General features: G+C 51.6%; 41 protein-coding genes (1 of these 41 running past the window's edge). 8 read left to right on the top strand and 33 right to left on the bottom strand.

The features are described 5' to 3' along the window. From ACI1P2_RS26100 to ACI1P2_RS26025, 16 genes are all read right to left on the bottom strand, one after another. On the bottom strand, positions 1 to 432 hold the 5' end (the start) of the coding sequence (locus ACI1P2_RS26100) for an ABC transporter ATP-binding protein (protein ID WP_355325055.1). It extends 552 nt beyond the left edge of the window; 432 of the gene's 984 nt are visible here — the first part of the coding sequence; the start codon lies at positions 430 to 432; its stop codon lies off the left edge, out of view. After that, positions 429 to 1,535 carry a hypothetical protein gene (locus tag ACI1P2_RS26095; protein ID WP_355325052.1) on the bottom strand — a complete coding sequence of 369 codons (1,107 nt, stop codon included), beginning with the start codon at positions 1,533 to 1,535 and terminating at the stop codon, positions 429 to 431. Before ACI1P2_RS26095 ends, ACI1P2_RS26100 begins: the two co-directional genes overlap by 4 nt. Before the next feature lie 23 nt (positions 1,536 to 1,558). Next, on the bottom strand, positions 1,559 to 2,077 hold the full coding sequence (locus tag ACI1P2_RS26090) for a sigma-70 family RNA polymerase sigma factor (protein WP_355325049.1): 519 nt from the start codon (positions 2,075 to 2,077) through the stop codon (positions 1,559 to 1,561). 258 nt (positions 2,078 to 2,335) lie between these two features. Beyond that, the gene (locus ACI1P2_RS26085; protein WP_355325046.1) at positions 2,336 to 2,524 is read right to left on the bottom strand and encodes a hypothetical protein; all 189 of its coding nucleotides are present in this window, start codon (positions 2,522 to 2,524) and stop codon (positions 2,336 to 2,338) included. 50 nt (positions 2,525 to 2,574) lie between these two features. Beyond that, the gene (locus ACI1P2_RS26080) at positions 2,575 to 3,546 is read right to left on the bottom strand and encodes a C40 family peptidase (protein WP_355325043.1); all 972 of its coding nucleotides are present in this window, start codon (positions 3,544 to 3,546) and stop codon (positions 2,575 to 2,577) included. Continuing rightward, positions 3,543 to 4,646, bottom strand: coding sequence for a mandelate racemase/muconate lactonizing enzyme family protein (locus ACI1P2_RS26075; RefSeq protein ID WP_355325040.1), 1,104 nt, complete (start codon positions 4,644 to 4,646; stop codon positions 3,543 to 3,545). Before ACI1P2_RS26075 ends, ACI1P2_RS26080 begins: the two co-directional genes overlap by 4 nt. Before the next feature lie 11 nt (positions 4,647 to 4,657). Further along, the gene (locus tag ACI1P2_RS26070; protein WP_355325037.1) at positions 4,658 to 5,590 is read right to left on the bottom strand and encodes a S66 peptidase family protein; all 933 of its coding nucleotides are present in this window, start codon (positions 5,588 to 5,590) and stop codon (positions 4,658 to 4,660) included. Between the two features lie 107 nt (positions 5,591 to 5,697). Further along, positions 5,698 to 7,317 (bottom strand): peptide ABC transporter substrate-binding protein, encoded by a 1,620-nt coding sequence (locus ACI1P2_RS26065; RefSeq protein WP_355325034.1) that lies wholly within the window; start codon positions 7,315 to 7,317, stop codon positions 5,698 to 5,700. 32 nt (positions 7,318 to 7,349) lie between these two features. Then, complete coding sequence (locus ACI1P2_RS26060; RefSeq protein ID WP_355325031.1) at positions 7,350 to 8,411, bottom strand: ABC transporter ATP-binding protein; 1,062 nt, start codon at positions 8,409 to 8,411, stop codon at positions 7,350 to 7,352. 4 nt (positions 8,412 to 8,415) lie between these two features. Further along, entirely contained in the window at positions 8,416 to 9,333 is a 918-nt protein-coding gene (locus ACI1P2_RS26055) for an ABC transporter permease (protein ID WP_355325028.1), read from the bottom strand. Between the two features lie 2 nt (positions 9,334 to 9,335). Continuing rightward, a complete protein-coding gene (locus ACI1P2_RS26050) occupies positions 9,336 to 10,268 on the bottom strand; it encodes an ABC transporter permease (RefSeq protein WP_355325025.1) in 933 nt (310 codons plus the stop codon). Between the two features lie 15 nt (positions 10,269 to 10,283). Next, entirely contained in the window at positions 10,284 to 11,108 is an 825-nt protein-coding gene (locus ACI1P2_RS26045) for a M55 family metallopeptidase (protein WP_355325022.1), read from the bottom strand. 136 nt (positions 11,109 to 11,244) lie between these two features. Then, on the bottom strand, positions 11,245 to 11,634 hold the full coding sequence (locus ACI1P2_RS26040; RefSeq protein ID WP_408976354.1) for a DUF3870 domain-containing protein: 390 nt from the start codon (positions 11,632 to 11,634) through the stop codon (positions 11,245 to 11,247). A 169-nt stretch (positions 11,635 to 11,803) separates the two neighbouring features. After that, positions 11,804 to 12,385 (bottom strand): DUF5412 family protein, encoded by a 582-nt coding sequence (locus ACI1P2_RS26035; protein WP_355325016.1) that lies wholly within the window; start codon positions 12,383 to 12,385, stop codon positions 11,804 to 11,806. Between the two features lie 97 nt (positions 12,386 to 12,482). Further along, positions 12,483 to 13,697: a threonine synthase gene (locus ACI1P2_RS26030; protein WP_355325013.1), complete on the bottom strand. Its 1,215-nt coding sequence runs from the start codon at positions 13,695 to 13,697 to the stop codon at positions 12,483 to 12,485. Between the two features lie 198 nt (positions 13,698 to 13,895). Further along, entirely contained in the window at positions 13,896 to 14,210 is a 315-nt protein-coding gene (locus tag ACI1P2_RS26025) for a hypothetical protein (RefSeq protein ID WP_355325010.1), read from the bottom strand. Positions 14,211 to 14,381: 171 nt separating this feature from the next. Between ACI1P2_RS26025 and ACI1P2_RS26020 the strand changes: the two genes are divergently transcribed. Then, positions 14,382 to 16,157, top strand: a complete 1,776-nt coding sequence (locus ACI1P2_RS26020) for an ABC transporter substrate-binding protein (protein WP_355325007.1) — start codon at positions 14,382 to 14,384, stop codon at positions 16,155 to 16,157. Positions 16,158 to 16,238: 81 nt separating this feature from the next. Here ACI1P2_RS26020 and ACI1P2_RS26015 read toward each other — a convergent pair whose 3' ends face one another. Further along, positions 16,239 to 17,216, bottom strand: a complete 978-nt coding sequence (locus ACI1P2_RS26015) for an aldo/keto reductase (protein WP_355325004.1) — start codon at positions 17,214 to 17,216, stop codon at positions 16,239 to 16,241. Between the two features lie 230 nt (positions 17,217 to 17,446). Here ACI1P2_RS26015 and ACI1P2_RS26010 point away from each other — a divergent pair, with 230 nt between their 5' ends. Next, positions 17,447 to 18,346, top strand: a complete 900-nt coding sequence (locus ACI1P2_RS26010) for an NAD(P)-dependent oxidoreductase (RefSeq protein ID WP_355325001.1) — start codon at positions 17,447 to 17,449, stop codon at positions 18,344 to 18,346. 57 nt (positions 18,347 to 18,403) lie between these two features. Beyond that, positions 18,404 to 19,333, top strand: coding sequence for an NAD(P)-dependent oxidoreductase (locus tag ACI1P2_RS26005; RefSeq protein ID WP_355324998.1), 930 nt, complete (start codon positions 18,404 to 18,406; stop codon positions 19,331 to 19,333). A 116-nt stretch (positions 19,334 to 19,449) separates the two neighbouring features. Here ACI1P2_RS26005 and ACI1P2_RS26000 read toward each other — a convergent pair whose 3' ends face one another. From ACI1P2_RS26000 to ACI1P2_RS25990, 3 genes are all read right to left on the bottom strand, one after another. After that, on the bottom strand, positions 19,450 to 19,845 hold the full coding sequence (locus ACI1P2_RS26000; protein ID WP_355324996.1) for a MerR family transcriptional regulator: 396 nt from the start codon (positions 19,843 to 19,845) through the stop codon (positions 19,450 to 19,452). A 120-nt stretch (positions 19,846 to 19,965) separates the two neighbouring features. Then, positions 19,966 to 22,641, bottom strand: a complete 2,676-nt coding sequence (locus ACI1P2_RS25995) for a YhgE/Pip domain-containing protein (protein WP_355324993.1) — start codon at positions 22,639 to 22,641, stop codon at positions 19,966 to 19,968. A 195-nt stretch (positions 22,642 to 22,836) separates the two neighbouring features. Continuing rightward, a complete protein-coding gene (locus ACI1P2_RS25990; protein WP_355324989.1) occupies positions 22,837 to 24,402 on the bottom strand; it encodes an FAD-dependent oxidoreductase in 1,566 nt (521 codons plus the stop codon). A gap of 247 nt (positions 24,403 to 24,649) precedes the next feature. On the opposite strand from ACI1P2_RS25990, the gene ACI1P2_RS25985 reads away from it, so the two are divergent. Together ACI1P2_RS25985 and ACI1P2_RS25980 are read left to right on the top strand one after the other, a co-directional pair. Next, complete coding sequence (locus ACI1P2_RS25985) at positions 24,650 to 25,519, top strand: hypothetical protein (RefSeq protein ID WP_355324986.1); 870 nt, start codon at positions 24,650 to 24,652, stop codon at positions 25,517 to 25,519. Positions 25,520 to 25,994: 475 nt separating this feature from the next. Continuing rightward, a complete protein-coding gene (locus ACI1P2_RS25980) occupies positions 25,995 to 26,312 on the top strand; it encodes a hypothetical protein (protein ID WP_355324983.1) in 318 nt (105 codons plus the stop codon). A gap of 139 nt (positions 26,313 to 26,451) precedes the next feature. Here ACI1P2_RS25980 and ACI1P2_RS25975 read toward each other — a convergent pair whose 3' ends face one another. From ACI1P2_RS25975 to ACI1P2_RS25930, 10 genes are all read right to left on the bottom strand, one after another. Then, on the bottom strand, positions 26,452 to 29,241 hold the full coding sequence (locus ACI1P2_RS25975) for an alpha-mannosidase (protein WP_355324980.1): 2,790 nt from the start codon (positions 29,239 to 29,241) through the stop codon (positions 26,452 to 26,454). A 4-nt stretch (positions 29,242 to 29,245) separates the two neighbouring features. Further along, positions 29,246 to 32,422, bottom strand: a complete 3,177-nt coding sequence (locus ACI1P2_RS25970; protein ID WP_355324977.1) for a beta-galactosidase — start codon at positions 32,420 to 32,422, stop codon at positions 29,246 to 29,248. Then, positions 32,419 to 33,738, bottom strand: a complete 1,320-nt coding sequence (locus ACI1P2_RS25965) for a glycoside hydrolase family 125 protein (RefSeq protein WP_355324974.1) — start codon at positions 33,736 to 33,738, stop codon at positions 32,419 to 32,421. Before ACI1P2_RS25965 ends, ACI1P2_RS25970 begins: the two co-directional genes overlap by 4 nt. Positions 33,739 to 33,785: 47 nt before the next feature. After that, the gene (locus ACI1P2_RS25960; protein ID WP_355324971.1) at positions 33,786 to 37,058 is read right to left on the bottom strand and encodes an alpha-mannosidase; all 3,273 of its coding nucleotides are present in this window, start codon (positions 37,056 to 37,058) and stop codon (positions 33,786 to 33,788) included. A gap of 3 nt (positions 37,059 to 37,061) precedes the next feature. Continuing rightward, positions 37,062 to 39,359, bottom strand: a complete 2,298-nt coding sequence (locus ACI1P2_RS25955; RefSeq protein WP_355325084.1) for a glycoside hydrolase family 3 N-terminal domain-containing protein — start codon at positions 39,357 to 39,359, stop codon at positions 37,062 to 37,064. 34 nt (positions 39,360 to 39,393) lie between these two features. After that, a complete protein-coding gene (locus ACI1P2_RS25950; RefSeq protein ID WP_355324968.1) occupies positions 39,394 to 40,311 on the bottom strand; it encodes a carbohydrate ABC transporter permease in 918 nt (305 codons plus the stop codon). 28 nt (positions 40,312 to 40,339) lie between these two features. After that, complete coding sequence (locus ACI1P2_RS25945; RefSeq protein ID WP_355324966.1) at positions 40,340 to 41,269, bottom strand: ABC transporter permease; 930 nt, start codon at positions 41,267 to 41,269, stop codon at positions 40,340 to 40,342. An 83-nt stretch (positions 41,270 to 41,352) separates the two neighbouring features. After that, positions 41,353 to 42,822 (bottom strand): ABC transporter substrate-binding protein, encoded by a 1,470-nt coding sequence (locus tag ACI1P2_RS25940; RefSeq protein ID WP_355324963.1) that lies wholly within the window; start codon positions 42,820 to 42,822, stop codon positions 41,353 to 41,355. A gap of 146 nt (positions 42,823 to 42,968) precedes the next feature. After that, on the bottom strand, positions 42,969 to 44,474 hold the full coding sequence (locus ACI1P2_RS25935) for a response regulator transcription factor (RefSeq protein WP_355324960.1): 1,506 nt from the start codon (positions 44,472 to 44,474) through the stop codon (positions 42,969 to 42,971). Position 44,475: 1 nt separating this feature from the next. Then, on the bottom strand, positions 44,476 to 46,263 hold the full coding sequence (locus tag ACI1P2_RS25930) for a sensor histidine kinase (RefSeq protein WP_408976353.1): 1,788 nt from the start codon (positions 46,261 to 46,263) through the stop codon (positions 44,476 to 44,478). A 354-nt stretch (positions 46,264 to 46,617) separates the two neighbouring features. Between ACI1P2_RS25930 and ACI1P2_RS25925 the strand changes: the two genes are divergently transcribed. Then, entirely contained in the window at positions 46,618 to 49,368 is a 2,751-nt protein-coding gene (locus ACI1P2_RS25925; protein WP_355324954.1) for an endo-beta-N-acetylglucosaminidase, read from the top strand. A gap of 332 nt (positions 49,369 to 49,700) precedes the next feature. On the opposite strand, the gene ACI1P2_RS25920 is transcribed toward ACI1P2_RS25925, so the two are convergent. The 3 genes from ACI1P2_RS25920 to ACI1P2_RS25910 form a co-directional block, all read right to left on the bottom strand. Then, positions 49,701 to 50,033, bottom strand: a complete 333-nt coding sequence (locus tag ACI1P2_RS25920) for an Imm8 family immunity protein (protein WP_355324951.1) — start codon at positions 50,031 to 50,033, stop codon at positions 49,701 to 49,703. A 13-nt stretch (positions 50,034 to 50,046) separates the two neighbouring features. Further along, positions 50,047 to 52,902, bottom strand: coding sequence for a contractile injection system protein, VgrG/Pvc8 family (locus ACI1P2_RS25915; RefSeq protein ID WP_355324948.1), 2,856 nt, complete (start codon positions 52,900 to 52,902; stop codon positions 50,047 to 50,049). 498 nt (positions 52,903 to 53,400) lie between these two features. Beyond that, on the bottom strand, positions 53,401 to 54,288 hold the full coding sequence (locus ACI1P2_RS25910) for a LysR family transcriptional regulator (RefSeq protein ID WP_355324945.1): 888 nt from the start codon (positions 54,286 to 54,288) through the stop codon (positions 53,401 to 53,403). 158 nt (positions 54,289 to 54,446) lie between these two features. Between ACI1P2_RS25910 and ACI1P2_RS25905 the strand changes: the two genes are divergently transcribed. Both ACI1P2_RS25905 and ACI1P2_RS25900 read left to right on the top strand, forming a co-directional pair. Further along, complete coding sequence (locus ACI1P2_RS25905; protein WP_355324942.1) at positions 54,447 to 56,033, top strand: EamA family transporter; 1,587 nt, start codon at positions 54,447 to 54,449, stop codon at positions 56,031 to 56,033. A 136-nt stretch (positions 56,034 to 56,169) separates the two neighbouring features. Continuing rightward, a complete protein-coding gene (locus ACI1P2_RS25900) occupies positions 56,170 to 57,291 on the top strand; it encodes an NADH-dependent flavin oxidoreductase (RefSeq protein WP_355324939.1) in 1,122 nt (373 codons plus the stop codon). Positions 57,292 to 57,671 lie beyond the last annotated feature (380 nt).

The raw sequence follows: 57,671 nt of genomic DNA, 5'->3' as shown, positions 1-57,671 counted from the left end.
TCCAAGCCGCTGCTGCATGCCTTTGGAATAATGCTTAACCCGGTCCTTTCCCCGTTTGCCCACTCCTACTCTGTGCAATAGCTCAGGGATTCTTCGCTCCGCTTCCCGCCTGTCCAATCCGCATAAGCGCGCATGCAGCCGAACGACCTCTTCGCCGGTCAGCCATTCCTGATACCGGTACAACTCGGGCAAATACCCGATTTGTCGCTTCGCCTCAAGCGTACCGATAGGGGCGCCCATCACGCTTGCCTCGCCAGCCGTCGGATGGATCAGTCCGACCAGCATTTTCACGAACGTGCTTTTACCTGCACCGTTAGGTCCGAGGAAGCCAAAGGCTTCCCCTTTTCCTACCGTGATGGTGACGTTGTGGCAGCCGCGCCCGTTGCTGTATTCCTTGGTCAATCCGTTAGCGTCAATGGCCGCCTCGCTCATGCCTCCACCAGCTCCTTCAATTTGTTCATGAAGTCAGCTTCCTTTTCGTAAGCAGACCCTGCTTCAAAGTAGAACATCTGTCCGTCTTGAATCCAGATAGCCGTGCGATCTGTCATGCTGCTGAACTTGCGCTCTTCAACGAGCACCTTCGTGCCTCCAATCGTGATGTCATCGCTTTTGGCGTTTTTATCAACGACATACGGCATCGGAATCGATCCTGAAAGGATGCTGCTTCGCTGCAGCTGTTTTTTCAGATCGTTGGGCAAAATCGGCAGCTGCAGAACAGCCTCAAGTGCTTCTTCCACATCAACAGACGGATCCACTGTAATTTCCGGCGCCTTCATCTGTATCAGGGATGCCCATTGGTCCTGACCTGTTTTCAACTCGTAAATTACATTTTCATGAAGGGTTAAAGTGATCGGTTTTCCATCAATCGATTCCGGCAGCAGCTTCGTTGCGCCCACACGCTGCATGGCCTGGTTCACTTCTTCGATATTCATCTTCATTGTAATTTCGTTTGAAGGGGAAATGTGGACCGTATCCTGGTCGCCTGTCAGATCAGAGGGCAGGAGCTGATATCCCAGCCGGGAAGCCGCCTGTTCACGGGTAAATTCCCCCTGTAAGGTTCCGCCCTTGGTTGTAAACTCTCCGAATGAGTTGTCCTTGCTGAACGACTCGCCCGGAGCCAGCTGATAAAACATGCTTTCAAGTGTATCGCCGTCAACCGTTGCGATCTCCTGCACGCGGAACTGATTTAAAATCGCCGCCAGCGCATTATTACCCATTGGGGTGGCAAGAACGGCGCCGAAGATCACGGCTGCCGCTGCAGCCGCTGTCCACTTGCGGGCACTGCTTGCCCGGCGGCGGGAGGTTTTTGCCGGAGCCTGAGCTTCAGCAGTCAGCCCAGATGCCTCATTAGAAATTGCGGCTGAAACCGTTGGCACCGTAAAAGAATCGGCAAGCTTCAGACCGTTCTGCTTACTCTCCGTGCTCCATGTCTCCCATTTGCCGTTTACCGGCTCCGATGCCAGTCTCATTTGCAGCTTTTCCCAAGCTTCGTGTGTTTTTTTATCCTCTTGAGAATTTTGTGGATTGGTCGTCATATGTTTTCAATCCTTTCCGATTGTTAATCCTGCCGGGCCATGGCCTTGGTGGCTGTGGCCTGCAGCTTGCGTGTCGCTCTCCGCAGCAGACTGCCGATCAGAGGCTGCCTGACATTGAGCTCCTCTGCGATCTCCGCGTAGCTGTAGCCCGAATAGCGGAGAAGCAGTGCCTGGCGGTCCCGCTCGGGAAGTCTGTCCAGCCAGTCCCGGACTTCTTCCTGATCCATCTGGCGCATCAGCGCCTCTTCTCCGGATTCAGGAGCGGCTTCCCCCTCGTACATCATTTCCTGCTTGTTTTGCAGCTTTCTCTCTCTTGCTTTTTTCTCCAGAAAATCGTATCCGATTCTTGTCAGTACACGGTGCAGCCATGCTCCCAGAGCCTCCGGGTTGTCCGGCGGGTTCCTGTAGAGCCTCAGGAATACCTCCTGTGCTAAATCGTCGGCTGCGGCTTCATCACGCACCAAGGCGGTCAGTTTTCTGTGTACGGTTGAATAATGCTCATAAAATATGTTGCGGAATGCTGAGGATTCCGGAATACTCATTTTGTTTTGCCTCCTTTCAGCTGCAGCTATTAGGAAGACGAAGCCTTTTTTTATTTTGTAGCAGAATCATGAAAATTTTTTTCGGTTTGGTCATTTTCTTGATTATACAGCAGTGCCTTGTCCCCCTTGTACCGGTAAAACTTGAGCCTGGCGAAATGCAAACAGGAGAATGGCACCCATAGAAAAAGGCAATCCCTCAGCCATCATAGATGACTTAAGGGATTGCCCCTGCTACCAATAAGGTTTTCGATTGTACTCTTACTGACTTCTCTTTGCTTCGTTTTTCTTCTCTATATATTGCCAAGTATAGTATGATGCCCAAAATAAGAGAGGAGCAACAAAAACAAACATTCTATATTCATAGGGTAAATAAATTCCCAGAAGTAATGTAGCTGCCAAAAAAGGGAGAAGAAGAATCCAATATTTTTTATTATACTTTTTGAGCATATTTCAACCCCCACCATTTACCATTTCCACTATTTTACCACACTATTTAATTATAGAGGGATAAAATTGTTGAGACAGTATCCATCCCAATATCTCCGGGACACGCAATGCTCATCCTTCAGCTTGTACGTGCCCAGGTCCACGATTTCAATACAGCCGCTGGAATCCGGGGAATGGAGCATTCGGTTCTCTCCAGCATAAATACCGACATGATGCACCCTGCCCTTGCCCTGATCATAAGCGAAAAACAGCAGATCACCGGGCTCAAGCTCTTCCCTCTGAATGCTTCTTCCCTGCTGCGACTGGTCAGACGCATCACGGGGAATGAGAATACCCTGGGCCTTATGCATGCTGTAGGCAAAGCCGGAGCAGTCGTAACCGTAAGCGGACATGCCACCCCATAAATACGGGAGCCCGAGAAATCTTTGTCCATCCTGTACAATCTGTTCGCCCGTGAGCTTTCCTATCGATTCCGGGCTGGCGGGCAAGCTTCCCGTAATGCGGACATCTTGTTTCGCCAGTCTCCCCGGACTGTGGGGCGTGCTGACAATCACTTCATCGCCCCGCTCCTCCAGCAGCGGCAGCCTGGTTAGAAAGCTTAGCTCCATAACAGGGGCTGCGGCACCGGCAGGCTCAATCTGCAAAATTGCTTTTGCCGCAAACACTTCCACAAAAACATTATATTCCGTGTCTGCAGGGCACTTGGTGAGCTGACACTTCGGAACCCAGCCCGGATATCCTGCAGGCTCCTTGTGTGTACTCTGGTCCGGGATTACAATTTTCAACCATTCACCTTGCTCTTCAACAGCTACAACCTCTGTACCATATAACACCTGTGTCTGTATCCGGCTGCCGCTGTATAAATCCAATTTCTCCTCCATGCTCATCGATTTCAGCCATTCCCCCACCGAAACAGGGGCTGCAAGAGCTGGCGCATCGATGGGCCGGGGAGAATCCGGGCTTAACCAGACGGTAGCCACGGAGACAGACACTATCATTCGTGTTCCGGCAAGCTTGCTCATAATACAGCTCCTATCTCACCCGTAACCTCCACATGCTCGATGCCGAGTCCGGGACGGTCCGGGAACGTCATGGACCGCCCGTCATACCGCACACCTCCGGTAACCGGATCATGCTGCAGCAGCAGCGGCGCGTCCAGATCGAAGCGGGTGATGTTTTTTTTGCTGGCTGCAAAATGAGCCGCCGCCGTCACGGCAACACGTGACTCAATCATGCTGCCCACCATGCATTCTACACCATATTCCTCCGCCAGCTGATTGATCACCTGCGCTTTATAAATGCCGCCTGCTTTCATCAGCTTGATATTGATCAGATCGGCCGCGCGCAGCTTCAACACTTCCAGAGCTTGCGCAGGTGAAAACACGCTTTCATCCGCCATAATCGGAGTGGACACGCCATCGGTCACAGCCTTCAGGCCAGCAATATCCCACGCTTTCACAGGCTGCTCGACCAGCTCGATGTCCAGCCCCATATCCTCCATTTTCCGGATCGAGCGGATGGCATCTTTGACCTGCCAGCCCTGGTTGGCATCCAGCCGAATTTTGATATCTCTGCCAATACGGCTGCGGATTTCGCGGATTCGTTCGATATCCTCGCGGATATCACCCTTCCCGACTTTAATCTTCAGCACGTTAAACCCGGAACGAACATATTCGGCCGCATCCTCGCCCATTTCCACCGGCGCATTGACGCTGACGGTAAAGTCCGTCTCGATCCGGTCGCGGTAACCGCCCAGAAATTGATACAACGGCATGCCGCTGTATTGCCCGACAAGATCATACACCGCCATATCTACCGCCGCCTTGGCGCTGCTGCAGCCGACCATGGCATGATGGACAGACTGCAAAATTTGCTCATAGGCCAGCAGGTTCGCGCCGATGAGCAGCGGGGCGAACGTATCCTGAATGGCGGAATGAATCGCGTCCAGGCTGTCGCCAGTAATCACGATGGTGGCTGGCGCTTCCCCCCAGCCGATTCGTCCGTCGTCCGCCTTAATACGGACAAGCACGGATTCCGCATGGTGTACCGTCCGCAGGGCGGTTTTGAACGGATGGGTCAACGGGGTAGATTGTCTCATAACCTCTATGCTTTGAATTTTCATATTCATCCTCCTTAACCCAGCACTGCCGGTTCCACACATGCAACCTGACGTTTGTCGGTGTTCATAATCGCTTCTATCCCTACAGGAATGGCGATATTTGGTGTTCCATGCCCGATGCCAAAGCCAGCGAGCGCGGGTTTGCCTTCCGCTTTGAAGTAATGCTCCAGCACCTCCGTTAATGTGAAGGAGTTCTGACGTTTTTTCGGCTCACACTGATGAAAATCACAAATCATAAACCCGGCTGCTTCAGCCAGCTTACCTGCCTGACGGAGCTGATTCAGCATTCTGTCAATCCGGTATGGCTCTTCATCGATATCCTCTATAAAAAGAATGCAGCCCTTCGTATCCAGCTCATACGGCGTCCCCAGCGTGCTGGCCAGCAAGGTCAGATTGCCCCCGGCGATCCGCCCGCGGGCCTCCCCAGGAACCAATACCTGCAATGGGGTTATCGTCTCGTCATATCCAAAAGGCCGCGGCTCCCTCAAAAGGCTAAAGCCTTCCAATGTAAGCGGATGAACGTCCCCTTCGGCAAGACTGACTGGCATCGGTCCATGGAAGGTGACCAGTCCGCTATGGCGGCGGATCGCATTATGCAGGAAAGTAATATCACTATAGCCCCAAAATATTTTCGGATTCCTGCGAATCATCTCGTAATTGAGCATATCCGCAATCCGGGCCGTTCCGTATCCGCCACGGGAGCATACTATGGCCTGAATTCCGGGATCGGCGAACATTTCGTTCAGCTCAGTTGCCCGTTCTGCATCCGTTCCCGCAAGATACCCGTATCTTTTATAAACCGTGTCCCCCACTTTCACCTTTAGCCCCATCTGCTCAAAGCGGGCAATCACCGGCTTCAGCCCTTCCGGATCTCCCCAGCCCGCGGGCGCCGTGATACCAATCGTATCTCCGGGCAGCAAACGGGACGGTCGAATCACTGGCAGCATTGTACATCTTCCTTCCGTGTCTGAATCCGCACTGGTACGAGGGGAGGAGCATCCTGCGGGGGATGGCTGCCTCCCGATACAAATCATCAGCCTTCGTCTCTATAAGCTTATTTTAGATCCGCACTTTTAAATTCGATATATCCGTACGGATGACGGAGCACTCCCTCCACCTTATCGCTTTGCATATAAGCCGAGTTATAAAAATACATCGGAAGAATCGGGGCTTCTTCCATCAGGATGTTCTCTGCCTGATGCATCAGCCCGAAGCGCTTCGTTTCATCCGTTTCCGCATAAATCGCGGCGATCAACTTGTCATAGTCCGCACTCTTCCATCCCGTCCGGTTGTTCGGACTGTCACTGCGGAAAATATCAAGGAAGTTGATCGGATCCGCAAAATCCGGCAGCCAGGAGGAACGGGAGAACTGCAGCTGCAGCCCCTTCTGCTGCGCTGTAAGCACTTTGCCTTCCATACCGGCCAATTTCACGTCTACGCCCAGATTATCCTTGAACATCGCCTGCATCGCTTCGGCAATTTTCTGGTGCAGATCGTTTGTATTATAAGTAAGTGTCACTTCTGGAAGCGTGGAATATCCGGCTTCGGCCATGCCCTCGGCGAGCAGCTTTTTGGCCTGTTCCGGGTCATATGTGACCAGGTTGCCGCCAACCTCGCGGAAATCCTTGCCAGAGGGCTCCTTCAGGCCATAAGAGACGATCCCCTCCGCAGGTTTTTGCTTCTGCTTGACGACCAAATCGATAATGGTCTGGCGGTCCACTGCCATCACAAACGCTTTGCGGATTTTGGCATTATCGAACGGCGGCATCGTTGTATTAAACCGGTAAAAATAAGTGCCCGCCGAATCCTCCACCGTCACCTTGTTCTCCGCAAACAGCTGCTCGCTCATTTCCGGGGGAATAACGCCCTGAATATGCAGTTCTCCGTTCGTGAACATCTGGTATTCCGTGTTGCTGTCGTTAACCATTTTAAAGGTGACACCGTCCAGCTTTACATTAGCCGCATCCCAATACTGATCGTTCTTTACCAGCTTGATCTCGGCATCATGCGACCACTCGCTAATCTTGAAAGGACCGCTGCTGACGAAGGTAGACGCTTCGCTCGCCCATGTCGGTTTGGCTTCCACCGTTGCCTTCGGAACCGGGAAAAATGCCGGGTTGGACAGCATGCTCAGCAGCCAAGGAGCCGGTTGACCCAGCACAACCTCTACGGTGGTGTCATCGACAGCCTTTACCTTGACATCATCCGCTGTTCCCTGCCCCGAGTTGAAGGCTTCCCCTCCCTCGATGACATAGGCCAGGAATGCCGCGGGAGAAGCGGTTGCCGGATTGAGCAGCCTTTTCCAGGAAAACTCTACATCGGAAGCCGTAATTGGTTCCCCGTTTGACCATTTAATGCCTTCACGCAGCTTGAATATATAGGTTTTACCGTCTTCGGACACCGTCCAGGATTCGGCAAGCGCAGGCTGCGGGGTCTGGTCGCTGCCGAGGCGGGTTAAACCTTCCATGGCGTTATTGAGCACATCGTAGGACACCATGTCAAAACCGACTGGCGGATCAAGAGAGGTTGGTTCCCTGGTATTGTTATACAAAAGGATTTTGGACCCTTCCTCGGACGCAGCGCTTTCCGGGCTGCCTCCCCCTCCGCAGGCGGCAAGCATAAGTACCATCATCATACATACGAGAAGCAAAGCCGTTACTTTCCTCTTCTTCATTACAACCTCTCCTTCGCCAAAATGGTTTTTTTCTAGCGAGTTGCTGCTGTTTCAATCGCCGTTTCCCTGCGGCCAGGTGCCAAATGACGGGCACGCACATCCTGCAACCAGCAATCTACGGCATGTCCAGCGGACAACCGTGTCGTTCCTGGCTGGTACGAAGCACACACCTCCATCGCATGGCTGCACCGCGCAGCGAACGCACAGCCCCGGGGAGGGGCGAACAGATCCGGCGGCGTGCCCGGAATCGCCTGCAAGGGCTCCTTGCGGCTCCGATCCAGCCTTGGCATGGAGCCGAGCAAACCGATGGTATACGGATGCTGCGGATTATAGAAGATATCGCGCACCGTGCCAGATTCCACCACCCGCCCGGCATACATGACGTTGACCCTGTCCGCAATGCTTGCAACCACGCCAAGATCATGGGTAATGATGATAATGGATACCCCTGTCTTCTGCTGCAGCATTTTGAACAAATCCAGGATCTGGGCCTGGATGGTCACATCCAGTGCTGTCGTCGGCTCGTCGGCAATGAGCACGGACGGATTGCAAATGGCGGCAATGGCGATCATAATGCGCTGGCGCATGCCTCCGCTGAACTGATGAAGATGCTGCTTCATGCGGACTTCCGGATCACGGATGCCTACCAGCTGCAGCATTTCCAAGGCCAACCGCTTTGCTTCGGTGCGAGAGAGCTTCTGGTGCCGGATAATTCCCTCCATGATCTGCTCCCCGATCGTAATCGTCGGGTTCAGCGCCGTCATAGCGTCCTGGAAGATCATCGATATCTCCGAACCGCGCAGCGCCCGCATCTCCTTCTCTGACAAGCCGGTTATTTCCCGGCCTTTGTACCGGATGCTGCTTCCCTGTCCAATGACGGACGTGTGAAGGGGCAGCAGCTTCATCAGGCTGCGGGCGGTCACGCTCTTGCCGCTGCCCGATTCGCCTACGATAGCCAGCGTCTCGCCTTTACGAAGGGTGAGGTTCACCCCGCGTACAGCCTGGACTGTACCGCCAGAGGTTTTAAAAGAAACCTGCAAATTCTCAACCTCGACCAGCACTTCTTTGTCGTTGGTTTTGCCTGATCCGGCCATGTCCCTACCTCCTTTGCTTCGGATTGAATGTATTCAGCAGACCGTCACCCAGCAGATTAAAGGCCAGCATGGTCAATGAGATGAACAAAGCCGGGAAGAACAACCGCCACCAGTTGCCTGACAAAATGGTCGGCAGCGCATCATTCGCCATCGTGCCCCAGCTCGCCAGCGGCGGCTGAATGCCCAGGCCGAGGAAGCTGAGAAAGGCTTCGGCGAAGATGGCCGATGGTACTGAAAAGGTAATCTGCACAATGATCACCCCGATGGCGTTAGGCAGCATATGCTTGCGGATAATGTACCAGGAGCTTGCCCCCAGTGTTCTGGCGGCTAGCACATATTCAGATGTTTTTAATTGCAGCACCTGCCCGCGCACGATGCGGGCCATGCCGATCCAGCCCGTCGCCGTCAGCGCAACGATAATCGTTAGCAGCCCCGGTCCCATCGCCACCATCAGCAAAATAACCACGAGCAGATAAGGGATTCCATACAAAATGTCGACAAAGCGCATCATGATGTTGTCAATGCGGCCGCCAAAATAACCGGAGATGCCTCCATAGACAACGCCGATCACAAAATCGATTATGGCGGCGATCAGGCCGACGGACAGGGAGATGCGTGCGCCAAATATAATGCGGGCAAATACGTCCCTGCCCAGCTCGTCGGTGCCGAACCAGTGATCTGCGGACGGCTTTTGGTTGCTGTTCAGGAGCGTCTGCTCTGAATAGCTGTGCTCTGTCAGCAGTGGACCGAACACAGCCAATGCGCCGAGAGCCAGGATTAGCACCAGGCCCAGCAGGGCAAGTTTGTTGCTGAACAGCCGCAGCCTGAACTGCTTCAAGAGCGACAGCCGCGGACGGACGATGAGCTCGGAAGCTCCCTGCTGTTTGTGCAGCGGAACGAACAATTGATCCGGAACGGACATGCTCACGCCTCCTTCCTGTACAGCTTGATCCGCGGATCAATAAACCCGTAGACGATATCCACCAGGAACATCAGAAAAATAAGCAGGGCGCTATAAAAGACGGTCGTGCCCATAATGACCGCATAGTCACGGTTGTTAATGCCGTCCACAAAATATTTGCCCATACCCGGAACCGCAAATATTTTCTCGATGACAAAGCTCCCTGTCAGCACATTGGCAAGCAGCGAGCCCAGCAGCGTCACAACAGGCAAAATCGCATTGCGCAGTGCATGCTTCAGAATGATGGTCAGCGGCGATAGACCCTTGGCCCTGGCGGTTTCAATATAATCCTGTGTCAGCACCTCGATCAGATTGGCCCGTGTCAACCTGGCAATCGTAGCGATTGGCCCTACGGCAAGCGCAGCCGCTGGCAGGACCGCATGCTTCCACGTCCCCCAGGTGGCGACCGGCAGCAGCTTCCACTCCACTGCAAAATATTTGATCAGAAGCGGAGCAATGATAAAGCTCGGAACTGCGATACCTATCACCGCCAGAATCATGGCAATATAGTCAATCAGACCGTTCTGCTTGAGCGCAGCCACCGTACCCAGGGCGATGCCAGCGATAATTGCCACGATCAGCGCGATGATGCCAAGCTGGAAGGATACCGGGAACCCGCGCTCAATCATGCTGTTGACACTGTCGGGGTAGTGAGAAATCGAGGGGCCAAGATCCAGAGTCAGCAGTGATTTTAAATACAGCAGGTACTGAACTCCCAGCGGCTTGTCCAGATTGTAAAATTCCATCATGTTCTGCACTACATTGGCATTTGCTTCCTTGCCGTCCCGGTCAAACGGCGAACCGGGCACCGCATGCATAAGAAAAAAAGTAACGGTGACGATCAGCCACAGCGTGACGATCATGGAAACAAATCTTTTAAATATGTACTGCGCCATTCAATCACCCTTCCGTCAACAAAATGTAGTACGCATAGCAAGCTCTGTCATGACGAGCATCGCCTGATAGGCTTCAAGGATGTCCTTCGCTTCGTAAGTAACGACCGGCGAGCCTGATTCAATTTTCGTTCCAGGCATCAGATTCGCCCACTCTGCCTGGCCGTAATTGGCAAATTCAATGGACAGCACAGGCTTGTCCGGCGGGACGAGCGGTTTGATGCGGTCGCGCGCGGCGATGGCCTCCTTGGCCTTCTCTCGCAGCAGGGCACCGCTTTTTTCCGGCGTCAGACAGATGGCGGCGGAGCGCGAGATACGCTTTTTGACGATTGCTGTAGTAACACCTTGTATCAGCGCCTCCGCTTCAAGCGCGGTCTCGTCATCGCCCGCCACTAGCAGGATGGGAACGCCATAATAGCCGGCCACATATGCGTTGAAGCCAAGCTCGCCGACAGCGGTGTCGTTGATGTGCATACCGCGTACGCCGAAGATCATCGTATGGCTCATCACGCCCCGCTTGGCAGCCATGGAGTGATAGCCGAGAAAGGCGGCGCCGGCGAAGCTGCTATCCAGACCTTGTACCATGGAAAATGGCTTGACATCTCCGGAGATGAGCTGGGTTTCCTGATGCAGTTCTTCGATGAGCAGATTGTTCATTTTGGAGTGGCTGTCATTAACGACCACCTCGGAAAAGCCTTCAAAAAACGCAGTCTCAATGACATGATTGGCCTCAGCCGTCATAATCTTCTGCCCCCGCGGATAGTTATAACGGGACGAATCCACAAAGGTGTGATCCACCAGCCCTGTAATGCCTTCCATATCGACTGAAATATACAGCTTCATTCCAGTACCCCCTGTTTTAGATAAATAAAAAAACCCGGCAAACAACATCCGTACCACTCAAAGCGAGCAATCGGTCATCATTTGCTGGGTTTCATTTACGCGTATGCTTCCATACTGATAAATAAAGCAGCTCGGTTCAGCCTGTCCGGGAAGCTTCAGATGCTTCTTCCTGCCGGGCAGCCAGAACGGATTTGTATTTTTTATGGGCGTCTTTGAACGCGACGATCAGAGCCTTTTGTGAGGACCCGTGATATCTCCGCCGTATTTCCTCGGCCACCGCCTCAAAGTCAAACATGCTGTGTCCGACAAAAATGGATTGAACAAACTGCGAGGTCAGCGGGATCGTTGAGGAGCAGCCGGCATCGACAATCTTATGGCTGACAGGATCAATCACCAGGCCGATAAAAAAGGCGCTGAACTGCTGTGTAATCGGATTGTTCATGGAAGTCTGTGAATCTCCGATGATGTAGACAGTCTCCTTGTCGTAGCTCACAAGCATCTTCCTTTCATCCGCATCTTTTAACATGCATGAGGGATGACAGAAGGGAAGCTTCCGTCGACCTGATGGATGGTGATGCCAGATATGTAACTAATTCTAACAACGAAGTTGAGGTTTTGTAAACAAATTTTTATATGAAATCGCTTACTATATTTTATTGAGTTAATTTACATAACACCAAACAACAATTCAGGCTCTATTGCAAAATCAAAATCAATGACTCCCCTTTCTTTAAATCCAATTTATGATTGTTAATCAGAATTGTGTAGTTATTTTTCCATTCAACCTCAACTTGATCTACTCTCTTTTCAGCATAAATCTTTTTCTTAGACCAGAGTGGGCCTCTTAACTCACCTAAAATACCAAATGTCCCCATGGCCCCCGCGTTAGTACGATAGAAATGGATTGTATACTTTTCATCTGGAGAATGGACCGTTGACAGCAACTCTTTTGATCCCGAGAACATAGTTGTAAATGATACAGCAATGAGAAAAGTGAAAATAAGTATTGAGGAGAGAATTATTGAGATCCAACTCCGTAACTTCGCAAACCAATTTGATTTATCGAAATAGCCTAATATACCCAGAATCAAAGCCAGAAAGGAAAAGATAAGAATAATATAATTTGGAGGAAAAATTATCCATTTATTATAGATGTTTGAATATACTGTGTATAGCGTTAAAACATACAACATTATTACTAGAGAAAAAGCACTCCAATTATATATTTTCATAAAAAATTCACCTCCATTTGGAGAAAGAGCTTTCCCAAAAGTCATTGAAAATGACTTAGGGACAGCCCTTTCTTCTGAAGTCGTATATGATCATTTCAGCTGAATTAGTTATTCCACTTGCGGACAATGAGTTATCCTGTATTTATTTTACAGGAATACGATCCCCGATGTTCAGCAAAGGTGGGCTTACCACCGCTGTTTCCGGATATTTGATGCCCGCTCCCGTATTAAGTACAACCACCCTCTCATCCGGCTTGATCCAGCCGGATTCCACGAGCTTCCGAGCCGCCGCAAAAGCGGCCGCTCCTTCCGGACAGATAAATGCCCCTTCCAGGCGGGCTACCCGCTTCTGCTCCTGCAGCAGCTCTTCGTCCGATACGGCGACCGCTGCCCCTTCTGTTTCATAGAGGGCTCTCAGCACCAGAAAATCCCCCAGCGCTTTCGGCACATTGATACCGAATGCCACCGTTGTGGAATCGTGCCAGAATTCCGACCGTTCTTTCTTCTCCTGCCAGGCTTTCACAATCGGAGCACAGCCTTCCGCCTGCACGGCGACGAGACGCGGAAGCGGCCCCTGCAGCCAGCCAATCTCCTTAAGCTCAAGCAGTGCTTTATGTATGCCAATCAGACCGACACCACCCCCAGTAGGGTACAGGATCACATCCGGCATCGTCCATCCAAGCTGCTCGGCGATTTCAATGCCCATCGTTTTCTTTCCTTCAATGCGGTAAGGCTCCTTGAGGGTCGAAGCATCATACAGCCCTTGATCCGCTACGGCCTGAGCTACAATTTTGCCCGCATCGCTGATCAGCCCGTCCACAAGATACAGATGCGCTCCTGCTAATGCGACCTCGCTGCGGGTGATGGAAGGCGCGTCCTGCGGCATGACAATGGTGGCCTCGATCCCCGCCCGTGCGGCATACAGCGCCCAGGCCGCTCCGGCATTCCCGTTGGTGGGCATGGCGAGCCCCTTGACACCGAGCTCCTTGGCCTTGGACACGCCCACTGCCGCTCCGCGTGCCTTAAAGCTGCCAGTGGGCACCAGACCCTCATCCTTCATATACAGCTGAGCCAGACCGTACTCGCCGCCTAGCCGCGGCAGACGCAGCAGTGGAGTCATGCCTTCCCCTAATGAAACGACATGCTCCGGACTCCGGACAGGCAGCAGCTCATGATAGCGCCACAGATCAGGGGATCTCTCCCCTATGGACAATTGCGCAACCTCTGCCTTGATCCGATCCAGATGATAGCGGACCAGCAGCGGCGACCCGCAGGTACAAAGCTGGTGCCGCTCCTCCGTATCATACGTTTTTTCACATACCGGGCACTGCAAACGAGATACATAACTGAATGTCATTCTTTATACACCCTGCTTTCACAGTGAAATGGTCCTCGGCATCAAAATGTACCTCGAAATTAACTCCTTTGATCATCATGTAATCCTTGCCTATGTATATAATGCTTCATTATATCGGGGTGTCTTTCCCGCTGTAAAGTTTAATGGAACAATCGGCAGACAGTGCCCCTTCTCGGGACCTGTCTGCCGATCCGTCTGCTAAATGAAAAGAAAAGGCAGCAGGAACAATAAGGAAATGGCTGCAAAAGGCGCAAAATTGAAAAATGGCCTGCGGAATCCAAAAGGGCCAAAAGCCTTGGTCTTCACGGAGCCACCCTTTATGCGCCGCCGCTTTGCCTTGGAGATGTTGGTCGATCTAACAGACGCGACAGGCGCTCCGCCAAAAAAGAGTCCCTGATCTGTCACATTGCTCAGCGTACCGGTCATATAGGAGCCGTCATGGAAGACTACGCATACGTTTTTGCCAATATGCTGTCTGCACACGCTTTGCTCCAGCGGGTAAATCATCTGCATGATATTCCCCCCTTTCATTCTTCTCTCCACAATGTATTCCTACCCAAATTTAATGGTTCTGGTCGAAAGCGGAAATGCCTCCCCTTCGGGCACCGGAATTGTTCACGCAAGAACGGAAAAAAGAGTGTATGATGTACCATATACTTGTTGCTAACAACCGGAGGAAGCCTTATGAATTTGATGGAACAGCATTATATACGAATTTTGAAAATGTGTGGAAACATACGCGGCGAGGGGCAAGAGTACCCTGTAACCGTGCAGCAGTTGGCGGACGAGCTTTGCTGCACGCCCAGGAACGTCAAATTTATTCTGCGCAAGCTGGAGGAAACGGGTTTTATCCACTGGCAAGCCGGAAAAGGCAGAGGCTGTACCTCCCGCATTACCCTGCTGCGCGGGCTGGATGAAATGGTGGAGGAGCATTTCAGGGCATACCTCAAAGATGGAAAAGTCAGGGAAGCGGTGGAGTTGATGGTGAACCCTGCCCTGTCTCCTTTTTTACAGGATAAGCTGCGAAATATGCTGGACCGGGAGTTTGGCCTGCAGTCCCTGGGGCAGGATGCCGCCGGTCCCGAAGTTTTGCGCATAACCTATAACCGTCACCTTCATGTGATGGACCCCGCAAAGGTATTTACGGCGATCGAAAGCAGCCTCCTCAGCCAGCTGTGCAATACGCTGATCGTGTATGATCCGTCCACACGCAGCTTTCTTTCGTCCTTGTCACACACCTGGGAGTACCATGAAGAGAAACGGTGCTGGGTATTCTATCTCCGCAAGGATGTCCGCTTTCATCATGGCAGAGTATTGGCGGCAGAGGACGTTGTATTCACTTTTAACCGGCTGCGGGAGCAGCATTCCCCGGTTTTGTGGCAGTTTGCCGATGTGGATCGGGTTGATACCTGCGGAAGATGGACTGTTGTTTTTTATATGCGGCGGCCGAATACCTTCTTGCTGCATTCCATTGCCTCCATTCATATGTCCATTCTTCCGGTGGGAACCAATCTGCACGAGCATCCGGTTATCGGCACAGGTCCGTTCCGTATAGCTGAACAAACCGAGCATCTGATTGTGCTTGAAGCATTCAGCGATCATTTCAGAGAACGGCCGCTGCTTGACCGCGTGGAACTGCTGTTTGTGCCCAACGAGCGTTCCAATGTCAGAAATTATTCGCTTCCGCAGACGGACATGCCTAAAACGGAGGAGCAGCAGGCTGCGTCGGAGCTGGACTATGCCGTTACCGGGTGCCGCTATCTGCTGTTCAATATGACGAGAAAGGGAGTACACAGGCAGCATCCGTTTCGTGAGGCGATGCGCATTCTGTACAATCAGCATACCCTGATCCGGGAGTTGAAGGGAAACCGGCTTCTGGCAGCAAACAGCCTTCTCCCGGAGAAGAGCCGCATTTCACCGATCCCGGACAGACCGCTTGATGAAGTCACGGCCCTTTTGGCCAAGGCCGGATATAAAGGGGAAACATTGAGACTGTATTTCCTTCCGAAAAAGGACGAAACCGAGGAAGCGCATTGGCTGCAGCGGCGCTGCGCTTCAGTCGGTGTAAACCTTGACCTTCATCCGATACACCGGATTGACCCGCACATGTTCAGAGAAGAAGCGGATATGATTCTCGCTGAAGAGGTACTTGAAACCGATGTGCAATGGGGACTGGTCAATTTCTATCTTAATCCGGAAAATTATCTTAATCTGCTGCTGCAGGACGAGCAAAAGAAGACAATATTCGCCCTGCTTGGCAGCTTCGGCCAAATGCAGCCGGAAGAGCGCGAGCAGTGTCTTGACCAATTGGAACAAATCATCCGGGATGAAAAATGGCTGCTGCACGGCTGCCATGTGAACAAAAAAAGCCGGCTCCACCCTTCGCTGCGCGGCCTGCAGGTGGAAGCCTTCGGATTTGTCGATATTTCAAAAATATGGATCAAGCCCTCTTCAATATAAGCTTGTCGCAGAAAAGGAGCACCTGCTGCGGTTCACATCAAACCGCACGGTACTCCTTTCCTTTAAGTTTACTATGTTAAATTACCAGGCATATGCTTCCGGCGCCGGCTTGCCGGGACCTGGGAAAATCTCGTCAAGCTTCTTGAGCACGTCCTCCTCCAGCTTCACTTCCGGAACACGAAGAGAGTCCTCAAGCTGCTGCAAAGTCCGCGGTCCGATAATCGGCGCCGTTACGGCTGAATGGGATAGCACCCATGCCAGTGCAACGACATCCTCCTTCTCCCCGAGCTCCCGGCATAAAGCGGAGAATTGCTCCAGCTTGCTGCGATTCTGCTCAATCCGCTCCTGCGAGCGAGCACTGCGTGCACCTGTCCCGGAAAGCGCATTGCGCCCGAGCAGCCCGCCTGCCAGCGGACTCCAAGGGATAACTCCCAATCCCAGCGCTTCCGCGGCCGGCAGCACTTCCAGCTCGGCCGTCCGCTGCATCAGATTGTATAAGTGCTGCTCGGACACCAGCCCGAGAAAATGGCGCGCCTTGGCTTCAGCCTGAGCTACGGCAATATGCCAGCCGGCAAAGTTGCTGGAGCCAATATAACCGACCTGCCCCCGCTGCGCGGCGTTTTCGAACAAGCCCCACAGCTCATCCCATGACACATTGCGGTCTACATGATGCATCTGATAAAGCTCGATATGATCGGTCTGCAGCCGCTGCAGCGAGCCTTCCAGATGACGGCGGATCTTGTAAGCCGATAATCCCCGTCCTGCATTGGGGCCGTCTGTATCATTATTCATGTCCCCGTACACCTTGGTTGCAAGCACGACCTTCTCGCGCCGTCCACCGCCCTGTTTGAACCAGCGGCCGATGATTTCCTCCGTCCAGCCCCTGTGCGCCTCGCCGCCATATACGTTTGCCGTGTCAAAGAAGTTGATGCCCGCATCCAGCGCAGCGTCCATAATTTTGAACGCTTCCTTCTCCTCCGTCTCCGGTCCGAAGTTCATCGTCCCCAGACACAGCTGACTGACCTTCAATCCCGACTTGCCCAAGTAAGAATACTGCATGTCCAGCCTCCCGCCCTTTCATGTGAAATAGGATTTGGCAATAATGCATAAACTTCTGCGTTCCAGTTGAAGTCAGTATCCATCTACGAAGTGAGAACGCTGCCAACCACTATTTTACATGTTTCTTTCTGTGTTTAAAACTATTACCCTCATTCGGTTTTAAAAATACATATTGACTTTGACACTATGTCAACCTTTTAAAATCAAACAGAAAGGAGATGAGAACTCTAATGAAAGAAATCAATCAAAGTGAGAGCAAGCGTCCGCCAGTTACGGTTATCGGCTTAGGCATGATGGGATCGGCTCTGGCCCAAGCATTATTAAAGGAAGGGTATCGGACGACGGTCTGGAACCGGACGGCCGACAAGGCGGATATGCTCGCGGCACAAGGAGCAGAGGTGGTGGGTACGGTGGCCGAAGCTATTTCGGCGAGTCCGCTGGTGATCATCTGCGTGTTGGATTACAGAGTTGTGAACGAAATTCTCGAACAAGCGGGCGATACAGTGAACGGTCGGGCGATCGTAAACCTGACTAATGGGACGCCGGCACAAGCACGCCAAACGGCAGAATGGACGGCCGAACGGGGCGCTGAATATTTGGATGGCGGGATCATGGGCATTCCGCAGATGATCGGCACCCCAGGAGCGTTTCTCCTGTACAGCGGTTCGCAAAAGATTTTCGATACCTATGGACCAGCACTGGAAAGCTTCGGGGCTGCGAGATATCTTGGCCAGGATCCCGGCTTGGCTCCACTGCATGACCTGGCGTTATTGAGCGCTATGTACGGGATGTTCGGCGGCTTCTTCCATGCCGTGGCCATGGTTCGCTCGGAACAGATCCAAGCGGAGGCGTTCACCACGCTTGTTGTTCCCTGGCTTCAGGCCATGTCAGCCTCCCTGCCTCATCTGGCACAGGCGGTGGATACGGGCGATCATCGAACAGAGGTGTCCAGCCTTCATATTAATCAGACGGGATTTATCCATTTCATTGACGCCTGCCGGGAGCTCGGAATAAGCGCCGAGCTCATGACGCCGATTCAGGAGCTGATCAACCGCGGCGTTGCAGAAGGCTACGGCTCCGACGGCCTGTCCCGATTGGTCGAGCTGCTACGAAAACCGGAATTGGCTTAAGCGGTATGCACATTTGAAACTAACGTATGAACTCGATTCGATTGGAGGTTATTTCTAATGACAATAAACGAGCCATTTCACCAAACAGGCCTTATCGAAGCAACGCAAACCCTGAATTGTACACCGGTAACGATACTCGGCCTGGGGCCGATGGGGCAAGCTTTGGCCGGGGCCTTCCTGGAAGCCGGTCATCCGACAACCGTCTGGAATCGGTCGACCGGTAAAGCCGCTGCCCTAACCGCGCAGGGAGCGATCCTTGCGGAGAGCGCCGCCGATGCCGTTGCCGCAAGTCCATTGACGATTATTTGTGTCCTCGATTACGGTGCCGTGCAGGCGATCGTCGGTGGACTTGGCGAAGCTCTGCGGGGAAGGACCTTGGTAAATCTGACAAGTAACCCGCCGGAGCGCGCGCGCCAAATGGCACAATGGGCTGCAGAACACGGAATCGCCTACCTGGACGGAGCGATTATGACGCCAACAACGACGATCGGCCACAGCTCGGCCGTTGTCCTTTACAGCGGACCTGCGGCTGTCTATGAAGCTTATCACGAAACCCTGGCAAGCATTGGTGGTACTTCCGTGCATCTCGGCGAAGACCCCGGACGTGCTGCGGCATATGATATATCACTTCTGGATATTTTCTGGACGTCCATGAGCGGTTACATGCATGCCCTCGCTTTGGCGCGGGCGGAGAACATAAGCGCGAAAGAATTGCTTCCCTTCGCTCAAAACATCAGCGGCATTCTGCCGGAAATTATGACTATAATGGCCGAGCAAGCTGATAGCAGACAATATCCGGGAGAGGGCTCCAACCTTCGATCGGCAGCCGCGGGCATTGAGCATATTGTTCATGCCGCACAAGCCCATGGCATTGATTCCAGCGTTCTGCTTGCAGCACATGTTATTGCCAAGCGAGCCGTCGACGCCGGACACGGCATGGACAGCTTTGCCCGTTTGACCGATCTGCTCCGCGAGAAACGAAGTTAGCCTAAATTCAAAATAAAGGTAATTTATCCTCCTGCCGAATTGAGAACAGAAAACCCGATCCATCTTCAGGTGGACCGGGCTTTCCTCTACCTTTTGCTGCTGATTAAGAAATGATTTTATTCGGGAGCTCCGCTAGTCGTGGTCATCAGGGATTGCCGGACTTTCATTTGCTCAATGCGCTGATCCAACCGTTGCTGGACGGCAGTTAGTGATTGAATTTGCTGAGCGATTTCCCCGCGTTTTTCTTCGTAGGCATCGAGCATTTCGTCGCAGACCCCGTCGTCGGAATATGCGTCATACGTATCATGGCATTTCAAAATTTCAAGAATTTCCTTTGTCGACATCCCAAGCTCCAAATAAATCTGAATCGTCTTGATCCGCTTGACGTCGGCCTCGTCGAATTCCCGATAATCGTTGTCAAGCCGTTTCGCACTAAGCAGTTTTTTCTGTTCATAATACCGGATCGAACGGGCGCTTACACCCGTCGCTCTGGAAAGCTGGCTTATTTTCAAGGGGGAGGCCTCCTTTCAATCGTTTCTCTATCCATTTTGATAAAACCATGATATCACATGCTTCCACCTCAGCTTCAAGCTGCCTTGTCTTTTTCTCAAAAATAATCTCATCATAGAAAATCACGGAATAAGCCCGGTCTCTCTCGCCTTTTCAGCCATCCGTTTCGTATATTTGCCCAGCGGCTTTTTCAGGGTAAGCGCTACTGCGAAGCAGAGGGCAAGAAAAAGGATCAGCATCAACACATCCTTGATGGCTGTGCGCGGCAGAATGCCCCCGACCGTTTCGCGCAGCAGGCCTACGGCATACGTAAAAGGAACGACCGGATTCAGCATCTGGAAAAAGGCGGTACTAGTGCTGACCGGGAACGTTCCGCCTGAGCTCGAGAACTGCAGCACCAGGAAAATGACGGCCAGCCCCTTACCAATGTTGCCGAACACCGACACCAAGGTATAGGTAATGGCAACAAAAACGAGACTGATCAGCACCGACGAGAGCACGAACAGCACTTTGGCTTTTACGTAGGTTCCCAGCAAAAACAAATCCCCAAGTGACACGCTTAATGCCTGGAAAATACCGATGGTCGCAAAGGTCAGGTAACGCCCGAAGTATACCTGATAGCTTTTGTATATTCCTTGAGCATCTTCAACATCAACCTTGAAAAGAGATACGAGCAGCATGGCGCCAACCCAGATGGACAAAGTGGTATAAAACGGCGACATGGCCGACCCGTAGTTCGGTATCGGATACAGCCGCTGCTCCTTCAGCTCCACCGGACTGCCGAGGAAGTCGCTCTCCTTCTGCACGTCTCCTTTTAGCACGGAGATCAATTGGCCGAGATCGTTCTGTGCCCTGTATTGTCGGATGGCAGCAGCTGCGCGGCTGATGGAGCTCTCGGCACCGGGAAGATCCTCACGGACAAAGCCGGCCACCTGATGGATGGCATTCTCCACCTCGGGGAATTGATTTTCCACCAGATCCGCAAGCCGTTCGAACTGAGTCTCCGCCTTGGGCAGATCGTTGCGGACGAAATCCGCGGCTTGATGAATTTTTTGCTTTACCCCCGGCAAATTCTTATTTACAAAGTCGGCGGCCTGATTCACTGCCGAAGTGAAATTATCCATGTTGCCCTGGATGGTGGTGGCCGCTTCATGAAGCCTGTGCCGTATGGCTGGCAAATCGTACTGGAGACGGGTTAGCTCTTCCTGGCCGAATTCGGCCGCCTTCTGTGCGTCTTCGAGAATATTACCGAGCTTAGGCAGCTGCTCCTGCGCCGTTTTCAGCACATCCGTGGCATTTGTTGCAGTTGTCCGAAGCTGCTCCAGCGCACTCCGGACATTGGGAATTATCTCTGTATCATAGCGGGATAAAACATCCCCAATCGCGGTACTGATGTCCCCGGCGAGCTTATCCGCATTATCCAGCAGATCGGATGCCGGTTTTTTCCCTTGCTGCAAGGCTTGGCCTATGCTAGCCAATACGGTGGACAAGCGGGTGAATCGGCTCTGCGCCTGATCTATGCGGGAAATAACCGAATTCAGCGGTTGACCCGGCAGATAGGAGTTCAGCTCGGTCAGCAGCCCGGATATTCGTCCCAGCACAGAGGTTGCCGTATCAATGCGCCCGCTCACCCGGTTCAACAGGGCCGAGGCTTCGTCAGGATCGAAATCCGTGCCTCTGATCATGTCCGTAAGCTGAGTCACTTCGCCGGCAATTTGCTGCACAAGGATCAGATCCTCTTTGATGATCGGTGCCAGCGAATCAAACGCCCCCTGGTTGTCTGTCAGAAAGCTCGACAGGCTGTCGGCAAAATCACCGCCGCTTTCCGCCACCTGTTCCAGCTTCGGCAGTGCTTCCTGTGCAGCCCCGATGACTTCAAGTGCGCTTTGCAGATCCTTCAGCGCTGTTTCCAGCGTATCCTCCACTTTACCGAAATTCTGATCAAGCTCTACAATGCGGTCTGCGACGTTTTGAATCTCGGGCAGCCGCTGCTGGACCAGCAGCACGACCTTCGCCACTTCATCAAGCAGCGGCAGATTTTCCTCAATTTTCAAAACAAGCTGACCCGCTTCGTTAATTTCGGGAATACGGTCCCGCAAGGCCAATATTTTCTGCCCCTGCTGTTTGATCGCGGGCAGCTTCGCCTCCAGCTCCAGCGCCTGATTGCCAAGCTTCTCGATATCCGGCAGCCTGTCGTTCAGCTCCAGCACCTGGTTTTCGATGTTTCTAATGGTGGGCAGCTCCTCTTCAAGCTTGATTCCGGCCTCCTTGAGCTTGCTCAATACGGCCTCACTTGCCGATTCAATAAAGTTGCTGCTGATTTGATTGGTCAGCGAGGTTGCCCCGGAGGATGTAATTTTCGTAGCCACCGCATTCAGTTTTTCGTTCACCGTATACACGATCTGCGGCTTCTGCGGATTCGCGGTCAATATGCTGGCAATCTTGCTGGAAAAATCCTGCGGGATCAGGAGGCTGGCGTAATAATCCCCCTCCTCTATCCCTCTTCTGGCTTCCTCGCGGTCCACGAATGTCCACCCAAGTTTAGTGTTGCTTTTCAAGCTGTCGATCACTTCATCCCCGATATTGATCTTCATGCTGTTAACCTCTGTGCCCTGGTCCTCGCTTGTCACAGCCACCTTGATCCCGGAGGTATTGGCATAGGGGTCCCACATCGCCTTCAAATTTACCCATGCATACACTGAAGGCAGAAAAATAATAGCGATAACAAGCAGGACGCCTGTGGACACCTTGAATACATTTTTCCAGTCATTTATGTAAATCTGCCAAATGTTCCTCATGCAAAGCCCCTTCTTTGGATGTATTTATGCAGCAAATGCACTTGGCAAGCAGTTCCGCTCTTTTCCTTTTCTTATTCATATTATTTTACCCCATCAGGTCCCTGGCCATATCAGAGTTTACCATAAATGCACAAATATACGTAAAGCCCGTTAAATCCTTGATGTTCTCAATGGATCTAACGGGCTTTTTTTGCATCAATGGTTCAACACAATATCGTAATCCTTCTGAAGGTAATCGTAAATTCGTTTGAAATCATCCGGGGTTAATTCCTTCAGACGCTTATCATGCTCCCGGCCGAGTATAATCCCGATCGTCTGCGCGGCAAGTGCCGTGTTCGGCATGATTCTGGCGCTGCCGTAAGCTTTGATGGAGGCGCCGACATTTTTGCCTACAACGAGCACGTTGTCATAGTCCTTCAACTCGAAGGAACGAAGTGGCATACCATACCTGTCGGTCTTTCCGTAGCCAATCCCTTTAGGTATCTTTTTGGTTCCCTGCAGATCAATCGAATAACCACCGATACTTACGTTATCCCAGAACATATGCCCATCTTTAACGTCATCGTACTGCAAAACGTATTCCGTCTCATATCGGTTATAATCACGGATATACAAGTACTCTGGAAAACCGTTAAGCTCCGCCTTCTCAAAGCCCGGGATGTTCTTGCGAAGGAACTCCAGGACGAACGGGGCCTCCTCCTCACCCTTGCGAATAGCCTCCTGAACCGACTCCGGGTCGGCAGGGTCCACTCCGTAAATCAACAGTGCATTCATAATGGCTTCCCCGTGCTTCTGGTCCACGGTATTCATCCCCCTTAGCACCAGCTGCGAATCCTGAGGCTTGTAATTACTCAAAATATTGCTGAAACCTGTTGCAATATTCCAGTCTACATATGTATTAGGACCGTATTTCTCCACCACATTCGTCAGCGGATAGTCTTCGAGTACAGCCTGATGCAGTCTGCTCCAGTTGACCTTTTTGAATTTGAGCATGAGTGTCGCTGCCATATAATCAGGCTCATGGTCAGCAACGTTGTACAGGCTCTCCATTCCGGGAATACGCTTTACTCCCAGCTTGCCGGTCAGTGCCGCAAAATCCGTATTCTCCACCCAGTAATTGGCCTGAATCTTATGTATCGTGGCGTCCGGCGTTTGATAAGTCAGCGTGGTTAAGGTCTTTCCCTGCTGTACGTCATTCGTTGCCACGGATTGAATCACAATCCCGCTTTCCATTGGAATTCCCTCGGCCATCTTGTTGTAATACCGGTCGAATTCAGCAGCCGTGCGAATCTTCCCCCTTTTGTAACCATCAAACAAAGGCTTGATATCCCCCTGCACCAGGCTGTGTTTGTTCTTGTCATTCGGCTCATCCAGAAACTGCATCTGCGCCAGCGTAAGTTCGCCGCCCGGCTTGCTTCGGGGGTCAAGAATCAGCACTTGCAGTCCGTTATTGCGGGCTTCTCTCGCAAGAAGCACCCCCTGGATCTCGCTGCCGATCACCACAACATCATACTTCTCGCATCCCTCAGCGCATGAACCAGGAGAACTTTCAGGATCTGTAGAGCTTGCGGGGCTTACAGGATTTGTAGGGCTTGTAGGATTTGCAGGGTTCCCAGGAGTTACAGAGTCCGCAGAGCTTACTGGGCTTACACTGCCTACACCCGCCATTTTCTCTGTCTGGAATGGAGCCGCCCATAATATAAGCAGTACAGCAGCGATTGCCACGCAAATACCACCCACGGCATAATACCATTTTTTCATATTTCTCTCTAACTTCCCTTCAAGCGCAGTTCAAGCAATCAATCATGCTGCTGCCCTTTTTAATTAACCTGCCATTTAGTGAATGTTCCCAACTCCCGCATGGTAGCACAGACCTATATTATTTTCAACAAAAAAGACATCTGCTGCACTTCGTTTCATGTGCGATTGTCATGCCGATGAAGTCAGCAGCCATCTATGCTAAACTAATGGGAACTAGACAAGATGAGAAAGGGCGGAATCCCAGGCCATGAGCTATACATTCAGGATTGAACCTGTACACTACATAACGTTTGAGAATGAAGACGAACTGCTGGACAAATGCAAAACATGGGGGCTGCTATCGGACAAGGCCACGAAGCTGAAAACCTTCTATTATAAAGGTAACGGACTGAACATTCCCTGTGAGCTGCTTGGATATGTTGATGATCTGACGGCGGTTATCCTGCTGGACAATGGACAGAAACACTGTATCCATCCCTCTTATCTGAAAGAAATGCAGGCGGCCGGCTATAACACCAAGACCGCTGCGAGAAGCGAGCAGACAGGGGACGACAAATCATCTGCTGCCGTGAAATCCAATACTGACAAGCCCTCACCTGTTGAAGAGCAGGAGCAAGAAAATTTGCAGGAAAATAACACTAATTCACGTCCCGATACTGCAGACGTAAGCATTCCCCTGGATACGCTTCAGGAAGAATCAGCAGGCAGCCAACTTAAGAGTGATCCCGATGAGACGGTCGAGGAAGACGTCACACCTGAAGACAAGACCAACCGTGACGGCTCAGGGAAGTCCAGGAGCACCAAGGAAAAAGCTCCGAAGCTTGATCTGCCCGAGGACAAGGTCAAAATGACGGCTACTATTAAAGAATTCACCACAGTTCCCAATCATTTCTCGGATAATGATGATGAGGTCATCATCTATGAAGACGTGAGGATCCTTGAGCCGGAGATGCTGGAGATTGGTACAGCTTGGTCCAGCTACAGCGCCACCATGAAGAAGCAGGAGCTGGCCGAAGGAGACAACCTCACCTTCGATGCCAAGATCATCAAGAAAAAGCTCACCAAGCACCCGGTTCCATATAAAATCAACAATCCTTCCAAGATTAAGAAGGAATAATCTGTTCTCGAAGATAGCATATCAGAAGACGCTTTCGAATCCGTAACATCGAAAGCGTCTTTTTACGTTAAGTTTGTAATGAAAGAAGACCTCCTATTCCAAATTATCGAAGCTTGATGAATAAATACGGGGGATGACTTACGGCAGACGCAGCCTAAAATCTTTAGCTTGTCACTTATTTACGTGCTATGGTATAATCACCTCATACAAACGAGAGGACGCTATACACTTAAGAACACATAGTTTACACCCTTCGTTTTCTCGTTGTATTACCATCTTCCACCTTGTAAAGTATCGTAAAAAAGTTATATGTTAGATCATATCTATTTAGGTGCAACTATCTTAAAAGCCCCCACCATTCAGGGGAAGTGTAAGTGGAAAGTAGTTCACAACTGTTTTTAGCAATAATTGCTTCTACAACAAGACTAACATTCCAATCATTAATAACAAAATCCAAAAAAAAGGTGATGGAATTATGAGCGAACAAATTTTAAATCAAATTTTAGACGAGCTTAAATCACTGAACTCCCGGGTAGACAGCATGGATTCTCGCTTGGGCAACGTGGAGACGGATGTTAAGGACATCAAAGAACATACCAAGGATATACCAGCCATCAAGCAAGCCGTATTGGAGAATTTAGCCCTGACCAAGCAGGTCGAATCAGCTCAAGCCAGTTTTGAACGTAAAGTATCCTCCGAATTGACAACACATGGACACAGCATAGATATTCTAAATCGTCGCCAGTTAAAATTCGAAGCTGAACTGGAAAGTTTAAAAAAATCGCTCAGTTGAATAATACGCGTCAAACAACCGACAGCATGATCTTATCCCAATAACAAAATCATCCTCAAACAAAGACGCTCCCCAAACCATTTTATCAATGGAACCGGGAAGCGTCTGTTTTCGTTAAAGCTAACAAAGCAGAAGCAGGCTATCTTCTTTTAGGCATACCCACCGTAACAATTTCACAGGGGCCGACCTGAACAGACCATTCTTGCGCAGACGATGCATCGGTTGTGTGGCTCAGCATAATCCGATTTGCATCGTCAATGCGCTCCTCCAAAATATTACTCCAGTACGCCTCCCCGGAGAACAGGTCACCGGCTGCAGAAGAAGCAGCGCTGCAGTTCAGCTCAGTCTGATGGCCACTCATATTGTACCAGCGCAGCATGAGATCGCCTGATTCCGGGTTCACCTTGAGAGAAGAGAATGCCAGTCCTGTACCGCTCCATTCCATTACTGCCGTGTCCGGCGCCAAGGCGCCTGTATGAACCCCGGTCTGCTCCGCCGTCCACGGAATCTGGAATTGATAGGCTTCTGCATAGGCTCCATTTGTTATCCCGTCCCCGTTATGCGGGATAATCTCCAGACGAACCGTATGCTCGCCGATACATTGGGCCTCAGGTGTCGGAAACAGCCCCCAATCACCAAGCTCTCCCACCGCGCGAAGTAAAGTTACCGCAATGGTATTCCGTCCATCCTGCAATACCTCGTACTCATTCAGCCCCAGATTCGCCACAGTCAAACCGGCATTGGCGTCACTTACATCCACAAAGGCCTGCTGATGCTGCGTATTGCTCGGGTTTTCCCACTCAGGAGCCGGTTTATTATCGCGAACAACGACTTCGAACATTGAATCCACGTTGTGTGTCGTTGACAAAATATCTGTCGGAAACAATGCCCGCAGACGGTGATCCTTGGCCTCATTATTAAAGGAAGCTTCCACAACTACTCCCTTTCCGCTGCGGCTTAAGGAGACCACTGTCCGAATGTTCAGCGGAACAGTGTGCTTGGAACGCTGCGCGGTCCGCTGTGGATAATAGATCAGTTCCCGCTGCTCCTGATCCAGCACCTCATCAGCCGACGCAGGAACTTCCCAGTAATGAATAATTTCATAGGATGCTCGATACGGCGTGTCTTCCAGCACCCGAATCTCTGCAGACAGCCCATCCGTTGTCAGGGGTTCCGTTCCATCCGGCTGTTTGAACATGTACTCATTGCCGATATCTCCCACATTTTCATAGACCCCAAGGTCCTTGTAGCTTCGTCCGGTCTGCTTGTCGGTCACCGTGAAAGAACCGTTATCCGCGATATCCACCTTCAGCCATTCATTCTCCATTCCACGCTTGCCCGCAAGCAACGAAGACGGAGTAACCGAAGACGCTGCTGCGGTTCCGCTCTTGCGCACCCATGCATACGTACGAAGCCCCACTGCTGATACACTCTCTGCTTCAAAGGTAATCCGTACACGGCGACAGCTGTAAGGTTGACGGAAACGGTCGTCCGGCAGATCATAGCCGAACTGCAGACCCAAATCCTCTACCGTACAAGCCACTTCCTTCCCTTCACTGTCCACCAGTATACGCCCGGACAGGTCCAGCTCCTTCATGCGCCGAGTTGTCTCCGTAAGCGGTAGCCCTTCACGGAAATAAAGACGTGCCGCATCCAGCTCCACACTGACCACACCAGTGCGTTTCCAGCCGGAGGTGTTAAATACCACGAATGGGCACGCGTCGCTCCCCCACCGCTCAAATCCTGTGGTGTCTATTTCATCGGCAATTCGGCGCGCACTGTCTGTTATGATCGTTTCCGCAACATGCCGGCTCTTCTCGAACCTTGTAACCATCTCCCGGTGCACCTCATCGACACTGCAGCCGCATATGCTGTCATGCGGATGATTCTGCATCAGTGTCTTCCAGGCATAGGTGAAGCGATCATGCGGGTATTCCTGCCCGAGCAGGTGAGCCAGGGAAGCCAGCGGTTCGGCCACTTTTTCCAGCAAAGCTTGACCTGTTTGGTTCATCTGCTTCAGATAGATACGAGCTGAAGCGGTATTCACCAGCGTTCCCCAGCCGTCCGTGCGCTGACTGCGCAGCTCGCCTTTTACCTTGGACAATTCACGATCCAGGGACTGCTCTACAGCGGCGAGATAATCCGCAAAGTTGGAATGAACGAACTCGACATCCGGGAACAGCTGCTGTCCCGTACGAATCGCTTCCGGCAAATCCAGCTGAACCGGCTGATGATCACAGCCGTTCATATACAGCAGCTCGCGGGTTGATGCGTATTTCTCTGCATCCGCCAGCTTGCGCTCCCAATACTTGCGGGCCTCCTCCACGTCAACAGGGATTTCATTGCCGTTGGAATACCAGTTGGCAAACAGAATCCCGAGCACCCGTGAGCCGTCAGGCCCTTCCCACAGCAGCTCTGAGAAGCTGGATTCATAGCTTCCGTCCGAAACGGTATTATTGAAGCCCGTTGGCTTCACCCCGCGTCCGAAAAACACATTATCGATGCCCGATTGCCGCATGAGCTGCGGCGTCTGTCCCACCAGACCGAAAGTGTCAGGATAATAGCCGATTTTGGAAGGTACCCCGTAGCGCTGTGCGTCTCTGTGCCCTATCTGCATATTTCGCACATTCGCTTCACCACTCGTAAGAAAAGCATCCTGCAGAATATACCAGGGCCCGATGAAAATCCGGCCATCCCGAATGTGCTTCAGCAGGCGGTCCTTCTGATCCGGCCGCACCTGGAGATAATCTTCAATGATAATGGTCTGGCCGTCGAGATAAAAGCTTTTGAAATCCGTACTCTGATCCAACCGGTCCAGCAGCGAGTCCATGAGGCTGACCAAACGCATATGGTGTTTCTCGTAAGGAAGGTACCATTCCCGGTCCCAATGAGTGTGTGAGATAATGTGCGCTCTTTTTGAATGGCTCATGAGCCTACTCCACCTCTCTCCCATGTAGTGTAATCTCGACTTCTTCAGGACGATATACCGCCAAAAGCTGCCCGTCCGCATCGGTGGCAAACAGAACAGAGCGGTTCTTCTCCAGCAAAAATTCATAGGCTATGCCTGTAGCCGTATCTCTGACATGTACTTGAGCAGATACCGCGTATTCGGACACAAAAATAAACAGATTACCGCCTGCAAAAGCAAGCTTCCGGCCATACACGCCTGCGCAATCGCCTCCCGCAAGCCACTCCAGTTCACCTGATACTCCTGCGAGTTCAATGGCATAGCGATACAGAGCAGCCAGCGGTTCATCCCGCCCGTTCAGCTCGACAGGCAGCGGGCTCCAGAGAATGCTTCCCTTACCGAACGGCACTTGCATCACCTCGGCAGGCTGAGCGCTATTCTGCGCTTGTATCCGTTCCTCCTTGGCCACCTCCGCAATCCGGCGCCGGCCATAGGTCAAGCGATGAAGGACTCCTTGAATGTCCAATACTTCTTCACGCTGTACATTGCCCAGCCTGCGTTCACCAATTATGCCGTCAGCCCGATCCGTCTTACGCCAGTAAGCATCCAGACCAAGCGGCCCTGTCACCAGCAGATGGCTGCCCACGTCCCGCACCAGTTGGAGGAGCTGCTCCAATGCGCCGCTATCCAGATTATGCGGACTCGGCACCATGATCAGCTTCGGAGGTTGGGACTGCAGGGATTCCAGATGGTACTCGGACGCCGCGCGGAACGGAAGCTTAAGCTCGTAGGCCATGACCCGGGTCAATCTCGTCGTTCCCTCATAAGCCAGCGCACGGTTCGAGAAGTCGTTGGAATACGGAAAAACCACCACGATATCCTCCAGACTGCGGTCCGTGAACAAATGAGCGATTTGCTGCATGAAGCGCCCAAAATCATAAGACACGGCCGCTTCCGGCTTCTCCGTGCCGTCTGCACGCAAAGCACCAATATGCGATTCATTGGCATTGTCCATGTAGAAGTTCGTGTTCCATATCCACTGTACGGCTCCCGCACCCCCGGTAGCGAAAGCGTAGGCGTATTTGCGCTCCAGCAGGCAATACAGCTCTTCTTCCGTACGCTTGGCGCGTCCATCCGGCGTTTCCACATACATGATGCCTGTCTCCTGCACGAGACAAGGCTTGTCCGGCGTTTTGGCAAAAATGCTGTCCCACACCAGATCATCATTCAGCCACCAGGAATGCACCGTCGTATAGTCCACTTCCTGCTGATAAAAAAACGGTGAAGGCCGCTGTGCGCCGAGCGCCTCGTCCTGTCCCACGGTAACGAGCTGCTGCGGGCATAAATCCTTGATTGCTTCTACCAGCTGCTTTACCCACACATTATGCATGTCCATGGAAAACAGGCAGTAATCCAGCCATCTGGTGCCTTTTTTGCCCTGGTGCATATCCTGCACATCAAAGTTGATGTCCTCCGGCTCAGGAATGACCGCGGCCGCGAAATCCGGAAGCTGCTGCGGCGACATATTCCAAGCCTCCTGCAGCGTTTCAACCGTACCGTGCCGCTGTTCCAGCCAGGCAACAAAAGCCTCCTGCTCATAAGCATCCCTTGCCGAACGCGGTCCTTTGGAGAAAATACGGGCAGGATCGAACATGGACGGCTCATTGATCAGATCCCAGTCGACATTCGTCGTATGCTGATGGCGGCTCACGATGCTGCGAATGAACCGTTTCTGCGCTTCTACGCTCTGCGGATCCAGATATGGGTTGACTCCTTCCCACGTCTCGGGCGTAAATGAGAAAAATGTGAACGTAACCTGCAGCCCGTGACGTTTGGCCGTTAGCAGAAAGGCGACGATCGCACGCAGAACCTCCTCGGAGACATGCCCATCGACCTGCATCATATTGCGGTACGCCGTCCATACCCCCGTCCGAATCCAGTTAATGCCTGCGCGGGCCATCTGTGCCATATCGCGGTCCCACACATCCGGGTTCGGCAAAAACAGAAACTTCCGCGCCACATCCGAGGCCATGTAGGTCATGCCCACAACAGGCATGGCATGATCGCCTTTCATAAAATAATCCCGGCCGCGTGTCAGGACATCTCCTTCAGACAGCAGCGCAGCATCCCGTCCCCAGAAGCCCTGGCGGAGCACTCGCGTCTCACCGCTTGGCCCTTGTGCAAGGCAGATGACCCGGTACAGTCCGTTTTGTACAGGGAAAGGCAATGAAATGCGCTCAAAGCGCTGCTCTCCGGTCACATCGGCACGAAGCGTATGCTCCCATACCAGCTCAGCGGGGCCCTGCTGTCCCTGAGTTTCACGCTCGATACGCATTTCAAATGTCCAGGTCTCTGGCTGTCTGCGCCGCTCCTTGCCCTGCTGCAAAATCTGCGTTTGCAGGGTCAGTACAGGCCGTTCTCCAAGCTCATAGGAAGCATAGTTAGACTTAAGCGTCATTTCCGTCACGCCGTTTGCGCAGAACTCCGCCCACTTCAACAGCTCCGCAGCGCCTCCCTTCTCCCAGAAAGCCGCTGTCAGCGGCTGATTCACGAACAACCAGCGCGAGCCTGTATAAGGTCCGCGTGAATTTTCCCACAGCACGACCGGGGCCGCTATATGTCTGCCATCCGCACTCACGCCGGTAAGCAGCGGATGAATCTGGGTACTCATGGGCCCTGCAGAGCCCATCTGATGCGGCAGATCACTGTCCTTCGTCGTATGCGGCACCAGATTCCAGGTATCCGCCGGCTCCAGCAGCTCCTCCTGTCCTGCGAACAGAGGAATAGCCGCGGAGGCGGTCAGAGACGTCACCTTTGCAGCCGTTACCTTTAACGCCTCATGAATATACAGCTCCTGATGATAGGCGGTTTGCTCCGCCTCGACCACCCATTGCTGTTCTTGGCGGCGAACCGGCCGTTTGAAAGGCGCTGCGCCGACGTTCAGCAGACTTCCTCCCCTTTTCAGATAAGCTAAAATTGCCGTCCAGGATGGTTTGGGAAAATACGGTGCATGCAGATTAACAAAGCAGTCCCCTGCCGACATGCCATCCAGTGCCTCCGTCAGCTCTTCTGCTCCAACTACCCGGACATGACCATCGCCATGTTCTCCCCACATGCCTGCCTCGGGCAGCGCGGACAGAACCGGAAATTCCTCATCACAAAATATAAGAATGCGCCCATTCATAGCGCCTGTCTGACTCATAACAGACCTTCCTTCATCGCCTTATAGACCAGCTGCGAGAACAGACTATTGGACCAGGCGAACCATTTTCGGGTGAAGATGGACGGATCGTCAGCGTGAAAGCCTTCATGCATAAAACCTGTACCGCCATCCGTCGCTTCCAAAAGACGAATCATCTCCAGCTTCTCCTCAGCGGATTGTGCCGTCAAACCCTGCATGGATAAAGCCATATGCCAGATATAATCCGGCGGTGTATGCGGGCTGCCGATTCCTTTCGCCGCCTTGCCTTCATAATAAAAAGGATTTTCCTTGCTGAGCGCAAAACGTCTGGTGTTCTGATAAATCGGATCATCCGCTGTCGTATAACCCAGATAAGGAATGGACATCAGCCCGGGGGTACCCGCATCATCCATCAGGCAGTAGTTGCCGAAGCCGTCCGTCTCATAAGCGTAAATCGGACCAAATTCCGGATGACGGTAGATGCCGTAAAGCTGAATCCCATGAACCACCTCTTCCTCCAGAGCCTTAAGCTCCTGCAGCAAATTGAGATCCCGGAACACCCATTCCGCAAACTCCTGCATCTGCCGCAGGGCCACGACCGCAAACATATTGCCCGGAATATTGTAGTGAAAATCACAGGCATCATCACTGGAACGGAAACCGGACCAGATCATGCCTGTATAATTCACCGGCATGCCAAGCCCCTTGTTGCGCAGGGAATCCGTCGGGATGCCGTTGTTGCGTGTGAAGCGGTAAGGGGATAACTCCGCATGATGCTGCTCGATCTTGAACATGTCCACAATTTTACGCAAAGCGCCCTTGAAGCTGGCATCGAAAATGTCCGTTAATCCGGTTTCCTTCCAATATAGATAGGCCAGACGAATGACAAAGCATGGCGAGTCAATTTCAAATTTACGCTCCCACACCCATGGAGACATGTCCGTCTCATCCGTTGTATTCCAATGCCAGTCATTTGCCGTCTCGTTAAAAGCATTGGCATAAGGATCAATATGAAGATATTGAATATGCCGTTTGATCAGACCGCCGATGATGCGCTGCAGATCCTTATCTTCCTTGGCCAACGGGATATAATGAATCACCTGCTCCACAGAGTCTCTCAGCCAGGAAGCCGGGATATCTCCGGTAATGACAAAGGTTGTCCCGTCCTCCATCAGCTTGGTGGTCGTCTCAAGTGTGTTCGGAAAACAGTTTTGGAATAACTGCAGCAGCTTCGGTCTGTGCTTCAGCCGCTGTTCGGCTTCTTCCAGCACTTGCTGAACAGCCTGGGGCAGTTCCAGTGCAGGCATGGGGATCTGAGGTAGTCGAAATTGTTCCATATATAAAAGTTTCGCACTCCTTTTCGTTGAATTGTTGAGACGGGGCACTATCGGATGAGTACCGTCTTGATTTCATACGGAGCAAAGTTCAGCTCAATCCTGCCGTCCTGTATGGAGATCGGTTCCTCCGGTTCTTCCAGCGCATTGGAGATATAAGCCTGTTCATAGGGGTGCGGCCATTGCAGTGATATACGCTCACGCTTCCCAGAGGATTCATAAAAGCGGAGGATCGTGCCTTCCCCTTCTTCGGCAGTCTTGACCGTATCGAGGACGACATGCTCACCGTTGAAGGTAAGCCATGAGCCTGTACCTGTAGCTGTACTTGTGCCTATGCTTGCCCTTGCTTCCGCACTCAAGGACCCGATATTTGCAGTACGAACAGGTGCTTTACCTGCATGAACAGATTTCTGCTCCTCCATGGCGAACACGGGAGCTTCATGATTCAACTCCGCAGCCTGGCGTACGGTATGGGCACTGCGCCAATCTCCCTCATGCGGATACAAAGAATAGGTGAAGTCATGCTCGCCCAGGTCTGCCGTTTTGTCCGGCCATTTGGGCGCACGCAGCAGGGATAAGCGAATTGTGCTTCCCTGCACATCGTAGCCGTATTTGCAATCATTCAGCAGACTGACTCCGTAGCCGTATTCGGATACATCCACAAAGCGGTGCCCGCATACTTCAAACTGGGCCTGCTCCCAGCTCGTATTGCGGTGTGTCGGCCGCTCCAGCGTGCCAAAAGGAATTTCATAAGTCGCTTTCTCCGTCCTTACATCGATAGGGAAGCCGACCTTCAGCAGCTTATGATCCTCATCCCAGTTCACATGTGTCTTGAAATCAATACGGCGATTGTGATGATAGAAAATGATGTCCTGTGTAATTTCAGACTGATGCAGCCGCCAGCGGAAGCGCAGCACATCCTTTGTTGTGCCGGAGAGCAGCAGCCGGGATTCCAGCAATTCAGCTTCACCCGCAGCCTGCTCTTCATACCGTGGATCGATGTCCCAGGCATCCCAGAGCGTCGGGCGGTCATGGAAGAAATGAAAACAATTCGCCCGCTCGCCCGGCTTCAGCACCTCACGTTCGGCTGCTTTATCGAACAGGCGAGTTATTTCCCCCTGTTCATTGAAGCTCACATCGTACCAAGCCGTCTCCCAGGAATGGATGATGCTTCGTTTCGGCAGCGGTACGGACACATGCGCATCATGCTCCGAAACCGGAACGCCTGTCACCTTCTGCAGCCAAACTGTCTTATAACCAAACTCGGGAATGTCAGGCACGAGCACAGAGATGCCGCCTTCCTCCACATCCGTTGCCAGGCGGTTGCCTTGACCATCTAACACGATCCACTGCTTTGTCTGCTGCAGCTGTATATCTACAACTCCCGCATCTGCATCTGCAACTTCCGTACCCACAGCCTCCACACCAGCCGTTACGTCAACCGGAATATGAATGACCGTGCTGCGGCTCCAGCCCAGACTGTTGAAGACCACGTATGGCGTTGAATTGACCGGTCCCTCTTCCGGACGAATGGAGTAAGCCAGCGCCTTCAGCCCTTCCTGCAGAGCCTGCTGTCCCAGCTTGAATACCTGCTCATACTCCTTGTCCGAGGTCACGTAGGATTCGGTAATGGCCGAGCCCGGAATAATATCATGAAACTGATTGAGCAAGATCAGCTTCCAGCCCTCATGCAGCATGGAATAGACCTCTCCCCGCTGCTCTTGCTTCATGCCCGGCCAGGCGATGGTATTCCACAGCTCCGCTTCCCGGTACAGCACCTCCGCCTTACGGTTGTTCCGCTTGTTGCGTCCATGTGTCGTATAGGTGCCCCGATGCAGCTCCAGATACAGATCGCCGTGCCATTCAGGAAGGCGTGGCTGCTCCCGCTCTATGCCTGCAAAGAACTCGGCCGCCGTACTATAGCGGCTGGCAGGCTGTCCCACCATCAGCTCGGCGCGGTCGATATATTCAAGCATCTCACGCGTCACGCCACCTCCGCCGTCACCGTTTCCGTAGAGCAGCATTTGCTCGGGATGCACGGCTTTTTCACGATAGGATTGCCAGTGATCATGAATGTCCTTCGGATGCGTATGCTCGTTCACTCCATGATTGAGGTATGACAGCATCGGCGTGCCGTCAATGCCCACCCAATGGAACAGATCATACGGGAACATATTGGTATCATTCCAGCCCAGCTTGGTGGTCATAAAATATTGCACCTTGCCGTGCTTCAGAATCTGCGGCAGCGAAGCGCAATAACCGAACGTATCCGGCAGCCACTCGATGCGGGAGGTCATGCCGAACTCCTCTTGATAGAAGCGCTGGCCGTACAGCATTTGGCGCATTAGGGATTCCCCGCTCGGAATATTCAGATCAGGCTCTACCCACATGCCTCCAACCAGTTCCCACCGTCCTTCTGCAATTCTCCGCTTCACCCGTGAATACAGCTCGGGATCATGCTCCTTGAGAAAGGCGAACAGCAGAGGCTGACTCTGTGCATACTTGTAATCAGGATACTCATTCATTAGAGCGTCCACAGTAGAGAACGTACGGCTCGTCTTGCGCACCGTCTCCCGGACTGGCCACAGCCAGGCAATATCAATATGGGATTGGCCGACCATATGCTCCAGTCCTTCGGCATTGCCTCCGATTGAGCGGACAGCCTGCATGAGCTTCTCTTCAATAAGATGTATGCTTTCTCCTGCACGGACAGCCTGCTCGTCCAGGTTAACGAATGTGTCCATAGCGTTATACAAGGCTTCAAACAGACGCACCCGTCGCAGGTCCGCATCCGGCAGCAGCACAGCAGAATCTCTTATGACCGTCACGGTGTACATCAGGCCCTGTACCGCTGTATTCGGTCTAACCAGGAGACTGCGGATGGAAGTAATGGGTGGCTGAATGACAGCCTGTTGATTCAGGGGATCGACAGGCTCAGGCACCGGATCGAATAATTCAATTTCAAGTTCCGGCGACATCCCCACCTTGGCTGGATCGATCCTCACATATGTATGATTGCGGTCCAGCCCCTGATAAGAGCGCCCGTTCACACGCAGCAGGCCTTCCCCGCCCGACTCAAAGACAAGTCCGAATGGAGAGGCTTGCCATGCGGGAGGAACCTCCAGGCGCATTCTAAAGAAATAAGTCGTGCCCTGCTCGCTCGAATAACGGTCCAGGCTTTGTCCCTGCGGATAAGGCTCTACATCCCTGTAATCGCCCGGCACGTTATAGTAAGCCCGCGTAATGTCCCAGCCGCGCAGCTCTTGCTGCTCCAGCCACTGCCGTTCGGATAGCTCGCGGATGAATCTTTTTATTCGTTCCATAAGTTAAACCTCCCGTACCCGCAAATCGACAGCCTGCGTATCGTTCACATGTCTGCCTATATGCAGCTTGAATTGTCCCGGTTCCACGACAGGTATCAAATCACGCCCGATATATTGCAGCTGCTCAGCGCCCACGCTGAATGCAACCGTACTTGTCTCTCCCGGCTTAAGGGTAATCTTGCGGAAGCCTTTCAGCTCCTTCGCCGGGCGTGTCATAGAGCTGACCACATCGGATACGTAGAACTGCACGACCTCCGCTCCATCAAGTTGTCCCGTATTGGTAACATCAACAGATAACGTGACTGTATCTCCTGCCGTCATGGAAGTCGCACTCAGCTTTGGCTCGCTATAACTGAAGCTGGTGTAGCTGAGACCGTAGCCGAACGGGTACTGTGGTTGCAGATCCTCTTCCAGATATCGCTTCCCGCGCGAGCGCTTGCCATTGTAGTAGACCGGGAGCTGCCCGACATGCTTGGGAATGGAGATGGTCAGTCGCCCGGAGGGGTTCACGTCTCCAAAGAGAATGTCGGCGATGGCGTGTCCGCCTTCCTGACCGGGATACCATGCCTCCAGAATGGCATCCGCATGCTCATCCACCCATGGCTCGGCAATGGGGCGCCCGTTAATATAGACCACAATCAGCTTTTTGCCCAACTTGTGAATCTCCTGGATCAGCTCCAGCTGCACACCGGCAAGCCCCAGTGTCATCCGGTCGATGCCTTCACCGCAATCCATATCATTCCAGGAGTTGTCCGATACATTGGACGCCCCTGTCCGCAAATCGATGGTGCCCTCCCCGAAGTCGCGTGCGCTGGAGCCGCCCATTACCATCACTATGGTATCGGCCTGTGCAGCAACGGCCAAAGCATGCTCGAATCCGGAATGGTCGTCTCCCTTGATCCGGCAGCCCGGGGCATAGAGCACCCTGTCCGGCTCAGCCGTCAGCTTGCGGCGGATTCCGTCCAGCACTGTCGCTACTTTGGAGCGGGGCTGCGGGGATGTATAGTCCCCCAACTGGTTATATGCGTGATCGGCATTGGGCCCGATCACGGCAATCCGTCCGTTGGAGGCGGACAAGGGCAGTGTGCCTGCCTCGTTCTTCAGCAGCACCGTGCCTTCCGCCGCCAGCTGACGTGTCAGGCGAATATGCTCCTCCGCCCCGATGACCTTCTCCGCCCGGTCAGGGTCGACATATGGATGGTCGAACAGACCGAGCGCGAATTTCAGGCTCAGCACGCGGCGCACAGCCTTGTCCAGCACGGCGGGTGCAAGCTTGCCATCGGCAAAAGCCTGCAGCAGGTACCGGCCGAACATTTCGCCCGACATCTCCATATCAATACCGGCCATAATTGCCTGCGCGGAAGCGTCCAGCCCGTCCTTCGCCACATCATGTCCGCTGGCAAGCATATCAATGGCTCCACAGTCGGTAATGACCAACCCGTCAAAGCCCCATTCCCCGCGCAGCACACCCTCCAGCAGCTCTGTATTCACTGTGCATGGGATACCGTCAATCTCGTTATAGGCAGGCATGATCGAACGGGCACCTGCCTCGACTCCCTTCCTGAACGGATAGAGATCGACCTCCCGCAGCTCCCGCCAGCCCATATGCACTGGACCGGCATTGCGTCCGCCTTCGGAGCTGCCGTAGCCTACAAAATGCTTCAGCGTAGCCGCTACGCTGTCTTCCTGATCCAGCCGCTCACCCTGAAGGCCCTGTACGGAAGCCACCGCAAATTCCCCGATCAGATAAGGGTCCTCGCCAAAGCACTCCTCCGTCCGTCCCCACCGGGGGTCCCGCACCACATCAAGCACAGGCGAATAGGTTACTGCTCCGCCCTGGGCACGCGTCTCGCGTGCCACCGCCCGGCACATCTCATAATACAGTTCCACGTTCCATGTGTTTCCCAGTGAGAGCGGGACCGGAAATACAGTTCCGTCAATCGCCATATGCCCATGCGAGCATTCCTCGCCAATCAGGATGGGAATCCCAAGCCGCGAATGCTCGATCGCGTAATGCTGAATTTCGTTGACCGCCTCGGCCCCTTCCCTCGCGGACAGGCCGTTATCCAGCGTAACCCCTGTCCAGGGATCGGCGCGCAGCACACCATAGAGCGAACCGATGCCTCCCTGCCTGACCTTTTCTTTGAAATCTTCCGTTAGAATAATACGTCCCTCATGGTGCTCATATACCTGCCAGCCGAAGGGCTGAACCAGTTGGCCGACCTTCTCTTCCGGCGTCATCAGGCTTAACAGATGCTCTGTCCGCTCGACAATGGATTTCGTCTTGTCCTTGTAAGTCATCGTTCGATCTCTCCAATCCCGCTTCATGATCTCCCTATTCCTTGACAGCTCCGACGGTAAGTCCCTGCACAAAATAACGCTGGAAGAACGGATACGCAAAAATAATCGGCAGCGTTGCCAGCACAACCATGGCCATGCGTGAGGTATCCTGCGGAATGGACTGCAGGGCCTGCATACTCATGGCGCTGCTCGCTGAATTCTGCCGCAGGAACTGAATACTGGACTCAATTCGCATTAGCATGGATTGCAGCGGCACCAGCTTTGGATTTTCAATATACAGCAGTGCATTGAACCAATCGTTCCAGTAGCCCAGTGTGCTGAACAAGCCAATGGTAGCCAGACCCGGCAGCGACAGCGGAACTACAATTTTCAGAAAAATATAAAACTCCCCGGCCCCGTCAATTTTCCCGGACTCGATAAGGGCATCCGGCACGCTCGTCGAATAAAAGGTCCGCAGAATCATGATGTAAAAAGCATTCATGGCCAGCGGAAGAATCAGCGCCCACAGCGTATCCTTCAATCCGAGCAGCTGCGACACGACCATATACGTAGGAATCATCCCGCCATTAAACAACATCGTTAAAATAGCAAAGACGGAGAAAAATCTTCTGTAACGGAAGCTCTTGCGTGAAATCGCATAGGCGTAAAGCGACATCAGAATCAGGCTGATGATCGTTCCCAGTACGGTGACCAATATGGTTACCCCGTAGGCGCGCAGCAGTGTATCTCCGCTCTGCCATACAAATTGATAAGCAGCGAAGCTCCATTCAGCCGGAATCAGCCGATAGCCGTCCCGCGCCAATACCTTCTCATCCGTTAAGGAAATAATGACCACGAACAAAAAAGGAAACACGCATATAAAGGCAAACAAACCTGCAATGATATTCAGGATGATGTTCCATCCGCGGGAAATGTTATGAAAGTCTCTTTTTTTAGCTGCAGCCTGTGCCATCCAGATCACTCCCCCTCATTTTGTTTTTTTAGAACAGACTGCTGTCTTTATCAACTCTGCGGACGACATAGTTGGAAATGATGACAAGCACAAAGCCGACCACGGACTGATACAGCCCCGCTGCGGTACTCATCCCGATCTCGCCTGTCGTCTTCAAGCCGCGGTAGACATAAGTGTCAATCACGTTGGTGACCGCATACAGCGTGCCTGAATCGCGCGGAACCTGATAAAAGAGGCCAAAATCGGCATAGAAAATCCGGCCCACGGCCAGCAGGGTCATAATGATAATGATGGGCGAGAGCATAGGAATCGTAATATTGCGGATCTGTTGCCACTTACTGGCCCCGTCGATCATGGCCGCTTCATACAAGGATTTGTCGATGCCAAGAATGGAGGCCAGATAGACAATGCTGTTGTACCCGATGGTCTTCCAGAGTGCTACGAACACGAGGATATACGGCCAATATTCCGGCTCCGAGTACCATTGGATGGGCTGCAGGCCGAACCACCCAATGATCTGATTCAGCATTCCCCGGTCGAAGCTCAGGAAGCTGAATACGAAATAACCGACAATGACCCAGGATAGAAAGTAAGGAAGGAACATGCCCGTCTGATAGATTTTGGCCAGCCGTTTGTTGATCAGCTCGGAGAGCAGGATGGCCAGACCCACGGCAAATATGAGGCCCAGAAAAATAATCGCCAGATTGTACAGCAGTGTGTTACGCGTAATCTGCAATGCGTCATTGTTACTGAAAATGAATTTGAAGTTGTCCCAGCCCACCCATTCACTCTTGGCCAGGCTTGCCCAGAAACCCTCACGGCTGAACCGGTACTCTTTGAAGGCAGCGACAGTTCCCACAAGGGGCAGATATGAAAAAAAGAAAAACCAGACGGCGCCGGGCAGCACCATGAGCAGCATGATTTTATTTTTGAGTATGTTTTTGAAAAATGCGGCCATTCCCTATCCCTCCTGTAATGGCGTTGATAATCTAAAATAAAGGACCGGGCGCACATGCGACCGCCCGATCCTTGAATACGACCTTACTTATTTTCCGCTCTCCAGGCATCAAGCTGGGTTTGGGCTTCGGCCATCACTTTTTCTAGACCCGCCTCGTTAAACTTTGCAATCACCTGATCCATATTCTGCTCAGGATCCAATGTGCCGGTCATCAGGGCAGCCCAGAACTGTTCCTTCACATTTTGCACGGCTGCGAGCTCTGTAGACACCTTGCTGGCATCAAAGTTGAAGCCCAGGATCGGGGAGTTGACGCCTTCTGCATTGAACTTCTTGAATTCATCCCATTTGTTGTCCGGGTCATTGGGATTCAGGTACAGCAGCATATTGTTGCCGAGTGAATACGAAGGCATATCGTAGCTCTTGGACTCCGCCAGATTCTCCATATGCTTGTCATCAATCTTCTTATAATGGACACCTTCAATGCCGGAATCCACCATATTGCGCAATACAGGATCGGTGTTCAGCAGATTCAGGAACTCCATCGCTTTCTCCGGATATTCCGAATTAGCCGAGATGGCCATAATGGAGCCTTGAACGGACATATTGGTGATGATCGCATCGCTCGCCGGTGTAGTTATGACAGGATAGCCATAGCTTGCAGACCACAGATTTTCCGCCATGGGCTGTGTCTGCGCACGGTCCAGGAACCAGTTGCCCGAGGTGGTCAGATCATTGGTCGACCCCGTCGTGGCCGCTTCCGGCGATACATAACCCGCTTTGTAGTACTTGTGCATTGTCTTGAGCGCTGCCTTCATTTCGTCCGTTTCGAAAATGTTGACGATCTTGTAATCCTTGGTGTCCAGCTTCACGGCCAACGGAAGATTCTGGATAATGTAGTCGTAAGGTACATAAGGGACATACTGCTTATCCATGGCAAACGCCGTGACGGTAGGCTCCTTCTCCTTGATCGTCTTCAAGAGCGGTTCCAGGCTGTCCAGTGAGCGGACATTCGAGATATCCAGATTGTACTTGTCCAGCAGCGTCTTGTTGAAGCGCCATACCTCCTGCTGCGGCAGTTCCTTGTTGGCTGGGATGCCATAATTATGTCCGTCAACCTTGGAACCGCTGAGGAACGCCGGATTAATGGCCTGTGTCAGCTCCTTGCCGTGCTGCTCGAGCAGCTCATCCAGCTCCAGAAAAGCCCCCTTGCGGGCATTCTGTACATAATCAAATCCGCCGGAAGAAGTAAAGAGAATATCCATCGGCTCGCCGGAGGCTACATTGACCTGCATCTTTTGCGAGTAGTCGCCCCAATCCACCATTTTCATGGTGACGGTAGCATTGATTTTCTCCTGCGTATATTTGCTTACTTCCTCCATAACTTTGTCTACGTCTTTTTGCGGAGTACCGATGGTGTACCAGATCAGCTCTACAGGTTTTCCATCACCGGAGCCATCCGCGCCGCTGCCTCCTCCGCCGCCGCAGGCACTCAGGACAAGCACGAGCGACATCAGTGACGCCATAAAGGTCAATCGTCTTTTTTTCTTATTCATTGAACTGTGATCCTCCCTTTTGCAAAATGCCTTAACTCCAACGTTTGCTCCTTTAACTCTAACGAATGAAAGCCGTTTCATAAAGAATACAAACTTAATAAATCCGGGTACAAATTAAAGAGAACACCCGGATTTCTGACACAGAGTTAACCCAGCATTTTGTAATCAGTAGGCGATATACCCACATACTTGCGGAATTGCTTGTAAAAATACCCCGTTTCCCAATAGCCCACATTACGTGCGATCTCATGAACCTTGAGACTGGTATTCTTCAGTTGCTCCTTGGCCCGTTCAATACGATATTTATTGATATATTCCGCGAAGGTCTCTCCCGTTTCCTTTTGGAATAATTGCCCCAGATACACCGGATGCAGATGATACTGCGCGCCCAGCAGCTTGAGGGACAGCTCGTCCGCGTAGTGGGTATGAATATGGTTCAGCACCTGACTGACCGTCGGGTTCTTCATATCCTGCAGGAGGGACTGCACGGTCGCCACGCCCACTTCCTGCAAAGCCAGCACCAGTTCCTCCAACGTCGTACTGGACAGTACCCGCTGAAGCCCCGTCCGGAAGATGGCCGATTCATCCGTATGCTTGATCCGCTCCAGCTCCATTTTGAAGCGGATGACCAGTTCCAGCGCGGCATGCTGAAGCTCGGCGGGGGTAGTTCCGTCACTGTGTTCTTCAAAATCCGTCCGAATCCGGTCAGCGATCCCATCCTGATTCCTGGCCATCATCAGCTTTGCGAAATCGCTCCATGACACCGTGAAAGCCGCAGCCGAACTGCGGCCAGCTCCAAGCTGTTCGTAATCAATGATCTTCAGCTCGGGATAGACCATGACATACTCCATGGCCTTCTTCGCTTCGCGGTAGCTTGCTGGAGCATCTTCCAGTCCGCGGGCAATTCCGCCAATGCCGATCAGCAGCGACGGATACTCCTCCGCAAGCTCTGTGGCCAGGACTGCAAGCCAGTCTTTGAAGGCCTGGGTGCTCTCGTCTCTATTCGGCAGATTGGCAATCAGCACGGTGTCCCCGTCCACATCGTGGAAAAGAACCGGATATTCCGCCTCCCGGGCTCGCTGCTCCACCGCTGCGAACAATGACGCATGGTCTGAATCCGCACGTATCGAGACGACTCCGATATAATCGCCATCCAGGGTGATGCCCATAAACTCGGCACGCTCCTCGAACTCTCTGCATGCAATCTGCCCCGTTAAAAGCCGATGCAGCGTATTATCCTTCAAAATCTGAATGCCGTACGCATCATTCGGCCTCGTCTTGTCCAGATTGGTGACGATATTGCGCAACGTGGCCTCCAGTTCCTCAATATTAATCGGCTTCAGCAAATAATTGTCGATCCCCAGCTGCATGCCTTCTTTCAGATAATCAAAATCATTGAAACCACTAAGAATGATGACCTTCAAGTCTTGCTGTCTCCGTCTCATCTCACGTATTAATTGCAGGCCGTTCAGCACTGGCATGGAGATGTCGGTAATCAGGATATCCACAGGCTGAGACGACAGACGCTCCAACGCAAGCTGCCCGTTGCCCGCGTGACCCACGATTTCCAGCCCGAAGGCGGCCCAGTCCACGATATCATACAGTCCTTCAATGATGAATGGCTCGTCATCTACAATGAATACTTTATACATGCTAAGCATCTGTCCTTTCTGCAACAGGATAACGCACCTGAATGGTTGTTCCTTCATTCGGCTCGCTCTCTATGGTGATGCCATAGTCCGGCCCATACAGGTACCGCAGCCGGCTGTGCACGCTGCGTAATCCGAACATGCACCCCGATTCTTCATGGCGCTCCAGCTCCTGACGGATTTCAGCCAGACGGTCGGGCGCAATTCCCCTGCCGTTATCACGCACTTCGATCATCAGCGTGCCGTCCTCTTCCTTTACCTCAATGTCCAGCCTGTTGTCCGCACGCTCGGTGCGGATACCGTGGATGACATAATTTTCAACAATCGGCTGCAGCGACAGCTTGACGGCCGGGTGGTCATAGAACGCGGAATCCACCCTGATCTTATAGATAAAAATATCTTTATAACGAATGCGGAACAGCTCCAAATAGAGACGGCAGGCCTCCAGCTCATCTTTCAAGGTATGGTTTCTCTTCTGCTGTACCTGACTCTTGAACAGAACGGACAGACTATAGATCATATCCCCGACGTCCCTGGCTCCCTGCGACACGGCCCTCATGCGGATCACCTCCAGCGTATTGTACAGAAAATGCGGATTGATCCTCGCCTGCAGTGCAACCAACTCCGTCTCCTTCTGCCGAATCTCTGCTTTGTACACGCGGTCAATATATTGATTCATCTCCATGAGCATATCGTTGAAGCTGCTTGCAATCTGCCCAAGCTCGTCCTCACGCGAATCATGGATACGGGCTGTCAGGTCGCCTTCCTTCACTTTATGCATAAACTGGATGATCCTGCGTGTTCGTTTGGCAAAATTCATAATATAGAATGCCGGCACCAGAACAGCAAATAAAAGGCACAGAAGACTGAGCAGCAGAATTGTATTGCGGATACCCGCATAAGCCTCAGCGATATCGCTTTTCGGGACAGACCCAATCACAACATAACCCCCATCAGCAGAGATTAGCTGATTCACATACCGGTCTTGTACCTTGTTCTCGGCGCCTGGCCCTGTGCTGTCAAACAAAGCCTTCTCTACATTCACATAAGGGTAGCTGCGCCCGTAGTACTGCCCGCTGGAGTCGAAGAGAACCGTGCCTTCCGCAGATACCACGACAATATCTCCCTTAAGGCTGTTATTGTAGTTCGCAAGCGCCTGTTCAATTGACTCCGAATGGAAGAGCACCAGAAGCTGCCCCATATTCTTGAGCGTCTGCTTATTGTTGATCGGCACACGAATCGCATAGAGCGCAGGATCCCGCTCTTCAATGGTTTTACGGACCCAATTGTTTGGCGCGCTGATATTTGGTGTCTCCATCGCCATCACATCAGGCACAAAAGAATGGGCAGCGTTCACGTCCCGCTGCTTGAACTCCATATTCCGGCTGAAGTTCGACAGATACTGCTGCTCCGTGCTGTACAGCAGCACATGACGAATGTTAGCATTTTCATCCACCAGATTCTGAAAATGAGTCAGTGCATCCGTGGAATAATCATCCCTGTTCGTGTAGAAGCCTTCCGTCAGATGCTGTACATAATCGGCATAAGGATGCTCCATGAAATAGGAGGTATTCGCCGACAGCGCCTCATTCCGGTGCAGGTCCCTCACCATATCCTGCACCGTCTCATACTGCTGGCGGATATAGCGGTCCACACTCTCCATGGCTGCTTTCTGCACTTCCAGCTCCCGGCGAATCGTTGCATCGGCAATGGATCTGAATACGATGTAGGACAGCGTAATAATCGTGATGATGGAGATCAAGGAAAAAATGAACAGCATCCTCATGAACATATTGTTTTTAATATAATCGCTGCAAGCGCTAACAATTTTAAAAATACAGCTCTACCTCCCGGTCTCACGAGCTCTCTGAGTGCCTTCCTCTTAAAGTCTTCCTCTTGAGAGTCTTCTTCTTGAACAACTACATAAGCTCATGTGACTTTGTTCTGCCTCGTTCTTGTGTCACTCAAAAGTATAGCATCCTGCCACTCACATGAACCTTCCACTTTCATATTTTCTTTAGTTTGCACCTGAAATCTTTAATTTGGCCCTATTTGAAATAGCTTTCTTCCATTAAGGTTATCCATAAGCTTTTGTAAATTGAAAGCGAATACATAAACAACCATTCCATTATGAAGGAGGAACCACATGACACGCAAAGGGTTATCCAACAAGCGTTTGCCCAAGATGACTGCGCTGGCACTGTCGGCTGCGCTATTGAGCCAGCTCTCTGCCACACCGGCTCTTGCCGGAGATACGCTGCCCTATGAGGGCATCAGCGCCAAGGGCGAGAACCAGCCCTATCAGCATGGTTATACCAGTGCCCAGATCATGGACTGGACCCCGGAAAGTGATATCTACGGCGATTTGCTGCGGGCACGTGTGCCGCTGCAGCCGCGCAATGCCGCTTTTGCCCCTACCCAGGCCAACCCCGAGCTGAGCCCGGATACACAGATGTTCACCATGAGCGGGGATTATGGCAACGCATTCTTCGACAGTACGCCGTACACCAATAAATTCGGCCAGTACCTGTATAATTATTGGCAGTATACCGACTATTACGGCTATTGGCACGGAATGGCCTCCGCAGGTGTGCCTGAGGAGCTGTATGATCCGAAAAAGGATTGGACCGAGCGCTACTTCGAATTCGGTATCCTGAACATTCCCAATCCGGCTTATACAAACGCCGCTCACAAAAACGGCGTGCTCTCTATCGCCAACATCTTTTTCTCGGATAATGACCGCGGACCGCAGACATACAAGCAGATGCTCGTACAGGATGAGAACGGAGAGTTCCCTGTTGCCAGAAAGCTGGTGGAAATGGCCGAGTATTACGGCTATGACGGATACTTTTTCAATCAGGAAGAGGTCGCCAAAGGCGTAACACCAGAGGATATTCCCGCCTACAAGAAGTTCATGAAATACCTGAGGGATCAGGGAATGTACGTGCAATGGTATGATTCCACGGTTGACGGGAGCGGAAAGATTGATTATCAAAATGAGTTTAACTCCGCTAACAGCCCTTTTGTGAAGGATGCACAGCTGGGTCGTGTATCGGATTCTATCTTCCTGAACTACTGGTGGAACCATGAGATGCTGGCCAAATCCCGGTCTCATGCCGAAAGTCTGGGACTTGATCCGCTGGAGAGCGTCTTCGCAGGCGTGGAAGGCGGAAATGACAGCTTCGGTCGCTGGAAGCAGAAATACGATCTGCGCTGGAACCTGGATGAGAACGGCCAGCCCATGAACAGCATCGCTACGCTTGGCGCAGACTTCACCCACAACGGGCTGGATGAAGACATGGGCAATCCGAGTACAAATCACCGTGCAGACAGCGAGTACCAGTGGATGACCTTCGTTCGTGACCGGGCATGGTGGTCTGGACCGAACCAGGACCCGACGGATGCACACCGGAACACAAATGCCAGCCTGTCCGATGTATACGCATCCGGCGCGAATTGGGACGGGATTGCAGCTTACATTGCCGAGCGCTCCGTCATTCGGGGCGGCAGCTTCTTCACAAGCTTTAACACCGGGCACGGACTGGATTATGTGAAGAACGGCGTCGTGTCCAGTGATCAGGAATGGTCCAATATCAACATTCAGGACATCCCGGTAACCTGGCAGTGGTGGATCGATACCACGGGGGAGCGGCTTAACGTGGATTTCGACTACGGTCCGCAGTACGAGAAAGGCCCGCGTTATGATTACAAGTCCATCGGTGCATATAACGGCGGCAGCTCCCTTGTAGTGAACGGAAAGCTGGATGCCGAGAACCTCCTCCGCCTGTTCAAGACGGATTTAACGATCAATGAGCACTCCAAAGCAACTCTGACTTACAATAAGCCTGCACCTTCGGACTCATCTTCTCTGAGCCTGGGGCTGATCTTCGCGGATGCGCCGAATAAAGTCGTCAAGGTGGAGGTACCGGATTCCGGTCAACGGACTGACGGCTGGAAGACCGTGTCACTGGATCTCAGCCCTTATGCAGGCAAAAACATCGCTGCACTCGGTCTGTCCTTTGATAACAACAATAGCACCATCAATGCGTATCAAATGAATATCGGCGAGCTGCGCATCACGGACGGCTCCGCAGCCAAACCGGAAGCTCCTTCTGGCTTCCGAATCGATAAGGCCCTAACCAACACTGGTGAAATGGTGGTTGCTTGGGATATCGAGGATTATGACAAAGTGAAGCAATATAATCTGTATGAAAACGGCTCCTACGTTGGTGGGATCTACGATTCCACGTATTACATCAAATCCCTGAAGCACAAGCGCGGGGAACTGAGCATTACGGCCGTGGGGGCAGACGGCACCGAAAGCGAGCCTGCCACCCTGTCTTACGATCTGACGGCCGGGGTACGGGACGTGAAGGTCACATTTGATGACCACGGAGATGCGTCCGTTGCCTGGAAGAATGCGCCTGGGGCTGCCGGACCGGTCGAGTTGACGCTGGAGACCGAATATACGAACGAGCCGTTCAGCACAAGTTTGCAAGCGGATGCTGGCGAGCAGCAGGCCGTGATCACCGGCCTCCCGAAGAACGGCGAGCATTACGTTCTGAATCTCTCCATTGATGGACAGGCCCCAGTCACCGTTACGGGACAGCTCGCAGACCTGGAGATCACGCCTTATGCCAAGGAACTGGTCACCGTCACGGGCGGCACCTATACGTTGGCCCTGCCTACATTGGCAGATTGGCATCGTCTCTACGTGTATGAGAATGACGTACCGAGGGAATTCGGAGTCACCTATACCAGCAAGAAGTTTCCGTATATTGTACGGGGCAGAACAAAGCTCAGCGAGCTAACCTTCAAGCCTGCGTCCACGACCAGCTCCCTGAAGCTTGTCATCGAGGACTATGCCGGGAACCGGGCGACTACGATTTTGAGATAGCATATTTCTGTAAATGAACCGCTCCAGTCAGGAAGATGTTAATATGATGCGGCCTCGGTCCAAAGTTCACCTGGACTGAGGCCGTTTAACTTCCGAAAAAAACTGTGATTTTTCGGCAATAGAAGGCTTTTTCTGCTTCCTGTACGAGCTGCTGCTTCTTCAACTCTTCCGCCACTACCTGTTCACGTTTTGCCATTCGTTTCATCCTCCTTTGATTTTGGGCACGCAAAAAAAGCTCATTCCTACTCATAAAACAAGTTGGAAAGAGCTTTGAAAGTTTATCAAGTGGGTTTGATGTATTACATAAGTTATATGTGTCCGTTAATATTCAACTACTCATCCATCTCCCAACGAAAGTACTTGGAGAGATTATTGTACGCTTTATTAATATCATCATCCGTGCATTTATTAATAATACGATTCAGAGTGGCTTCAAGTATCATTTCATTAAAGTCACTTGTAATAAAATGACCATGTCCGATAATGATATCACCTAGACCTACCATCCGTTCTATCCTTTTAGGACTAATTAATTCGAACGAAAACAAGTCCGATGCTCCATTTATGTCCTTAGGACCGATATCTATATGATAAGTAATATAAAAATCGTCTATTTCATCACCCCAGTCCTCATGTACTTTTGTCAGAGCCTTTATTATAAGCATTTAATCCACTCTCCTAATCCAATATATCGATATGGACATTTCTTATTTGCTTAGGTGCCCATGTCTTATTATAATCGTTATAATTACGTTCTGTCCTAATCATGATATTTTCTTGGAAATTTGCTCTTACCATATTTTCTCCTGGCTTAAATTGAATTCTAAAAGCCCTCATTCCATCTGCACTTGAAAAACCTATAATTTCACCTGTCGTTTTATCAATAATTTCCTTAGCACCCTCACCTACCCATCCTTTACCAGCATTCATTGCCTCTTTACGAGTAGAACTGCCAAGAGTTGATAGTCCTTTTGGTGACTGTTTAACTCCAAGAATAATTTGAGAGTCAGTCAAATTATCTACATATCCAGGATGCCACCATTTGGGTTTACCAGCCCCCTCAGATGGTAATGGGTTCACTGGTTCAGGATTAGTTCCTCCCGACCCATTATTTGAAGAATAGCGATTTGAAAATCCACTGCTCATTCCTCTTGAACCCGAGATGTCTGTTGCAAGGGATACTAATGAACTAGCTTTATGCAGTTTACTAGCAGCTTCTAAACTCAGACGGTCCATTTCTGCCACCGTTAATTTCGATAAGTCCTGACCTTGCTCGTACAGTTCCTCTAGTTTCTTAATGAGAAAATAGTTACCATCTAAATATGCCTCGGGTCTTTCAAACGCCCGAGTGCCGCGTTCCCATACAAGATAATAATTCTGGATGATATAAAAACCTTCTGCATTTCTATCTATGTGCTTCAATCTTTCCGGGTTCACTTTGAGCACTTCTGCCAAGGTAAGATCAGCCAGGTCCTTAGCTCGAAGTCTCGCAAGCTCCTGTTCCTCGGCTTGTCGAATCCACCGGTTACGCACGCTTTGAGGAACCTGCTGATACGCGTGAGTTATGGCTGTTGACTCTGTCAGCAGGTTCTGAACCAGCTCCAGTGGGCCACCAGACTGAGCTATATGACGCGCGCTCGTATACACTTTCCCCAAAATCCACTTGTTATAGTACGCTTGCTTGGCCTGCTCGTGCTCGTACTGGCTGATCAGCCCCTGCAGCGCCAAGTCTGCCAGGTGCTTTAATGGATGAATACCTGTCCCTTTGCTACCGACGCCACCGCTGGCGGTTCCCGTACTGCGAACAGGAATAGCTGCCGTTGCCATCAGAACCGCACCTACTGCCACCCCTCTGGGTCCTGCTGTCATCGCAGCCCCCGCCACTGCTCCCATCGCTGGAATCGACCCGAGCAGCTTGGACACCGTGCCCAGCAAGGAGTTAGCTTGCTGCAGCTCGGCGGGTGTCGTCACTTTGGCGGTGACGGACGGGCGGGCCGCAGCGGAAGCGGCGCTTTCCGCTTTCGCAGCTTGTGCTGCTTCATACGCTTTGATGCTCATGAGCGGCGGCTCTGGTACAGGCGGAAGGTCCGCCACATAGACGGGGGCTTTTACCGTGCCTTCCTGATAAATCACCGGCGCGTTCGTATCCGTCTCGCCGTCGAGCACCATGCTGCTTGCCCCGCCTCTTAAATACAGCCCCGTCCCGGCCTGGAGCGATAAGTTCTGGCCTGCATCCAATTTGACGTTGCCGCCTTTTACCTCAATATCACCCGGACTGCTTATGGTAATACCGCTGCTTTCGTTCAGCAGAATGGACATTTCACCAGGAGTGGATAGCGTCAGGCTATCTGCCGCCATCTCCACGCCGCTGCCTCCCATATGCCGCCATGCCTTAACCCCCGGCTCTCCTTGCGTATACCGCTGCTGCCGCAGCGAATCAGTCACATAAGCCTCTGCTTCACGGGCCGTCGGCAGATACAGCTGCACCTGATCCCCGATTTCCGGCATATCGTACCAGCCGCTGTGCCCCTCCGCGACATAGCGGGTCGCCACCGGAAACCAGCAGGCGATAGCCGGGTCCTGCTCAGGATCAATATCCAGCTTCACCTGCACACCATCCTGCTGCACCTGAAGCACCTTGCCCATCAAGGCAATACCGGCAGCCTGCTCATTCTCATAACGGGCGTACCGGATATCCTGCTCCACCTGAAGATCATATACGGTGTGTAGCAGGCCATCCAGCAGCCTGGTCATCGCCCGGATGACAACAAGCTCTTTGCCATCCCCAAGCGGTAAAGTAACGAAGTCTCCCAACGCAAAGTACTGCAAGCTTTCAAAGGAATAAATTATGTACGAGCCGGCCTGTTTTCCCTGTGATCCTGTGTCTGGTTCATAAAAGGTTTTACGCAGCCGATAAGAGACCTCTCGCTCCACCTTATACGTCTTCCCTTCCGGCATCCCGAAAAAGATCTTTGGCGAAGCGGCCGTCACCTCGGGCACCAGCACAGACCCGAAGCGGGAGGCAAGGCGCTTCAGGAACGCCCAATCCGTCTCCTGATATTGTAAAACAAAAGCTCCTAACTTGGCATGGTCCGTGACGGTATCGATCAAATCACCGTACCTGTACTTCCGGACCAGCGAAGTGACCAAGTCGTCATAGGTGCGGTGAATATCCTGAAAAGAACCCTTTTTCAGCAAAATATCCATCTGATACGAATGCGAAGCGGCCTCCAGCTCGAAGGTATACACCCCACGTATACACTGTACCGACATACGTGTGACAAGGCCATGAAACAGCCTTCTTACCGATTGACCCTGCTCATCCAGCTGGCGCAGAACAATGGGCTCCTCCTCCATGCTCTGACCGATACAGGCGGCTCCCTGCTCCTCGGGCAGCACCCCGCTGATATGTAAATAAGCATGCTCGTTGATCGCTCTCGTAATCTTCAACTTTTCGATATGCTGAGGCTGAAAGGGACCATAGAGACGCAGACTTTCGTACCCGATCCCGTTGTCGTTGTGCGATACATTCAAATGAACTCCTGACTCCTTTCCTCATTTGTGCCTTGTCTTTGATGTACACCCCTTGTTTGCTGAACTTACTGTGGGAACTGTTTCTCAGAGCACGCCTTAATGCACTACCCGCACCATCATCCTCTTCCCGGATGTCCGAAAAATAGAGTGAGACACAGGATCGCCGATTTCCGGCATGACGTACCAGCCCATAACCACCTCGACGATATTTTCGCTAAAATATCTTTAAAAGGATATATTTAACACAAGCTCTTTTAAAAGTAATTATCGGGCATACCATACTTTTTGTCTATGTTTCTCATTGTTAATAGTTCCCTTTTCCTATGAATTTACAGAAAAGCGAACCTCTTTAACCGCTGTTTTTTCACTTAAATCTCCGACTCCCTCAGCTTTTATGGCATTATAAACAACCCAATGCATTCAACTCTTCAACGTCGTTCTATCAAGAATATATCCAACGCTGTTACCCCCATGCTCGACCTGCTTTTAAGTTAGTTTTCATTCTGATAAATTGTTCTCCGAAGTGTTTCTGTATTGCAGATAATCTATAAATCGCTTGACCGCGAGTGATGCAGACTCCTTATCTTTCATTGCAAGGCCGATCTTGCGGTAGGCCGGTATTTCGAGCTCTTTTACCACAATTCGGTAGGGAATACGCTGCAAAATAAGCTCCGGTAAAATGCTGATACCCAAACCACTCTCCACCATCGACATGATGGCATAATCATCCCAAGTCGTAAATTGTACCTTTGGTGCAATACTACAGCGCTCAAATATTTCTGATATTTCAGCTTTTGCGCCTTTTTCCAATAGCATAAATGGGTCTTCGCCTAATGCTTTGACAGGAAAACGATCACAATCAGTCAGCGAGTGGTTTTCCGGCAGGATCACAAGCAGCTTGTCTTGCTCCAAAAAGATCGTTTCCAGTTTGGGATGTGTGGGGAGCCTGAGAAAACCGCAATCCACGCGCCCTTCCAATATCCAGCTTTCGATTTCCGTATAGTCGCCAAGCAAAAGCTCATAATCAACGTTCGGATATTTTTTTTGAAACGCTTTAATTATATTCGGAAGCCAATGGGTAGCTACACTTGAAAATGTTCCAATCCGAATTAGCCCTGATTGGAGCCCGTGTAATTCGTCAATTTGTGTCTGCAATTTCTGATATTCATTACATACGCTTTTTGCGTATGGAAGCAGTTTAAGACCTTCGGAACTCAGACGCACGCCGGAGCGTCCACGTTCGAGGAGAGAAATCTTCCATTCTGTTTCTAAATCGTTAATCATACGGCTGATACCCGACTGAGAATAGTTCAATGCTTCGGCCGCTTTTGTAAAGCTCCCGTATTCTACTGTTTTGACTAATGCTAAATATTTCTGAATATTCATGTCCATGCCAATGTTCAGCTCCAATCATCTGGTTTTGTCATCATTTCAATGAGAAACATTCACTTTTGTAATGATAAATAGAATGGTACTCTATAACGCAATGGAACTCAAATGAAAGCATAGATGGATAAAGACCAAGTGGAAAGTGGGATTAACAAGTGAAGGAAAAAATTTATTTCATCTTGTCGATGATCATCTTCGGAGGCGTTGGCGTGTTTGCCAAATATATCAACTTGTCTTCCAGAGAAATTGCGTTGCTCTTGAGCTTGATCGGTGGCCTGTGTCTGCTTGTCGTCTTCGTGTGGAGGAAGCAGAAGGTGTCGTGGCGGAAGGTGAAGAAGAATGCCGCTGCTCTGTTCATTGCGAGCGTGGCGTTGAGTGGCAACTGGATCTTTCTGTTTCAGGCGTACAAGGAAACAACGATTGCAAATGCAGCGTTGAGTTATTATTTTGCGCCTGTTTTGGTTATTATACTCTCACCCTTCGTTTTGAAAGAAAAGTTGTCGCCCAAAAAAGCGGTATGTGTCGGCATTGCTTTACTCGGTCTGTTCTTCGTTTTGCAAAATGGCGAGCTGGAAACAACCGGGCATCATCTGCCGGGTATCGGCTACGGACTCGTCGCAGCGGCTTTCTATGCCGTTTTGACGCTGGTCAACAAGTTTATTCGGGACCTGGACGGGCTGGAAAATACTCTTCTGCAGCTTGGCTTATCGGTGACAATGTTGCTCCCATTTGTGCTGTTCACGAGTGGCTTCAATATCTTTTCTATCACCGGTGAGACGGTTGCATTGATGCTCCTGCTGGGTATCCTTCATGGCGGGATTGGATTTTATCTATTCTTTGCCGGAATGAAAGGGCTACAAGGGCAAAGCGTCGCCGTATTGAGCTATATCGATCCCCTAACTTCATTATTGATATCAGCTCTCGTCGTAGGAGAGAGAATGACTTTGCAGCAACTGATCGGTGCTGCCTTGCTATTGGGCTCCACTTGGATAGGTGAAGTTGGCGGAGACGGGCAACACGCATTCTTCCACCGACGTCAACGATTTCCGAAAGCCGTCCCGCACCAATTGCGAAAATGCATGCTCTGTCTTCGCAAAATCGGGAAATTTATATTTTGTTCTGGACTTATCGGTTCGGAATGGGGTATACTACGTTCGGGAGGTGGTATACGAATGGTCCGCCCACGTAACTTCGATGAAGCCAATGTATTAAGGGAAGCGATGACACTCTTTCGGGCCAAAGGCTATGAAGCTACGTCCCTGAGTGATTTGCTGCATGCAACAGGACTTAGCAAAAGCAGTCTTTATGAGACATTTGGCAGCAAGCACGATCTCTTTATTCGAGCATTTGCATTGTACCGGACTAAACGCATGGCTGGTTTAATTGATTGCTTGAACGACGAAAATGTGTACCGGGGGATTGAAGCCTCCTTTTATGGGCTCCTTGACGGTGAGAGCAGCCAATTAGGCTGCATGACTTCCAATGAAGCGATTGAATTGGCCCCTCATGACGAGCAGTTTCGCATGATGGTCGAAAGCGATTTTGACGATGTCGAGCAGGCTTATCTGAATGCCATTGAAAGAGGGAAAAGCAATGGCTCTCTCTCTACTGACATCGAATCGTTAAAACTTGCCCGTTTCCTCACCGTGTCTTTGCAAGGAATTAACGTCATGGTGCGAGCACAATCCAAGCGGGAAAGAATCGAGGATTCGATTTCGGTGATTTTGGAAAAGTTGAACTAACCGAAGTGAACTTCTCGCTTTCTTTTTTCACCGTTACGGACCGATTGGTTCACAACATGTGCAACACCCTATTTTTTCATCTGTTATGGACCGATAGGTCCTTAATAAGAAATATATACAGAAATGAGGAATGAACATGAATCAAAAGTATGAACCCATTTTCCAATCGTTTAGTCTGCCTTCAGGTGTGCAATTGAAAAACCGGGTGCTTATGGCACCCATGAGCATGACGGCATCCGGCGCAAATGGAGAATTGACGGATGTAGAGTTGGCTTTTTATAAAGCACGCGCTCAGGGAGTTGGGGCTGTAGTGACCGGCGCACTGGTGTCGCCAAACGGAAAACTGATTGAAAACGGTATTGATATCGATAACGATACGCTGCTGCCTGGGTTGCAAAAGCTGACGGCTGCTATACAGAAAAATGGGGCCAAAGCGATTGTTCAGCTTTATCACGGCGGACGCTTGAGCAACCCGGCTCTGGTCCCCGGCGGTCATGTGCTGAGCGCAAGTCCTGTCGCGGTAGAACGTGAAGGTGCAGCCGTTCCAAAAGCAATGACCGACGCGGAAATTGAAACCGTAATCGAAGAGTACGCTCAGGCGACACGCAGGGCGATTGAGGCCGGTTTTGACGGCGTTGAAATTCATGGTGCCAATGGATTCCTGATGCAGCAATTCTTCTCCCCCCACTCCAACCGAAGAGAGGACAAATGGGGCGGAACGTTGGAAAAACGCATGACCTTGCCTCTGGAAGTCATAAGACGTGTAAAAGAAACGGTTGCAGCATATGCCACGTCGCCATTTGCCGTCGGATACCGAATCTCTCCCGAGGAAAACGAGACTCCTGGAATCACTATGACGGATACACTTCATTTCGTAGATGTGCTGGCTGAACAAAACCTGGACTACATTCATATTTCCGTGGATCGTTTCTGGGCTGGCCCGAGAAAGGACGACAGTATTAAAAAATCAAGAATCGTCATGATACAGGAACGAGTGGGCGACCGCGTCCCGGTGATCGGCGTCGGCGGATTGTTGACTCCGGATGATGTCGTTCAAGCCCTGGAAACCGGCGTTCCTTTAATCTCGCTTGGCCATGCCATGGTTATGAATCCGGAATGGGTTGCCTTGGTGCAAAGCGGCCGTGAACAGGAAATTAAAACGACGCTTTCCCGTTCCGCGCAAAAAGAGCTGATGATTCCGGATGTTTTTTGGGGAATGATCACCAATACACCGGGCTGGTTTCAAGTCGTGGATTAAGCGAAAAAAATTATAATGGGCGGGGCTGAACAGGGTTAAACGTTCGGCCCCTGCAACCGGGAAGGCGGATGAAAGAAGAATGAACACGCGAAACAAATGGTGAATTCAACCGGCAGCGGGCCGTTCAGAAATTAAGCATACCCTGCTTGTCTTGAACGGATCTCCTGTTGATTACGGTCAGACCCCCTAATTTTGGAGAGATGCCGAAATAAAGATGCTCAGCCGTAGAATAGCTCGACTTTGCTCGTTCACACGGCACATTCGTATTTTTTTAATTCAGCCGGTACTTCCCTGGCCCACTCCATAAACGAAGCGGGAGATCGTTTACCGAGACTTCGGTGCATCCTCCGGTTGTTGTAAAAATCCATGTATTCCTTCAC

Origin of the sequence: Paenibacillus jiangxiensis (genome assembly GCF_046098255.1) — a bacterium.
Classification (GTDB): Bacteria; Bacillota; Bacilli; order Paenibacillales; family Paenibacillaceae; genus Paenibacillus; species Paenibacillus jiagnxiensis.
This window is presented reverse-complemented; position numbering and strand designations above follow the sequence as displayed.

Excerpts from the sequence above, each read along its gene's own strand:
- ACI1P2_RS26095 (WP_355325052.1), bottom strand. The coding sequence starts at position 1,535 with ATGACGACCAATCCACAAAATTCTCAAGAGGATAAAAAAACACACGAA.
- ACI1P2_RS26090 (WP_355325049.1), bottom strand. The coding sequence starts at position 2,077 with ATGAGTATTCCGGAATCCTCAGCATTCCGCAACATATTTTATGAGCAT.
- ACI1P2_RS26085 (WP_355325046.1), bottom strand. The coding sequence starts at position 2,524 with ATGCTCAAAAAGTATAATAAAAAATATTGGATTCTTCTTCTCCCTTTT.
- ACI1P2_RS26080 (WP_355325043.1), bottom strand. The coding sequence starts at position 3,546 with ATGAGCAAGCTTGCCGGAACACGAATGATAGTGTCTGTCTCCGTGGCT.
- ACI1P2_RS26075 (WP_355325040.1), bottom strand. The coding sequence starts at position 4,646 with ATGAAAATTCAAAGCATAGAGGTTATGAGACAATCTACCCCGTTGACC.
- ACI1P2_RS26070 (WP_355325037.1), bottom strand. The coding sequence starts at position 5,590 with ATGCTGCCAGTGATTCGACCGTCCCGTTTGCTGCCCGGAGATACGATT.
- ACI1P2_RS26065 (WP_355325034.1), bottom strand. The coding sequence starts at position 7,317 with ATGAAGAAGAGGAAAGTAACGGCTTTGCTTCTCGTATGTATGATGATG.
- ACI1P2_RS26060 (WP_355325031.1), bottom strand. The coding sequence starts at position 8,411 with ATGGCCGGATCAGGCAAAACCAACGACAAAGAAGTGCTGGTCGAGGTT.
- ACI1P2_RS26055 (WP_355325028.1), bottom strand. The coding sequence starts at position 9,333 with ATGTCCGTTCCGGATCAATTGTTCGTTCCGCTGCACAAACAGCAGGGA.
- ACI1P2_RS26050 (WP_355325025.1), bottom strand. The coding sequence starts at position 10,268 with ATGGCGCAGTACATATTTAAAAGATTTGTTTCCATGATCGTCACGCTG.
- ACI1P2_RS26045 (WP_355325022.1), bottom strand. The coding sequence starts at position 11,108 with ATGAAGCTGTATATTTCAGTCGATATGGAAGGCATTACAGGGCTGGTG.
- ACI1P2_RS26040 (WP_408976354.1), bottom strand. The coding sequence starts at position 11,634 with ATGTTAAAAGATGCGGATGAAAGGAAGATGCTTGTGAGCTACGACAAG.
- ACI1P2_RS26035 (WP_355325016.1), bottom strand. The coding sequence starts at position 12,385 with ATGACTTTTGGGAAAGCTCTTTCTCCAAATGGAGGTGAATTTTTTATG.
- ACI1P2_RS26030 (WP_355325013.1), bottom strand. The coding sequence starts at position 13,697 with ATGACATTCAGTTATGTATCTCGTTTGCAGTGCCCGGTATGTGAAAAA.
- ACI1P2_RS26025 (WP_355325010.1), bottom strand. The coding sequence starts at position 14,210 with ATGCAGATGATTTACCCGCTGGAGCAAAGCGTGTGCAGACAGCATATT.
- ACI1P2_RS26020 (WP_355325007.1), top strand. The coding sequence starts at position 14,382 with ATGAATTTGATGGAACAGCATTATATACGAATTTTGAAAATGTGTGGA.
- ACI1P2_RS26015 (WP_355325004.1), bottom strand. The coding sequence starts at position 17,216 with ATGCAGTATTCTTACTTGGGCAAGTCGGGATTGAAGGTCAGTCAGCTG.
- ACI1P2_RS26010 (WP_355325001.1), top strand. The coding sequence starts at position 17,447 with ATGAAAGAAATCAATCAAAGTGAGAGCAAGCGTCCGCCAGTTACGGTT.
- ACI1P2_RS26005 (WP_355324998.1), top strand. The coding sequence starts at position 18,404 with ATGACAATAAACGAGCCATTTCACCAAACAGGCCTTATCGAAGCAACG.
- ACI1P2_RS25995 (WP_355324993.1), bottom strand. The coding sequence starts at position 22,641 with ATGAGGAACATTTGGCAGATTTACATAAATGACTGGAAAAATGTATTC.
- ACI1P2_RS25990 (WP_355324989.1), bottom strand. The coding sequence starts at position 24,402 with ATGAAAAAATGGTATTATGCCGTGGGTGGTATTTGCGTGGCAATCGCT.
- ACI1P2_RS25985 (WP_355324986.1), top strand. The coding sequence starts at position 24,650 with ATGAGCTATACATTCAGGATTGAACCTGTACACTACATAACGTTTGAG.
- ACI1P2_RS25980 (WP_355324983.1), top strand. The coding sequence starts at position 25,995 with ATGAGCGAACAAATTTTAAATCAAATTTTAGACGAGCTTAAATCACTG.
- ACI1P2_RS25975 (WP_355324980.1), bottom strand. The coding sequence starts at position 29,241 with ATGAGCCATTCAAAAAGAGCGCACATTATCTCACACACTCATTGGGAC.
- ACI1P2_RS25970 (WP_355324977.1), bottom strand. The coding sequence starts at position 32,422 with ATGAGTCAGACAGGCGCTATGAATGGGCGCATTCTTATATTTTGTGAT.
- ACI1P2_RS25965 (WP_355324974.1), bottom strand. The coding sequence starts at position 33,738 with ATGGAACAATTTCGACTACCTCAGATCCCCATGCCTGCACTGGAACTG.
- ACI1P2_RS25960 (WP_355324971.1), bottom strand. The coding sequence starts at position 37,058 with ATGGAACGAATAAAAAGATTCATCCGCGAGCTATCCGAACGGCAGTGG.
- ACI1P2_RS25955 (WP_355325084.1), bottom strand. The coding sequence starts at position 39,359 with ATGACTTACAAGGACAAGACGAAATCCATTGTCGAGCGGACAGAGCAT.
- ACI1P2_RS25950 (WP_355324968.1), bottom strand. The coding sequence starts at position 40,311 with ATGGCACAGGCTGCAGCTAAAAAAAGAGACTTTCATAACATTTCCCGC.
- ACI1P2_RS25945 (WP_355324966.1), bottom strand. The coding sequence starts at position 41,269 with ATGGCCGCATTTTTCAAAAACATACTCAAAAATAAAATCATGCTGCTC.
- ACI1P2_RS25940 (WP_355324963.1), bottom strand. The coding sequence starts at position 42,822 with ATGAATAAGAAAAAAAGACGATTGACCTTTATGGCGTCACTGATGTCG.
- ACI1P2_RS25935 (WP_355324960.1), bottom strand. The coding sequence starts at position 44,474 with ATGTATAAAGTATTCATTGTAGATGACGAGCCATTCATCATTGAAGGA.
- ACI1P2_RS25930 (WP_408976353.1), bottom strand. The coding sequence starts at position 46,263 with ATGTTCATGAGGATGCTGTTCATTTTTTCCTTGATCTCCATCATCACG.
- ACI1P2_RS25925 (WP_355324954.1), top strand. The coding sequence starts at position 46,618 with ATGACACGCAAAGGGTTATCCAACAAGCGTTTGCCCAAGATGACTGCG.
- ACI1P2_RS25920 (WP_355324951.1), bottom strand. The coding sequence starts at position 50,033 with ATGCTTATAATAAAGGCTCTGACAAAAGTACATGAGGACTGGGGTGAT.
- ACI1P2_RS25910 (WP_355324945.1), bottom strand. The coding sequence starts at position 54,288 with ATGAATATTCAGAAATATTTAGCATTAGTCAAAACAGTAGAATACGGG.
- ACI1P2_RS25900 (WP_355324939.1), top strand. The coding sequence starts at position 56,170 with ATGAATCAAAAGTATGAACCCATTTTCCAATCGTTTAGTCTGCCTTCA.